The organism is Alteraurantiacibacter palmitatis, from assembly GCF_037154115.1.
In the GTDB taxonomy this organism is placed as follows: Bacteria; Pseudomonadota; Alphaproteobacteria; order Sphingomonadales; family Sphingomonadaceae; genus Alteraurantiacibacter; species Alteraurantiacibacter palmitatis.
Window position 1 is genome coordinate 1 of sequence record NZ_JBANRO010000001.1, and the last position, 57,671, is coordinate 57,671.

Annotated in this window: 42 protein-coding genes and 1 other annotated feature (1 of these 43 running past the window's edge); of the genes, 27 read left to right on the plus strand and 15 right to left on the minus strand. The window is 62.9% G+C overall.

Annotated elements, in window-relative coordinates:
- Positions 1-118: 118 nt before the first annotated feature.
- From WFP44_RS00005 to WFP44_RS00035, 7 genes are all read left to right on the plus strand, one after another.
- Positions 119-1,036 carry a YfdX family protein gene (locus WFP44_RS00005; protein WP_336924284.1) on the plus strand — a complete coding sequence of 306 codons (918 nt, stop codon included), beginning with the start codon at positions 119-121 and terminating at the stop codon, positions 1,034-1,036.
- Between the two features lie 110 nt (positions 1,037-1,146).
- On the plus strand, positions 1,147-1,767 hold the full coding sequence (locus WFP44_RS00010) for an HdeD family acid-resistance protein (RefSeq protein ID WP_336924285.1): 621 nt from the start codon (positions 1,147-1,149) through the stop codon (positions 1,765-1,767).
- A gap of 109 nt (positions 1,768-1,876) precedes the next feature.
- A complete protein-coding gene (locus WFP44_RS00015) occupies positions 1,877-2,497 on the plus strand; it encodes a hypothetical protein (RefSeq protein WP_336924286.1) in 621 nt (206 codons plus the stop codon).
- 109 nt (positions 2,498-2,606) lie between these two features.
- Positions 2,607-3,074, plus strand: a complete 468-nt coding sequence (locus WFP44_RS00020; protein ID WP_336924287.1) for an NADH dehydrogenase ubiquinone Fe-S protein 4 — start codon at positions 2,607-2,609, stop codon at positions 3,072-3,074.
- A 123-nt stretch (positions 3,075-3,197) separates the two neighbouring features.
- Positions 3,198-3,752: a mechanosensitive ion channel family protein gene (locus tag WFP44_RS00025; RefSeq protein WP_336924288.1), complete on the plus strand. Its 555-nt coding sequence runs from the start codon at positions 3,198-3,200 to the stop codon at positions 3,750-3,752.
- A complete protein-coding gene (locus WFP44_RS00030; protein WP_336924289.1) occupies positions 3,745-4,038 on the plus strand; it encodes a mechanosensitive ion channel family protein in 294 nt (97 codons plus the stop codon). The genes WFP44_RS00025 and WFP44_RS00030 overlap by 8 nt, the downstream gene beginning before the upstream one ends.
- Positions 4,035-4,547 carry a phosphate-starvation-inducible PsiE family protein gene (locus tag WFP44_RS00035; protein ID WP_336924290.1) on the plus strand — a complete coding sequence of 171 codons (513 nt, stop codon included), beginning with the start codon at positions 4,035-4,037 and terminating at the stop codon, positions 4,545-4,547. The genes WFP44_RS00030 and WFP44_RS00035 overlap by 4 nt, the downstream gene beginning before the upstream one ends.
- Before the next feature lie 28 nt (positions 4,548-4,575).
- On the opposite strand, the gene WFP44_RS00040 is transcribed toward WFP44_RS00035, so the two are convergent.
- Positions 4,576-4,728, minus strand: a complete 153-nt coding sequence (locus tag WFP44_RS00040) for a hypothetical protein (protein WP_336924685.1) — start codon at positions 4,726-4,728, stop codon at positions 4,576-4,578.
- Between the two features lie 91 nt (positions 4,729-4,819).
- Positions 4,820-4,873 (minus strand) — a sequence feature (sul1 is cis-regulatory element that is thought to sense ions involved in sulfur or methionine metabolism; They are found in Alphaproteobacteria).
- A 961-nt stretch (positions 4,874-5,834) separates the two neighbouring features.
- Between WFP44_RS00040 and WFP44_RS00045 the strand changes: the two genes are divergently transcribed.
- The 10 genes from WFP44_RS00045 to WFP44_RS00090 all read left to right on the plus strand — a co-directional run bounded on the left by WFP44_RS00045 (position 5,835) and on the right by WFP44_RS00090 (position 19,702).
- Positions 5,835-8,015 (plus strand): TonB-dependent receptor, encoded by a 2,181-nt coding sequence (locus WFP44_RS00045; RefSeq protein WP_336924291.1) that lies wholly within the window; start codon positions 5,835-5,837, stop codon positions 8,013-8,015.
- A gap of 22 nt (positions 8,016-8,037) precedes the next feature.
- The gene (locus WFP44_RS00050) at positions 8,038-9,471 is read left to right on the plus strand and encodes a PepSY domain-containing protein (protein ID WP_336924292.1); all 1,434 of its coding nucleotides are present in this window, start codon (positions 8,038-8,040) and stop codon (positions 9,469-9,471) included.
- Positions 9,472-9,653: 182 nt separating this feature from the next.
- Positions 9,654-10,424, plus strand: coding sequence for a tonB-system energizer ExbB (gene exbB / locus WFP44_RS00055; RefSeq protein ID WP_336924293.1), 771 nt, complete (start codon positions 9,654-9,656; stop codon positions 10,422-10,424).
- Positions 10,425-10,427: 3 nt separating this feature from the next.
- Complete coding sequence (gene exbD, locus WFP44_RS00060; protein WP_336924294.1) at positions 10,428-10,853, plus strand: TonB system transport protein ExbD; 426 nt, start codon at positions 10,428-10,430, stop codon at positions 10,851-10,853.
- Entirely contained in the window at positions 10,853-11,605 is a 753-nt protein-coding gene (locus WFP44_RS00065) for an energy transducer TonB (RefSeq protein ID WP_336924295.1), read from the plus strand. Before exbD ends, WFP44_RS00065 begins: the two co-directional genes overlap by 1 nt.
- Positions 11,606-11,621: 16 nt before the next feature.
- The gene (locus WFP44_RS00070) at positions 11,622-13,979 is read left to right on the plus strand and encodes a TonB-dependent receptor (RefSeq protein WP_336924296.1); all 2,358 of its coding nucleotides are present in this window, start codon (positions 11,622-11,624) and stop codon (positions 13,977-13,979) included.
- A 24-nt stretch (positions 13,980-14,003) separates the two neighbouring features.
- Positions 14,004-14,687 carry a Fe2+-dependent dioxygenase gene (locus WFP44_RS00075; protein WP_336924297.1) on the plus strand — a complete coding sequence of 228 codons (684 nt, stop codon included), beginning with the start codon at positions 14,004-14,006 and terminating at the stop codon, positions 14,685-14,687.
- Between the two features lie 450 nt (positions 14,688-15,137).
- On the plus strand, positions 15,138-16,547 hold the full coding sequence (locus WFP44_RS00080; RefSeq protein ID WP_336924298.1) for a sugar porter family MFS transporter: 1,410 nt from the start codon (positions 15,138-15,140) through the stop codon (positions 16,545-16,547).
- Between the two features lie 102 nt (positions 16,548-16,649).
- Complete coding sequence (locus tag WFP44_RS00085; protein ID WP_336924299.1) at positions 16,650-18,182, plus strand: tryptophan halogenase family protein; 1,533 nt, start codon at positions 16,650-16,652, stop codon at positions 18,180-18,182.
- On the plus strand, positions 18,179-19,702 hold the full coding sequence (locus WFP44_RS00090) for a tryptophan 7-halogenase (protein WP_336924300.1): 1,524 nt from the start codon (positions 18,179-18,181) through the stop codon (positions 19,700-19,702). The genes WFP44_RS00085 and WFP44_RS00090 overlap by 4 nt, the downstream gene beginning before the upstream one ends.
- An 18-nt stretch (positions 19,703-19,720) precedes the next feature.
- Here the strand turns inward: WFP44_RS00090 and WFP44_RS00095 are convergent, their stop codons facing one another.
- From WFP44_RS00095 to WFP44_RS00105, 3 genes are read right to left on the minus strand one after another with little or no spacing between them, the layout of a single operon-like run.
- Positions 19,721-20,752, minus strand: coding sequence for a cupin-like domain-containing protein (locus tag WFP44_RS00095; protein WP_336924301.1), 1,032 nt, complete (start codon positions 20,750-20,752; stop codon positions 19,721-19,723).
- Positions 20,749-22,293, minus strand: coding sequence for a tryptophan halogenase family protein (locus WFP44_RS00100; protein ID WP_336924302.1), 1,545 nt, complete (start codon positions 22,291-22,293; stop codon positions 20,749-20,751). The genes WFP44_RS00095 and WFP44_RS00100 overlap by 4 nt, the downstream gene beginning before the upstream one ends.
- Positions 22,290-23,852 carry a tryptophan halogenase family protein gene (locus WFP44_RS00105; protein WP_336924303.1) on the minus strand — a complete coding sequence of 521 codons (1,563 nt, stop codon included), beginning with the start codon at positions 23,850-23,852 and terminating at the stop codon, positions 22,290-22,292. Before WFP44_RS00105 ends, WFP44_RS00100 begins: the two co-directional genes overlap by 4 nt.
- 156 nt (positions 23,853-24,008) lie before the next feature.
- Between WFP44_RS00105 and WFP44_RS00110 the strand changes: the two genes are divergently transcribed.
- Complete coding sequence (locus WFP44_RS00110) at positions 24,009-27,380, plus strand: TonB-dependent receptor (RefSeq protein WP_336924304.1); 3,372 nt, start codon at positions 24,009-24,011, stop codon at positions 27,378-27,380.
- Positions 27,381-27,606: 226 nt separating this feature from the next.
- Here WFP44_RS00110 and WFP44_RS00115 read toward each other — a convergent pair whose 3' ends face one another.
- The 3 genes from WFP44_RS00115 to WFP44_RS00125 are packed head-to-tail and all read right to left on the minus strand — an operon-like array spanning position 27,607 to position 33,664.
- Positions 27,607-28,809 carry an endo-1,4-beta-xylanase gene (locus tag WFP44_RS00115; RefSeq protein WP_336924305.1) on the minus strand — a complete coding sequence of 401 codons (1,203 nt, stop codon included), beginning with the start codon at positions 28,807-28,809 and terminating at the stop codon, positions 27,607-27,609.
- Entirely contained in the window at positions 28,806-31,232 is a 2,427-nt protein-coding gene (locus WFP44_RS00120; protein ID WP_377923121.1) for a glycoside hydrolase family 3 N-terminal domain-containing protein, read from the minus strand. The genes WFP44_RS00115 and WFP44_RS00120 overlap by 4 nt, the downstream gene beginning before the upstream one ends.
- On the minus strand, positions 31,229-33,664 hold the full coding sequence (locus tag WFP44_RS00125) for a glycoside hydrolase family 3 N-terminal domain-containing protein (protein ID WP_336924306.1): 2,436 nt from the start codon (positions 33,662-33,664) through the stop codon (positions 31,229-31,231). Before WFP44_RS00125 ends, WFP44_RS00120 begins: the two co-directional genes overlap by 4 nt.
- Positions 33,665-34,294: 630 nt before the next feature.
- On the opposite strand from WFP44_RS00125, the gene WFP44_RS00130 reads away from it, so the two are divergent.
- From WFP44_RS00130 to WFP44_RS00160, 7 genes are all read left to right on the plus strand, one after another.
- Positions 34,295-37,414, plus strand: coding sequence for a TonB-dependent receptor (locus WFP44_RS00130; RefSeq protein ID WP_336924307.1), 3,120 nt, complete (start codon positions 34,295-34,297; stop codon positions 37,412-37,414).
- Between the two features lie 173 nt (positions 37,415-37,587).
- Positions 37,588-38,319: a SapC family protein gene (locus tag WFP44_RS00135; protein ID WP_336924308.1), complete on the plus strand. Its 732-nt coding sequence runs from the start codon at positions 37,588-37,590 to the stop codon at positions 38,317-38,319.
- A complete protein-coding gene (locus WFP44_RS00140) occupies positions 38,319-39,350 on the plus strand; it encodes a cupin-like domain-containing protein (RefSeq protein WP_336924309.1) in 1,032 nt (343 codons plus the stop codon). The genes WFP44_RS00135 and WFP44_RS00140 overlap by 1 nt, the downstream gene beginning before the upstream one ends.
- Positions 39,351-39,369: 19 nt before the next feature.
- The gene (locus WFP44_RS00145) at positions 39,370-40,863 is read left to right on the plus strand and encodes a tryptophan halogenase family protein (protein WP_336924310.1); all 1,494 of its coding nucleotides are present in this window, start codon (positions 39,370-39,372) and stop codon (positions 40,861-40,863) included.
- Positions 40,864-40,895: 32 nt separating this feature from the next.
- Entirely contained in the window at positions 40,896-42,986 is a 2,091-nt protein-coding gene (locus WFP44_RS00150) for an alpha-glucuronidase (protein ID WP_419716502.1), read from the plus strand.
- A gap of 69 nt (positions 42,987-43,055) precedes the next feature.
- Positions 43,056-44,183 carry a LacI family DNA-binding transcriptional regulator gene (locus tag WFP44_RS00155; protein ID WP_377923120.1) on the plus strand — a complete coding sequence of 376 codons (1,128 nt, stop codon included), beginning with the start codon at positions 43,056-43,058 and terminating at the stop codon, positions 44,181-44,183.
- Positions 44,183-45,976: an IlvD/Edd family dehydratase gene (locus tag WFP44_RS00160; protein ID WP_336924312.1), complete on the plus strand. Its 1,794-nt coding sequence runs from the start codon at positions 44,183-44,185 to the stop codon at positions 45,974-45,976. The genes WFP44_RS00155 and WFP44_RS00160 overlap by 1 nt, the downstream gene beginning before the upstream one ends.
- A 65-nt stretch (positions 45,977-46,041) precedes the next feature.
- On the opposite strand, the gene WFP44_RS00165 is transcribed toward WFP44_RS00160, so the two are convergent.
- The 7 genes from WFP44_RS00165 to WFP44_RS00195 are packed head-to-tail and all read right to left on the minus strand — an operon-like array spanning position 46,042 to position 54,458.
- On the minus strand, positions 46,042-46,890 hold the full coding sequence (locus WFP44_RS00165) for an aldose 1-epimerase (protein ID WP_336924313.1): 849 nt from the start codon (positions 46,888-46,890) through the stop codon (positions 46,042-46,044).
- 2 nt (positions 46,891-46,892) lie between these two features.
- Entirely contained in the window at positions 46,893-48,224 is a 1,332-nt protein-coding gene (locus WFP44_RS00170; protein WP_336924314.1) for a glycoside hydrolase 5 family protein, read from the minus strand.
- Complete coding sequence (locus WFP44_RS00175) at positions 48,221-50,152, minus strand: sialate O-acetylesterase (RefSeq protein WP_336924315.1); 1,932 nt, start codon at positions 50,150-50,152, stop codon at positions 48,221-48,223. Before WFP44_RS00175 ends, WFP44_RS00170 begins: the two co-directional genes overlap by 4 nt.
- Before the next feature lie 55 nt (positions 50,153-50,207).
- Complete coding sequence (locus WFP44_RS00180) at positions 50,208-51,104, minus strand: SMP-30/gluconolactonase/LRE family protein (RefSeq protein ID WP_336924316.1); 897 nt, start codon at positions 51,102-51,104, stop codon at positions 50,208-50,210.
- Positions 51,095-51,880: a D-xylose 1-dehydrogenase gene (gene xylB, locus WFP44_RS00185; RefSeq protein ID WP_336924317.1), complete on the minus strand. Its 786-nt coding sequence runs from the start codon at positions 51,878-51,880 to the stop codon at positions 51,095-51,097. The genes WFP44_RS00180 and xylB overlap by 10 nt, the downstream gene beginning before the upstream one ends.
- A 5-nt stretch (positions 51,881-51,885) precedes the next feature.
- On the minus strand, positions 51,886-53,325 hold the full coding sequence (locus WFP44_RS00190) for an aldehyde dehydrogenase family protein (RefSeq protein ID WP_336924318.1): 1,440 nt from the start codon (positions 53,323-53,325) through the stop codon (positions 51,886-51,888).
- 8 nt (positions 53,326-53,333) lie between these two features.
- Positions 53,334-54,458 carry a fumarylacetoacetate hydrolase family protein gene (locus WFP44_RS00195; protein WP_336924319.1) on the minus strand — a complete coding sequence of 375 codons (1,125 nt, stop codon included), beginning with the start codon at positions 54,456-54,458 and terminating at the stop codon, positions 53,334-53,336.
- A gap of 98 nt (positions 54,459-54,556) precedes the next feature.
- Here WFP44_RS00195 and WFP44_RS00200 point away from each other — a divergent pair, with 98 nt between their 5' ends.
- Complete coding sequence (locus WFP44_RS00200) at positions 54,557-56,257, plus strand: glycoside hydrolase family 43 protein (RefSeq protein ID WP_336924320.1); 1,701 nt, start codon at positions 54,557-54,559, stop codon at positions 56,255-56,257.
- A gap of 60 nt (positions 56,258-56,317) precedes the next feature.
- Positions 56,318-57,586, plus strand: a complete 1,269-nt coding sequence (locus tag WFP44_RS00205) for an MFS transporter (protein ID WP_336924321.1) — start codon at positions 56,318-56,320, stop codon at positions 57,584-57,586.
- Positions 57,587-57,611: 25 nt separating this feature from the next.
- Here the strand turns inward: WFP44_RS00205 and WFP44_RS00210 are convergent, their stop codons facing one another.
- Positions 57,612-57,671 carry the end of a hypothetical protein gene (locus WFP44_RS00210; protein ID WP_336924322.1) on the minus strand. It continues 1,062 nt past the right edge of the window, so the window shows 60 of its 1,122 coding nt (coding positions 1,063-1,122); its start codon lies beyond the right edge, outside the window; its stop codon occupies positions 57,612-57,614.

Here is a 57,671-nt window from a genome sequence, read left to right on the forward strand (position 1 = left end):
CATCGCCTCAATCCAACTCTTCACCCGCCGCATCGCAAGGCTATGAAATCACGACCGATAATTATGAATCAGGCTCTAAGCCAACTTGTAGTCCAACCATCAAAGGGGGAGTTCAGCCATGACATTCAGAAATCTTGGCTACGGCGTTGCCGCCATCGCATTGCTTGCAGCTACGGCCTGTTCCGATAATGCCGAGGAGGCGGCGGACGGACAGGAAGCTTCGGCTAGCGCAACCGATACGGATCAGGCTGCGGGCGGCGCCACGGCCGAGGATCAGATGCAACTCGGAACTCTGCTGAAGGAAGCGGTTTCCGCTCTCGATGAATCGCAGGCGGCTATCAGCGCCATTGACGCGGGCAATAATCAAGAGGCGATCGACGCTCTGGCCAGGGCCACGGGCAAACTCGAGATCATCCTGGCGCGCGAACCCAACCTGGCGCTTGCTCCGGTGGCCAATTCGGTCATCGAACATGATGTTCTTGCAACGCCAGGCGATGTCACGGCGCTCGTGGACCGGATCAAGGATCTAACTGACGACGGACGTTTGCAGGAAGCGAGGCGGCTCATGGAAGGCCTCGCAAGCGAGATGGTTATCAGGACCAGCAACCTTCCGCTAGGCACCTATCCTGATGCCATCAAACGCGCGGCCGCACTGCTGGACGAACAGAAGCCTCAGGAGGCCAAGCTCGTCTTGCTAAACGCCCTGAGCACGATTGTCGTGACCGAAACCATAATTCCGTTGCCGATCGTCCGTGCCGAGGCAAGCGTCGAGGCCGCGCGCGTCGTTGCGGCAAAAGAGAACCGCACGCAGGAAGACAACCAGGCAATCGCTGCGGAACTGCAAAAGGCCCGTGAGCAAATCGAGATGGCGCAAGCGCTCGGTTATGCGACCAAGAAGGATCTTGACGATCTGCAGGACGCGATCCAAGAACTTGAGCGAGAGACGGGCGGGGGCAATGCTGCAACTCGCTTCTTCGAACGCATCAAGGGGCTTTTCGGCAAGGCTCGCGAAGCGGTGCAACCTAATGAGAATTGAAAGTAATTTCCTGGCGGCGCGTTATCCATTAATGTCAGCGCACCGTCAGGATTTTTGTTTGCGCTGAATTCCGATCTCAACGACTCAACTCAACGTATGGGGCTATCGTCATGGCAACACTGGCAAATAAAATACCTTTCCCGGTCTGCAGTTTAGCAGGAAACTGGTGGGCATTTGTTTTGCGCGGTGTGCTTGCCCTGATCCTTGCGGTGCTCGCGGTGCTGATGCCTGCCAGCGCCTTGCTCGGGCTGACAATCATCTTCGGTGCCTTCTCGATGGTAGACGGAATCTTCTCGCTTATCGCGGCTTTTCGCAACATCCGCGCGGGTGAGAAGTGGGGTTGGCTGGCGTTCAACGGCGTGGTCGGCATCGGTACTGGTATTGTTGTGCTGATTACTCCGATGATGGCCAGTTTCGTGCTTTCGCTGTTCCTTTGGTGGATGATCGCATTCTGGTCGTCCGCCTCGGGCATCGCCCAGATCGTTACCGCCATTCGGCTGCGCAAGGAAATCAAGGGCGAGTTTTGGCTTGGGTTAGGTGGCCTGCTGTCCATTGCGCTGGCCGGTTTTGTAATCTGGATGCTCTTGACTGCTCCCGTCGAGACATTCCTCGCCTTGGGCTGGGTCCTCGCGTTCTATGCCGCGATGTTCGGAACTGTCATGCTGCTCCTTGGCTTTCGCTTGCGGCGCGCGGCGAAGGCGGATGATACAGGCGTACAGCCGGCGAGCTAGGTAGCTTTTCCACATCGTGGATCGGTTGCTGCCACCGGGATAAATCACATGAGCCTATCCCGAAGTATCGCCACGGCACTGCACTGGCTTCAGAGCGGCCGGCAAGCATATGACGGCAAGGGGGGCGATGGAGGGAAAAAGGCCGCGCATTCGTGAGATCGTATGGCTCGCTGGCATCCTTGCCGCGTTGGTCTTGGGATATGCGCTCTACCACCAGCTCTATGTCGGCGCGTCCAGCTTTCCTTTCGTGCAGGAAACTATCCTTGTCTTCCTTGGCGCTGTCGCGACGATCTTTCTTACCGCGATGCTGCTCAACCGCCAGACCGAGCTCGAGCTCAGCAAGGAGGCCCGCGTCCATCTGTTCGACCAGAAGAACTCGGTTTACATGTCGGCGATCGAAAAGGTCGCGGAAATCGCCGAACAACGCGATCCCGATCCGGCTCTCATCGATGAATTGCGGGTTATCGGACACAAACTGGCAGTGATCGCCAGTCCCGAGGTGATCAAGTCCTTCCAGTCGGTGCTCGACAAGCTTATACGCGGATTACGGGACGGAAACCTGACCAATGCCGACGCAGAAGAGGTGATGCACGCCGTCGCCGAGCTGACCATCGGAATGCGATCCGACATGCTTGACGAGATCGGGAGCGCCAAGAATGACACCGCACAGGAACTGATCCGCCGCAACTCTCGGCAGATGGAACGGCTCGATGATCTGGACGAAGCGTAACGGCCAGCAACGATAAAGCGTAAAGGACCTGAACATGCACAGAGGCCATAATCGTCCGCCGCGCCTATCGAAGCAGCCCGGCACGAATAATATTTCCGCCGAAATTCCAATGGCAAAGATCTATCAGGAACCGCGCTCCACGCTTCAGGGCAGGCACCGCCCGCGACCGTGGTACCTTGAGTTCGAGGCGAGAAGATCACTGGGCTACGACGCATACACGGGATGGATCACCAATGATGATCCATATCGCCATATCCGTGTTCAGTTTCCTGACCGGGACAGCGCTATCGCATTCGCCGAGCGACAGGGGTGGGAATACAGGGTCATCCACAATCCGGCGTCGCGGCATCTCAGTTCTAAGATCGACCAACTCTATCGTGGCTCTGATGCGCCCGGGAACTGGCCGATACGATGGTCAGGCGAGGGCAAACAGATTTCCCGAAACCGGCTATATCGAGGCGCGAAAGCCGGCGAGCGGGCTGAGCGCGAGAAGGAGTTCGACCCGGTGGATGAAGCGCTGCTCGAAAGCTTTCCTGCCTCCGACCCGCCAGCATTTACGGGCGCAACAATTGGCTAGTACGAAAGGTCGATGCGGTCGAAAATAAGCGAGTATCACGAGTCAAATGTAATCGACGAATCCGAATTGCGAGCCCTCTCCGTTTCCTCATCCCTGCTAGAAGACGCAGTGCGGAGCGTGTTGGTGGTGTTTCTCGCTTCTTTGGCGGCAGCTCTGTTTTCGCGCCTGATGCGGCGCATCGAACAGAAGATGACAAGCAAACGAAGTGATCCAGATGCTGCAAGGAGGGTTGCAACTGCATACAGGACCGGTCTGATATTCGGGCGCATCGTGATATGGACAGTTGCCGGGGTGACCTTGCTCTCGATCATGGGCGTATTAATAGCGCCTTTGCTGACTGCTGCGGGAGTGGCCGGAATTGCAGCAGGATTTGCCGCGCAGAGCCTGGTGAAAGATTACTTTTCCGGATTTATCATCCTGCTTGAAGGGCAGCTGCGCGTCGATGACATAGTCGAGATCGGTGGCCATATTGGAGTGGTAGAAGAAATCACGCTGCGAAGCGTTCGTCTGCGCGATTACTATGGCAAGGTGATTTTCGTGCCATGTGGGAACATTACCAATGTCCTGAACAAGACCATGGAATATTCCAGGTCGGTAATCGATGTCGGTATCGCCTATCGCGAAAAAGACAGACGAGGCGTTGGGCATTATGCACAGCGTTGCCTCGCAGATGGCTAAGGATCGCGCCTTTGCAGACCGCATAATTGATGAGCCCGAGATTGTCGGTGTGGAAGCGCTCGGTGACAGTGCCGTCATATTGCGACTGCGCCTGAAGGTGACGCCAGGATCACAATGGGAAGTGCGCAGGGAGTTCTTCCGCAGGATCAAGCAGGCATTCGACGAGACTGGCATCGACATACCATTCCCACACTTTACCCTGTATCCGGGGCTCCCGAAAGATGGCCCTGCCCCGCCGCTCAACATCATGCTTGGACAAACCGAGGCTGTGGTGAAGAATGCTTGAAAGACGGCCGCAAGGATAAACCAATGCTCGCGAATTTTCTGAGATTGCGCAAAATGACACGTGCAGAATGGTCTGCGATGTCTTTGTACGAGAAATTCGAGGACGCGGTCGTTATCGTTCTCAGCGGAATAATCGCAATCGTCGTTATTGCAGCGGTTTGGTCATTGATGCGCGAAGTTGTAACAAGCCTTGTCTTGGGCGCTCTCGATCCGCTCGATTTTGCCACTTTTCAGACTGTCTTCGGAATGATTTTTACTGTTGTGATTGCGCTTGAGTTCAAGCGTTCATTGCTCGTAGCGGCCGACAGGGGGTTCGGTATCCTGCAGGTGCGCACGATAATCCTGATTGCGCTGTTGGCAATTGTGCGCAAGTTTATCATCCTCGATTTGGCAGACACGAGCGCCGCAAAGGTCGCCGCGCTTTCAGGGGCTGTGCTGGCACTTGGTGCGGTATTCTGGCTCGTTCGCGATCAGGATCGGCAGGAGCGGCTTGAGCAGATACAGGAATAGGGCTGGTCTGAAGCCGTAACCAGCGCGGTTACAGACAGAAAAGGACCGGCGCGCCCTTGCGAGCGATGATGGAGAAGCCGATCGCTTCGGGAATGAGTGCAAGAGCGACGACGATCCCGGCGAGAATATCCCGCCGGGGATTGGAGAACCATTCACGCTTAAGCGTGGAAATATCGAACATGTGAACCCTAACACGACTCACACGACCGGCACGACGCCGGTAAGCATCGCATAGCTGCGAACACTTTGTGCGGCCTGATGCCGGTCTGAAAGGTTGTCCTGGGGATAGGCGCCGGGCCGAGCCACCCGGCGCGGCCGGGTCCGATGGATTAGCGGCCCGTAATGTTATAATCTAAATGTTGCAAGTGCGAAGGGGCAGACCCTGAAGCTTGTGGAGCAAATAGGTTGCCCTGTACAGCGGACACCGATCCGCTCAATTCGCATCTGTTTGATCGGAACAAAGGGCGGTTTGCGAGGTGAACTGACACGATCTCGAATGACCGAGATGGGCGCAAATCAGTCATTGATCGACCGTGTCATTCGGAGCCGCATTGTCAATTTTGAGTCCTGAAAAAGGCATCGAACCAATGCATTAGACGGGTTTTGCGGGCCTTTTGAGGGCTTTTTGGCCAAGCCGAATATTCTAAGCATTTGAAAATACGACAAAATAATGGTCGAATACGATGCCTCTTCTGGCACCATCAGCTTCATCGCCGGAGTGTGCGATTGAGCGGAATTCACTGAAAATCACAGGAAAATTCTGATCAAGCTTTCGCCCTTGGTCGCGGCTGCCTGTGGAAATTCGCACCTCCGGGGTGTCATTTGGGGGGTCTTTTCTGGACAGCTTACGAACCGCGCGGCGTTGGGTTCAGCTGCTTCAGAGAATCGATCTCATCCGGCCACCAATGCATCATGCGCACGCGCTGATCGCCAGGCGGGTCAAAATTCCCTGCACGAGTATATATCGCGCAATCAGTAAGCTGCAATGAGCCACGGCTGGCTTTGCATCCCTGCGCAAAATTGCAGGTCCTGCAGAACCTCGGTTCCAAGCACCCGGGTCGTGCCAATCAGGCGTGCTGAAACCCTACCACCCATCCACCGGCAAGACTTAGCAGGTCGGCGCTGTCAAACTTGCGATGGTTTCTCTCTTGATCGCTGCCTTTTGGCAGAGAGCGGTAACGTTACACGCGGAAGCGTAACCGTAATTAACCTACCGAACCAAAGCTTTATCAGCATTCCGGGGCCGCACCGGGGGATTTCCCGGTTGGACGTTCAAGGGAATTGGCAGTGAAACAAAGTCTTTGGCATCGGGCATACGGCATTTCAGTTCTTGCGCTCGCGGCGGTGCTCTCCACACCGGCGATTGCGCAGCAAAATACCGAGGCGGATGACAGCATTCTGGTCACCGCCCAGCGCCAGCAGGTGCTTGCCACCGAAACGCCAACCGGAAGCCGCCTCGGATTGAGCCTGCTGGAGACGCCGGCTACGGTGAACGTGGTAACTGGCGATGACCTGCGGGCGCGGGGCGATCTCGCGATCGTCGACGCGGTGTCGCGTGCTGCAGGTGTTACCAATGATGGCAATCCCGGCAATGCTGGTCTTTCTTTCAGTATGCGCGGCTTCAACGGACAGGGTTCGGTCATGCAGCTCTATGACGGGGTGCGGCTGTTCCCGAACAACGGTTCGATCTCATTCCCGTCCGATCCGTGGAATGTCGAGCGGATCGAGGTGCTGAGCGGCCCGGCTTCGGTGCTCTATGGCCAGGGCGCACTGGGCGGAGTGGTAAATGTGATCCCGCGCAGCCCCAATACCGAGCGTTTCGAACTGGATGCCGAGGCAGGCTTTGGTTCTCAGGACAGCTGGCGGCTTGCCGGCGGTATAGGCGGCCCGATCAGCCGCTCGCTCGCCTTCCGCGCCGATGCCAGCTACCGCCAGTCGGATGGCTTTGTCGACCGGGGTGAGAACGACAATCTGGCGCTGTCAGGCGCGCTGCGTTTTGCGCCTACCGACAATTTCTCACTCACGCTGCGGAACGATTTCGGCAACGCAAACCCGATGCAATATTTCGGCACGCCGCTGATCGACGGGGAGCTGGACTCATCGATCCGGCGTGAGAATTACAACGTGGCCGATGCCACGATGCGATTTCGTGACAATCGCCTGTCGATGACCGTCGCCTGGGAAGTGAGCGATGCCGTCTCCATCGCCAACACGACCTACTGGCTGGCCAGCAACCGCAAATGGCGCAATCTGGAAACCTATTGCTACATCGGCGCCAGCGGCGACTGCGCCAACGGGATTGGCTCAGGCACGCCGGGCCGCATTTATCGCGCGGACAATTTCGGCATCATCCACAACGTCGACCAATACGGCAATCAAGGCCATGTCGCCTTAGATCACCGGCTAGGCGGCATGGCGAACACCTTCCTTGTGGGGCTGGATGTGAGCCGGGTAACGCTCAACTATTCCCACCAATTTGCCAGCGTCTACCAGGAAGACGAGGTGCCGTTGACCGGGTTCGACCCCGGACTTTTCCTCGACACGGTCGGCCTGCTGCCGCGCTATCACACGCGCACCACCACCTGGGCGATCTATGCCGAGGATCGGCTGGCGATAAGCGACCAGTTCTCTCTGGTCGGCGGCATCAGGCACGAGGAGAACAAGACTGGACGCTGGAATTGGGTCTATACCAATGGCGTGATCACAGGGGACGCACCGGCACTGAACGGCGGCACGGAGGCGTTCAAGAAGCTGGACAGCACCACCTGGCGCGTGGGAGCGGTCTACCAACCCAGTGAAAATCTGAGCATCTACGCCCAATATGCCACTGGCGTCGATCCGCTGGGCACACTCACGACATTTGCAACTTCGGCGGCGCAGTTCCAGCTTACCTATGCCAATGGCTACCAATACGAAGCGGGCGTGAAAGGCCTCTTCATGGATGGGCGCGGCAGCTTCACGCTGGCGGCCTATCGACTGGTGAAGGAGAACCTGTTCACGCAGACGGTCGTGGGCGGGGCGATCGATCAGGTTGGGCAGCGCTCGGCGCAAGGAATCGAAGCGACGGTCGACCTCGACCTTGGCGCCGGCTTCGGCCTGACGGCGAATGGCACCGTGCTCGACGCCAATTTCGATGAATTTGCCGGCTTTGAAGACAATACGCCGCCCGGCGTGCCTGAACAGGCGGCAAATGTGGAACTGCGCTGGGCTGACGGGGGGCGATTCTCGACCCGCGCCAATTTACGCCATGTCGGACGTCGCTTTACCGACAATGCCAACGCCTTCCGCGTTCCCGCCTACACGGTGGTGGATCTTGGCGCGACCTATGCGCTCACGCCCAATGTCGCCCTTGACGTGCGGCTCTACAACCTGTTCGACACGGATTACGCTTTCAGCACCTATGCCAATGAGCAATGGATTTTGGGGCGTCCCCGGTCGTTCGACGTGGCTGTCCGTGCCAGTTTCTGACATGGGCGGGAAGTAAGCGGCGGTGGGCTGGCAAGCTGTGAAGCGTTGGCTTTATCTGATCCACCGCTGGATCGGCATTGCCACCTGCCTGCTGTTCGTGATGTGGTTCGCATCGGGCCTTGTCATGCTCTACGTGCCGTTCCCGTCGCTGGAGAGGGACGAGGAGCTTCAAGGCCTCGCCCCGATCGCCTGGGCGAGAGTGGCTCAGATGCCTCAGGCAGAGGAACCGCTTCGGCAACTGACCCTTGAGATGCGCGGCGACCGGCCGATCTGGAGGCTGAGCCACTGGGATGCACCCCCGTCCTCGGTCTGGGCCGACAGCGGAACGCCTGCAGGAAATGCGGGACGGGAAGAGGCCAGGGCTATCGCTGCCAGCTTCGGGGATGCCCCGGTCACCGCCATGCGGTTGATCCACGCCGACCAGTGGACCGTGGGCAGCGGATACGATTGGCACCGTCCCTTGTGGAAGGCGGAGCTGGCAGGAAAAGGCGGGCGTGTGCTTTACGTTTCATCCAGAACGGGACAGGTCGTGCTGGATACCGCGCAGACCGAACGGTTCTGGAACTGGCTCGGTTCGGTGCCGCACTGGCTCTATCCGCGCGCGCTGAGGGCGGACCAGCCGCTTTGGCGGCAGGTAGTGATGTGGGTTTCCGGGCCATGCATTCTGGTAGCCCTGACCGGTATCTGGATTGGGCTCATGCGCATCCGGCCCGGCGCGCGGCGATTCAAGGGCGGGCGGATGACGCCTTATCGCGGCTGGATGAAATGGCACCATGTGTCGGGTCTTGTCGGCTCGGCTTTCCTCGTGCTGTGGATCTTTTCGGGGTGGCTCTCGGTCGATCCGTTCCGTCTCTTTGCCAGCGAGGGGATTAGCGCTCCGGCCCGCCAGGCCTATGCGGGGGCGTCCGTGGAGGTCCCGGATAACCTCATTGCCTTGGCCGAACGAAGCGAGGGGGCAACCCGCCTCGTGGTGCAGGCTGCGGCGGGATCGTCCTTCCTGCGCGTGCAGAAACATGGTTCAGAGGACATTGTCCTGGCTGCCGACACATTGGCACCGCATCGGGTCGACATGGCGCTCGTGCAAGATAAGCTCGCAGCTCTTTTCCCCGGCGCTGCAATTCTCTTTGTCGAGACCCTGACCCGCCCGGATGCCTATTGGTATGCCGTGCGCAGCGAGGTCCACCTGCCGGTGCTCCGCGTCAAGTTTGACGACGATGCCAAGAGCTGGGTTCATATCGATCCGGCAACCGGCGAGATCCTAGGTCATTCCGATTCGAGGCGGCGCATATACCGCTGGCTGTTCGACCTGTTTCACCGCTGGGATCTGAACCTGCTGCTTCATTCGCCCCCGGCGCGCGATCTGCTGATCTGGCTGATGTCGATTGCCGGCCTGATCAGTTCAGCAACGGCGGTCTATGTCGGCTGGCGACGTCTGCGGCGCACACGGGCGTCCTGAACCTCGTTCCGTCTGGTCTGCATTCTCGGACACCGCACAGAAGTGCTGACACGAAGGAAAGCGCCAAGCAGGCAGCCGGCGCGAAATTTTCGAGAGCAAATGAAAATCATTTGCATTAAGGTGCCGCTTCTGCGAATGGCTCGCAACAATTTCTGCGAATGATTTGCAAGAGGGGGTTATAGATGGGATTGAAGTCGTGGGTGGCTGCCGCTGCCGCCGTGCATCTGCTTTTCGCGAACAACGCAGCCGCGACCACGACCGCCGGGGCCTTGCCCTCTACCCTGTCGGTCGGCGGCATGTTCATGCAGGCCGACTGGATCGTGAAGCTGGTGATGATCGGGTTGGCGCTGGCCTCCGTCATTACCTGGACCGTGTTCGTCGCCAAGCAACTGCAACTCAAGCGCGAACGGGCTGGCGCAGTGGAGATCCTCTCGGTTCTGGCCAGTGCCCGCACCTTGGGCGATCTGCCGGCCGATGTTTCCATTGGCGAACTGGTGCGCGAGGCAAAGGCGGAACTGGCCTTGTCGGTTGATGCACTGGACGATCGTGAAGGCGTCAAGGAGCGCATTGTCTCGCGCCTGGATCGTTATGAGGCCAGACTGGCTCGGCGGATGACGCAGGGCATTACTGTCCTGGGCACCATCGGCGCGACTGCTCCCTTCGTTGGCCTGTTTGGCACGGTCTGGGGCATCATGAACAGCTTCATCGGCATTGCCGAGATGCAGACCACCAACCTCGCAGTGGTCGCCCCCGGCATTGCCGAAGCGCTGCTGGCGACTGGATTGGGCCTGGTCGCCGCGATCCCCGCTGTTGTCATCTACAATCACTTCGCTCGCCAGATCGCCGCGCACCGGGCGCTGGTTTCCGACAGCGCGGCTGCGGTGTTGCGGCTGGTCAGCCGTGACCTTTCGCGCGGCACGCTGCCGGCGCCGGCCCCCGCCAAGGTTGCCTGATCCATGGCGCTGAAGCTCGCCTCCGACAGCGAAGATCTGGCGATCGCGCACGAGATCAACGTCACACCCTTTATCGACGTGATGCTGGTGCTGCTGATCATCTTCATGGTCGCCGCCCCGCTCGCCACCGTGGATGTGAAGGTCGAATTGCCGGTCTCGACCGCACAGCCTGCTCCGCGACCCGATGCGCTGGTCTACCTGACACTGCAATCGGGCGGCACAATGTTGGTCAATCAGACCGAGGTGAGCCTCGCCACTCTGGGCCAGACCGTGACCAGCATGACGGGCGAAGACCGGGAGCAGCGCATCTACCTGCGGGCCGACAAGTCTGTAACCTACGATGAGATCATGCAGGCGATGAATGCCCTGCGCGCTGCGGGTTACGTCCAGGTTGCCCTGATGGGTGCAGAAGGCCTGGAAACTCGCTGATGAAATCGCAAAAGGCCATGCAGGAAAAACGGACCTGGGTGGGCTCGGCCGCAGGGGTGCTGGTCGTCCACGCCGTGGTTCTTACCGTGTTGATGGTGGCCAGCGTTCGGTCGATTGTCCCGCATCCCGAGGAGCCGGTGGTGCTGGTCGAACTGCCGCCGCTTTCGGCAATACCCGCGCCGCAGACCGCACCGCCGGAAACAATTGCGCCGGAACAACCGAAGCCGCCGACCCCCACGCCGGAGCGCCAGGTCGAAGCCCCCGAAATGAGCGCGCCCCCGGTCAATGCACCACTCCCTCGCGAGGCAGTCGTCGCCGCGCCGCCAGGTCCGCCGCAGCCGGTGCGCAGCGAGCGTGCCGCCGCTCCCGTGCCGACGAAGATGCCCGCTGCTCCGGCTGCTGCGCCGGCGGCCTCCGCGCCGTCGCCTGTGACGGGCAATGACCCGCATGCCCGCCAGCAGGAGGCGGATTACTTCAGCCTCGTCAACGCGCACCTGGCCCGCAACAAGCGCTATCCTCGCGAAGCGCGCCAGGCCCGGCAAGAAGGCGTGGTGACGGTGCGTTTCACCGTCGGCCCCGATGGCACGGTCAGCAACGCAAGCATCCGTGTCTCTAGCGGCCATGAGCTGCTCGACCAGGCGACGCTGGACCTGTTGCGGCGCGTTTCGCCGCTGCCGCGCTTTCCGCGATCGATGACGCGGGACAGCGTCACGCTGACGCTGCCGATTGAATATTCATTACGAACCAGCTGAAAAGAAAGGATTATACATGAGTAAGTCCACCCGTGGAGCAATCCGGCCGATGAGCTTGCGGCACCCGATGGCGGCGGCAGCGCTCGGCCTCTCCGCCGCGGCCCTCGCCAGCCCGGCAGCGGCGCAGCAGGCTTCCGAGGAGGGGGATGAGATCGTGCTCGACACCTTGCAGATCGAGGACTCCACCGCCGATGTGAACCCCAACGCCATGCCCGGAGTGCCCTATCGAGCGCTGCGTTCGGGTGACGTTCGCCGCACCCAGCCGCTCAGCGAAACCCCCCAGACCATACAGGTCATCACCGAGACACAGATCGAGGAACAGGGTGCCTCCGACCTGCGCGACCTGATCGACAATGTGCCGGGGGTCACCATTGGCACGGGGGAAAACGGCAATGCCTTTGGCGACCGTTACATCATTCGCGGTCATGAGGCACGGTCTGACGTGTTTGTCGATGGCCTGCGCGATCCCGGCATGACCATCCGCGAAACTTTCGCGGTGGACCAGATCGAAATCACCAAGGGCCCGAGCTCCTCCTTCGCGGGACGCGGCGCGATAGGCGGGGCGGTCAACTCAATCACCAAGCAGGCAAGCACAGACTATATGTTTGTGCGCGGCGATCTGAGTATAGGCACCGACGACTATTACCGCGGCACGATCGATGCCAACGTGCCACTGACCGGCAACTTGGCCGTGCGTGCGAACCTGCTCTACGGCACCGAAGAAGTTCCCAACCGAAACTTCTCCGAACGTGAGCGCTTGGGTGCGGCGATCTCGCTGGCATGGGTGCCGGCCGACGATGTCGAATGGGTGGTAGATTATTACCACTTGAACGCCGACGATATTCCGGATCTGGGCGGCTATATGCCCGCCCCCACCGGCACCGGGCCGTCCGACATAACGATCCACGCGCCGTGGCACGACGTGCCCAATTATGCTCAGCAAGGTGATTTCCTCGATACCAATGTCGATACCTTCACCAGCCGGATAACCGTGCGCATGGCCGAGGGTGTCGAGGTCATCAATGCTACGCGTTATGGCGAGACGACCAATGGCTATGTGCTGACCGGCCTGCGCGGCGGGGCATTCCGTCCGGCCACCAACGACTACGGCCAGCTCACCCTGTCGTCACACCAGGGCAACCAGGACGTGCGATATTTCGTCAACCAGACCAATATGCTGGCCAGTTTCAATACCGGCGGACTGAAGCACGACGCCATTGCAGGGGTTGAATACTCAAACCTGCGGGTGGCCAACGGCACCTATATCCTCACCAATGGCGGCACCCCCAATTGCCGCACCTCTGGCACCGGTCCCAACAACGCCTTCTGCATCACCGACAACCAGCGCAATGTGCTGTTCGACGATACAACAATACATAACCTGCTCCAACGCACGATTACCAATGGCATCACTGACAGCCTCTGGGAGGTAGATACCTTCAGCATCTATGCGATGGACACGGTGCAGGTCAGCGATCTGCTGCGTCTGCATGGCGGCCTGCGGGTTGACCTGTTCGAATACAGCAATGCGGTAGTCCAGGGCGGCAACACCACCAACTATGCCTACAATGACACGTTGTGGAACGGCCATGCCGGGATAAGCCTGCACCCCGTGGACGGGGTGATGGTCTACTTCAATTATGGCACCGGCAAGGAGATCAACGGCGGAGAGAGCGACCTTGGCGCTAACTGCGGCTATGGCGGGATCTGCGTAGCCGCCGGAACCGACATCGGCGCGGGCCGGCCGGAAAGCGTTGAGAGCCTGGAACTGGGCGTCAAGGCCGATTTGTTTGGCAATCGCTTGCTGGTCACGGCCGCTGCATTCCAGATCATCAAGGACGGCGTGTTCGAGAGCGCCGGCACCGGTTATGAGCCGGGCGGCAGCCTGAACACCGGCAAGAACCGCGTGCGCGGGGTGGAATTTGGCATGGTCGGCAATGTCACCAACCAGCTCATGCTTCAGGCAGCGCTGACCCTGATGGACAGCGAAGTGCGCGAATCCAATACGCCGGCACGCATTGGCCTGGAATTGAGCAACTTCGCCAACACCCAGTTCAGCGGACAGGCGCGCTATCAGCTGACCGATGATCTGGCCGTCGGCACCACGGCTACCTACAAGGGCCATATGTTCACAGGCCAGCCGGACTCCGCAGCATCATACAACGCGACTCTCGGCATTCACACCTATCGGGTGCCAGCCTATTGGACATTTGACGGTTTCGTCACCTATGACTTCTCGCCAAGTGTCAGTGCCCGGTTGAACGTGACGAATATCGGCAATACGGATTATTATCTGGCTGGTTATCAGAGCGGGCATTTCCTCTACAAGGGCGACGAACGCCGCGCCGTGCTGACACTAACCGGTCGGTTCTAGGCCGCAGCTGACGGAACCAGACCGATGCTGATCGTGATCGAGAACGTGCTGACAAGCGATGAGGTGGCACTGTTCCGCCAGCGGCTGGCTACGGCCGCATGGAAGGATGGTGCCTCCACTGCCGGCACGCGCTCGATCGCGGTCAAGCAGAACCTCCAGCTTCCCCGCACTGATCCGGAGGCGCAGGATCTGGGACAGAAAATCCTGCGCAAGCTGGGCAGTCACCCTGAATTTGTTTCGGCCAGCCTGGCTGAAAAAATCTGGCCCCCGGTGTTCAACTGCTACCGCGACGGCGGCCACTATGGCACCCATTCCGATGCAGCCTTGATGCGGCTGCCCGAGGCGGGGCTGACCCTGCGGAGCGATTTGTCAGCCACGCTGTTTCTTTCCGACCCCGAAGACTATGACGGCGGCGAGTTGCTGGCGGAAACCCCGTTCGGAGCACAGGCTGTAAAGCTGCCGGCGGGCGACATGGTGCTCTATCCCAGCTCCAGCCTGCATCAGGTCACACCGGTGACGCGCGGCGAACGAGTCTGCGCGATCACCTGGCTGCAGAGCGCCGTGGCCGACAACCATCTGCGCGCGCTCCTCTACGACCTGGATTGTTCGATCCGGGCGCTATCACCCGGCCGCGCAAAGGACGATCCCGATATCGACCGGCTGATCCACGTCTATCACAATCTGGTGCGCCAGTGGGCGCAAGTGTAAAGGAATGCTTTGCCGCCGGCATCGCGCCTGCCGAGGTGGGGTGCTTGTGCGAGCCGGGCAGCAACGGCCCCGCGCAGACGAGGCAGTGGCGGCAGCATTTGCGAAACCCGAGAGCGAAAGCGTCCGCATGGCCACGATGCATCAAGCCAAGGCCCTTGAGTTCCGTGCCCTGGCCGTGATGGCCTGCGACGAGGATGTAATTCCGCCTGTGGAGAGAACGAGTGGGGTCGGCGATGTGGCGGAGCACTCTTGGCGCATAATGTGGCATTGCTGTGCACTTGCCATCCCTGCGTTCCCTGGCAAACTTGTCCCAACCTGCGCGCGCTGGCAGAATCCGTCTTGCGCCGCGTAAAGAACCGGTTCAAGGTAGCGCTACCATAAGAATGGGTGATGCGGCATTGCGCCATGCAGGCATGGCGCGGGCAGACGCAGGGCAGGAGAGGGATTTTCATGCAATTGAATGGGCAAGGCGAAGCCGCCAAGGTCAATATGGCGCTCATCAGCGCTATTGTGGCGGTGGCCACGATCGGGGGCCTGCTGTTCGGGTACGACAGCGGTGCGGTCAACGGCACGCAGGGCGGGCTGACCGAAAAGTTCAATCTGAGCGAGGCGGCGCTGGGCTTTACGGTCGGTTCCCTGCTGATCGGCTGTGCGGCCGGTGCTTTCTTCGCCGGGCGGCTGGCCGATATAATCGGCCGGCGCACGGTGATGATCCTGGCGGCGATCCTGTTTCTGGGCAGTGCGCTGGTGCAGGGGCTTACCGATTCGCACACGATCTTCGTGATTGCGCGCTTTGCTGCCGGCATGGCGGTTGGCGCGGCCTCGGTGCTCTCGCCGCTCTACATCTCCGAAATGGCCCCGGCCAACATTCGTGGCCGGCTGACCACGGTGCAGCAGGTGATGATCATCACTGGCCTGACGGCGGCCTTCGTTGTGAATTATCTGCTGGCGCAGGCTGCAGGCGATTCGTTGAGCGAGATTGCCGGTCGGCAGGCCTGGCGGTGGATGTATCTGGCGCAGGGTGTTCCCGCAGTCGTTTTCCTTGTCGCGCTGTTTTTCATTCCGGAGAGCCCGCGCTACCTCGTCAGCCGCGGCCGCGATGCCGAGGCGCTGGGCGTACTCACCCGCATCTTCGGGACCGATGAGGCGCAGCGCAAGGTGGTGGAAATCAAGGCCAGCTTCAACGCTGATCACCGTCCGCGGCTGTCCGATGTCACCGCGCCGGGCACGGTTTTCCGCCCGATCGTGTGGGCCGGCATCATGCTGGCGACTTTCCAGCAGTTCGTGGGCATCAACATCATCTTCTATTACGGCGAGACTCTGTGGAAGCTGGCGGGCGTTTCGGAAGAAGTGGCTCTTGAGCGCAACATCTTCTCGGGCCTCGTGTCCATTGCGGCGGTGCTGGCCGCGCTGGTGATGATCGACAAGCTTGGACGAAAGCCGCTGCTGATGATCGGTTCGGCCGGCATGGCGGTTACGCTGGGTGCGATGACCTGGGCCTTCTCTGGCGCGGGGACCGACGCGGCCGGCAATCTCGTGCTGAGCGAGACGGCGGGCTACACCGCGCTGATCGCCGCCAATCTCTACGTGATCTTCTTCAACTTCAGCTGGGGCCCGGTGATGTGGGTGATGCTGGGCGAGATGTTCCCCAACCAGATGCGCGGCAGTGCGCTGGCTGTGGCGGGTCTGGCTCAGTGGGGCGCCAATTACCTGGTGGTGCAGAGCTTTCCGTCAATGGCCAGTTGGTCGCTCGCAGGCACTTATGCGCTCTACACCACGGCGGCCGTGATCAGCTGGTTCCTCGTCAAGTCGCTCATCAACGAGACGAAGGGCAAGGAACTGGAAGAAATGCAGGGCTGATGCCGATCACCTTCTTTGCGAGGTAACTCCGAAGGGCTGGGGCGGTTGCGGTCGCTCCAGCCCTTTTCTATTCCCAACAGGCAGACAAGTGCGGCGAGTGATATGACAGAGCAGGGCTCGAAGGTGCGCGTAGTGGTGCTGGGTGGCGGAACCGCCGGATGGATGACGGCCGCCAGCCTGATCCGCCTGTTGCCCGATACGGCAAGCGTCGACCTGATCGAAAGCGAGGATATCGGGATTGTCGGCGTGGGCGAGGCGACGCTGCCGCATATCCGGGGCTTCGTGGAGAAGCTGGGGATAGACGAGGCCGCTTTCATGAAGGCCACCCATGCCACCTTCAAGCTGGGCATCGACTTCCGCGATTTCGGGCGCATTGGCGAAAGCTACATCCACCCCTTCGGCAGTTTCGGCGAGGAAGTGGCCGGCATCGGGTTTCACCATTACTGGCTGGAATTGCAGCGGCAGGGCCGCGCCGCGCCGCTGGGCGACTATTCGCTGGCGGTGGCCGCCGCCCGCGCGAACCGCTTTGCCCCGCCGGCGCAAGATCACACGCTGGCGAGCACTTATGGCTATGCCTACCAGTTCGATGCCACGCTGTTCGGGCCCTTTATGCGCGAATTCGCCTGCCGCCACGGCGTGACCCGGCATGAAGGGCTGGTTGTCGATGTAGAGCGCGACGGCGCCAGCGGCGATGTTGCCGCGTTGCTGCTGGCTGATGGGCGGCGGATCGAAGGCGACCTGTTTGTCGATTGTTCGGGCTTCCGCTCGTTGCTGCTGGGACAGGCCCTGGGCGAGGAATGGGAGGATTGGACGCACTGGCTGCCCTGCGACCGGGCCGCCGCCATGCCCTGCACGCACGAAACGCAGGATATCCGGCCCTTCACCATCGCCACCGCCATGCCGGCGGGCTGGCGCTGGCAGATCCCGCTGCAGCATCGCATGGGGAATGGCTATGTCTTTTCCAGCGCGCATATCTCGGAAGATGAAGCCTGCGCCGCGATCAAGGCCGCCGCTGAGGGCGAGCCGCTGGCCGAACCGCGCATCCTGAAGTTCCGCCCCGGCCGCCGCAAGCACTCGTGGAGCCACAATGTCGTGGCGGTGGGTCTTGCCAGCGGCTTTCTGGAGCCACTCGAATCCACGTCAATCTATCTGGCGCAGATGGCGATCACCTATCTGATCGAACTGTTTCCCGATCAGGGCGGGATCGATCCGCGCGATGTTGCCGAATTCAACCGGCTGGTCGATGTGGAATATGATCGGGTGCGCGATTTCCTGATCCTGCATTACAACGCAACAACGCGTGACGATTCCGAATTCTGGAACCATGTGCGCACCATGCAGGTGCCCGATACGCTGGCGGACAAGCTGGAATTGTGGCGCAAGGCCGCACGCATCGAAAAGTATGCCGATGGCCTGTTCTTCGATGCCAGCTGGATTGCGGTCTATGTCGGGCAGGGGCTGCTTCCCGAACGGCATGATGCGCGGGTGGCGCTGGCTGACCCGGTGCGCGTTGCGGGCGCGCTGGAACGGTTGCGTGGCGCTATCGCGGCGGAGGTGGCCGCGATGCCGGGCCATCTTGAATATCTGCGCGGCGAAGCCGGACGACTGGCACCCGAGGATGCGCTGGCGGCATGAACCCTGTAAGCCTGAGTGTGCCGCGCGAACGTCTGCGCACCATCTGTATCGCCGGTTCGGGCCAGGTGGGCGTGATTGCTGCGTTGGCGCTGAAGCGCGCCCTGCCCGATGCGCAGGTGATCGTTATCGGGCTGGCGGATGATCCCACGGCCTATGCCGACACTGCGTCCACCGCGCTGCCCTTCACCAACAAGCTGCACGACCGGCTGGGCCTTTCCGAGGACGAGCTTATCCGCCGCGCGGGCGCCAGCCACCGGTTGATCACCCGCTATGCCGGCTGGGCGGGCGAGGGGGCGGATGCGGTGGGCGCCGTGCCCTATGGCGCACCGGCGGACACACAGGCGCGCGCCCGCTTTGCCCGCGAATGGGGCGGCGGCTCGCGCGGCGCACTGGCGGCCCCGGGTTCGCGGCTGCCCGCCACCTCGCTGCCGCAAGTGCTGGCCGAGGCCGGCCGCTTTGCCGTGCCGCCGGGCGATATGCCGACCCCGCTGGACGAGGTGGATTACGCCCTGCGCTGGAACAGCCCGGCCTATCGCGACATATTGATCGAACGGGCGCAACAGGCCGGGGTGATCTATCTGCCGGGGCCGATCCAGGGTCACGAGCCGGACGGGAAGGGCGGCATTGCGGCCATCGGCGTGGACGGGCAGGGCCCGATTGCGGCAGACCTGTTCGTGGATTGCAGCGGGCCTGCCGCGCGCCTCATCTCGGCCATGCCCGGCGCGCAGTGGGAAGATTGGGGCGACGTCTTGCCGGTGCGCCGCATCCTCCACGCGCGACCTGGGCAGGCCATGCTGGCACTGGAGGATCGCTTCACCCTGACGCGGCAAGGCTGGCTGATGGAGCAGGCCGGGCGCGACGGATTGCACATGGCACTGGGCCTTGCCCCGCAGATGGGCGAACAGGACGCGGTGCAGGTGATGACGCAGACGCTGGGGGCGCAGCCCGCACGGCTGGTGGAAGTCGCGCCCGGCTGTCACCGCGAAAGCTGGCTGGGCAATGTCGTGGCGCTGGGCGATGCGGCCGCCTGGTTCGAGCCGCTCGCGCATCTCAATCTTGACCTCGCGCATCGGCAATTGGCGCTGCTGCTCGAAATGCTGCCCGGTCTTGCGATCGAGCCGCTGGAACGTGCCGAATTTAACCGCCGCGCCCATCTGATGGCGGTGCAGGTGCGCGACACGCTGGCAACGCATTATGCTGCACCCCGTGCCCGCAGCATTTTTGGCGAAGCGCCGCTACCCGAAGGCCTCGACCGGGTGATCGATCAATATACGCGGCGTGGACGCCTGCCTCACCGCGAAGAGGCCGCCTTGCTCGCTGCGGAATATATGGCCTTGCTTGATGCCCTGGGCCTTCCGGGTGCGGTTCCCGTATCTGCGCGGGCAACAGCTTCGGCAGAATCGGCGGCGGCCTTGCGGGCGTTCGAGGAACAGGCGCAGCGTGCGCTCGCCTTTGCGCCGCCTTACGCCCAGTTCATGCAGCAGATGCTGGCGGCGGGTGCGGCGCCGGCGCCGGTCTGAGCGGCGCTTCCCGCCCTCTTATTTCGACAGGGCTTGCCGCAGGATCTGCCGCATCCGTTCGAGCAGGGACGGGGTTACCGGCCCCAGCATTCCGCGCGCCTGCGGGGGCAGATGCGCCACGGGATCACCGCCCGTCTCGAACACGAAATGATCGAACCAGGTCCGCCAGATGGCGCGCATATGCGGTGGCAGCGGCTTGATGGCATAGAGCGCGTGCAGCATGGCGTCATAGGCTGAGCCGGTTCCAGCGGGCACACCTTGGGTCCACCAGTAATTGACGAGGATATTGACGCTCTCCAGCGATTCCACCCCGTGCCACCAGCAATAGGGGATATAGAGCGCATCGCCCGGTTCGAGAGTGGACTGTTGCGCAGCATCCCAGGCCGCCGCAAAACGCGGAAAACGTTGAAGATCGGGCGCGCGCGGATCCACCACGCTCACCGGTGTTCCCGCGGGGGTCAGCTCGATCGGGCCGGGGTAGAGATTGGCGATCTGTTCGGGCGGGAACAGCGTGAAGCGGCGCCGCCCGGCCACGCAAACCGCCAGATTCTCCATCACATCATAATGCGGGGCCACAGTGATGCGGTTGCCGATCCAGATGCGCGGCGCGACACGATCGATGGCGGGGCCAAGCGGGGGAAGCCGGTTTTCCGCGGCCAGATGCGGGAGGACATCGGGTATGATTTCGGACTGCACAGCCATGGCTGGCGGATTGGCGATGCTGGCGGCGTGCAGCAAGTCGTCGAGGAACATTTCCAGCCGCCCCTGCGCCTTGGCGAAGTTCATGCCCGTCATCTCAGCGTTGTAGAAGAAGCGGCCGCCTTCTTCCGGCCGGGCCATGATCGCACCCACTGGCTTTGCGCTGGGCGCACGTTTCAGATAGGCAATGGTCGCGCCCGCGCCGGCTCTGCCTGCGGCCACGAGCGGCCAATCCTGCACGGCGCCGCGTAGCACGACCGGTGCGTTTGCCGCCCGAATGTCTGCCAGCATGGCCGCATCGATCGGCCCCTCCCGCTCGGGCAGGGCGGACGGCGGGGGCAGGTCAGTCATGCCGACAGGCGCATCGAGGGATCGATTGCCCCGCCGATTGAGGCCAGGAACTGGTCCTGCGTCGGCATTTGCGACACCGCGCTGGCGATCACGCCGCGCACATGGGAAAGGCGGCGCAGCACCTCGTCATCAGGCAGCAGCGCGGCCGCCGGGTGATGATCGCCCGCAACAATCCCCTGGCAGGCCATGACCGAAAGCCAGCTTGTCTCGGTGAACAGCTCGTTATGTTCGCGCACGATGCGTCCGGAACTGCGGAACATCTCCAGCTTGGCCTTGAGGCCATCGGGCGGTTCCAGCGTGCGGCAATAATTCCAGAATTCGGAATCATCGCGCGCGGTCGCCTTGTAATGCAGCACAAGGAAATCGCGGATGTCGAGGTAATCCTGCGCGGTCTCCGCGTTGAATCGGTCAATCTCGACCGGGGTGAAGGCGGTGCTGGGGAAATAGGCGAGCAGCCGCGCAATGCCCGATTGCACCAGATGGATGGCAGTCGATTCCAGCGGTTCGAGAAACCCGCCTGCAAGGCCCAGCGCCACCACGTTCTTGTCCCAGACGCGGGTGCGGTGTCCCCCGGTAAAGCGGATGTGGTTGGGTGAGGCCAGCGGCGTGCCATCGAGATGTGCCAGCAGGGTTTCGGTTGCCTCGTCCTCGCACATGAAGGCGCTGGCATAGACATGACCGTTGCCCACGCGGTGCTGCAACGGAATACGCCATTGCCAGCCGGCCTTGCGCGCGGTGGAGCGGGTGAGCGGCTGATCCTCTGCACCGGTCTCGCGCTTGGTGCAGGGGATCGCCACCGCCCGGTCGCAGGGCAGCCATTTGCTCCAGTCAAGGAAGGGGACGCCCAGCGTCTGGCCCAGCAGCAGCGAGCGGAAGCCCGAACAATCGATGAACAATTCGCCGTCCACCTGTGTGCCGTTTTCCAGCGCGACACGCGTGACAAAGCCACTTTCGGGATGCTGCTCGACCTGCGTGACGCGCCCCTCGACACGGGTGACGCCAGCCTCCTCCGCCCGGCGGCGCAGGAAACGGGCATAGCGTCCTGCATCGAACTGGAAGGCATAGGCAAGGCGCGACAGCGGCGAATTGGGATTGCCCGTTTCGGGCCAGTAGAACCGCCCCGCTTTGCCCGCCATCGCGCCAATCGAATAGGCATCCAGCGCAGTTGCGTCGCCCAGCGCCAGCCCTTTCAGCCAGAAATGGTGAAATTCGATCCCCAGCATATCGATGCCGTATTGCCCGAAGGGGTGGACATAGCTGTGCCCCAGATGCGTCCAGTCCACAAACTCGATACCCAGTTTGTAGGTGGCGTGCGTCTCGCGCATGAATTCGGCTTCGTTGATCCCCAGCAGCTTGTTGAAATGCACGATCTGCGGGATCGTCGCCTCGCCCACGCCCACGGTGCCGATCGCCTCGCTCTCGATCAGGGTGATCGCAAGGCCGGGCATCGCGCCCAGCACCTTGGAAAGCGCGGCGGCGGCCATCCAGCCGGCGGTGCCGCCGCCGACGATCACGATCTTGCGGATGGGCGGCGCGCTCATGCGGCGACTCCGGTGCTGAGGGGCGCGGAGGCTGTCGTATCAGCCCATGCGCCAGCCTGACGCAGGAAACTTTCCTGATCGGGCAGGCTTTGCGCGGTGCGCCGATAATCGGCGCGCATCTGCGCCATCGCGGCGGCCACGCGGTCAGGGTCCAGCGTATCGGCAATCGGATCGTGACGCGCGGGCCAGATGTTCTGCCCCAGCATCACCGCCACCCAGCTCGGCAGGCCAAACAGCTCGGCGTTTTCGCGAAAAACCCGGCCATGCAGGCGCCACAGATCCATCTTGCGTTGCAGGCTGGCGGGCACTTCCATTGCCTTCACATGGCGCCAGAACGGTGTGTCCTCGCGCTGGGTGGCCTTGTAATGCAGGATCACGAAATCGCGCACATCCTCGTAGAGCTCGCGCATTCCGCGGTTGTATTCGTCGCGCTCCAGCGGGCTGATCTGCTTGTCCGGGAACAGCGCGAAGAGGCGCTGGATGCCGTTCTGAATAAGGTGGATGCTCGTTGATTCGAGCGGTTCGATAAAGCCCGAGGCAAGGCCCAGCGCCACCACATTGTGATTCCAGGTCTTGCGGCGGCAGCCGGTCAGGAAGCGGATTTCGCGCGGATCGCCCAGCGTCTCGCCTTCTACATGGGCTTGCAGGATGCGCAGCGCCTCGTCGCTTTCCATGAAGGCGTTGCAGAAGACATGGCCGTTGCCGGTGCGGTGTTGCAGCGGGATCGTCCATTGCCATCCCGCCGAATGCGCGGTGGCGCGGGTATAGGGGATGGGGCTGCGCACCTTTGCTGTGGGCATGGCGATTGCGCGGTTCATCGGCAGCCATTGGCTCCAGTCGTCATAGCCGGTTTCGAGCGTCTGTTCGATCAACAGCCCGCCAAAGCCCGAGCAATCGATAAACAGATCGCCCGCGATCCGCTCCCCGCTTTCCAGCTGTACCGATTCGACATCGCCGCTTTCGCCGTGGCGGTGGACGGCCACGATCTTGCCCTCGCGGCGCACTGTACCCTGCGATTCAGCCATTTTTCGCAGGAAAGCCGCATAAAGCCCTGCGTCGAAATGAAAGGCATAATTCATCTGCGAGACAAGGCTGCGCGCGCCTGCGGCGGGACGGGCAAAGCGCTTCTCAGCCGCGGCCACAGCCGCCATGCAATAATCGGAAATCGTGCCGCAATCGCCAGACCGCGCAATTTCGCGCAGCCACAATTGGTAGAACGGTATACCGTGCAGATCCTGCCCGTAACTGCCGAAGGGGTGGATATAGCGATCACCCTGGCGGCCCCAATTGATGAACTCGATACCCAGTTTGATCGTGCCCATCGTGGCGCGCAGGAAAGCATTCTCGTCAATGCCCAGCAGACCGTTGAACGAACGGATTGGCGGGATTGTGGCTTCGCCCACGCCCACTGTGCCGATGGCATCGGATTCAACCAGCACGAAGCGGCGCCGGCCATCGTCGAAATAACGGGACAAGGCCGCCGCCGCCATCCACCCGGCGGTGCCGCCGCCCACGATCACCACCGTGGTGATATCGTTACCATTCTGAGCCTCGCCCACGAACCTGTATCCTTTTTCGCACAGTTTACGAGAGTGATCCTAGACTTGCCCAACCCCTCTTGCCAAGGCGGGAATCGGCCGATATGCATCAATGTCAATTCAGGACCAATTCGCTACGAACAATAATGGTAGCGCTAACATGGGAGGGGACTACAGGTGGCTCACACCAACGTTGCTTTTGTCGGCCGTTCAACCGGGGCAAATGAAATCCGCAAGACCCGCAATATGCTGCGCGCCGGGGCCTCGGCCGCGGTGCTGGGTGGTATGCTGCTCTCGGGCGGTGCGATGGCGCAGGATGCTGCGCCTGTCGCTGCAGAAGCGTCGAGCGACGTTATTCTGGTGACCGGCATTCGCCAGTCGCTGGCCAATGCGCAGAACATCAAGCGTGATTCCGACACGGTGGTCGATGCGATCACCGCCGAAGATATCGGCGCGCTGCCTGATCGTTCGGTTACCGAGGCGCTGCAGCGCGTGCCGGGCATCGCGATCAACCGCTTCGCAGGCTCGAACGATCCTGACCACTTCTCGGTCGAAGGTTCGGGCGTGGTTATCCGCGGTCTCAACTTCGTGCGTTCCGAATTCAACGGCCGCACCGCCTTTGCCGCCGGCGTTGGCGGGCAGGCGCTGAATTTTGCGGATGTGCCCTCCGAACTGCTCGGCTCGGTCGTCATTTCGAAGAATGCCACCGCCGACATGATTGAAGGTGGTCTGGCGGGCACAGTGAACCTCGTCACCCGCAAGCCGCTCGATCGCGGCGGCTTCCAGTTCGCGTTCGGCGCGGAAGCCAATTACGGCGACATGGCAAAGGAATGGACGCCCACCTTCTCCGGCCTGATCAGCAATACCTGGGAAACCGATGCGGGCACCTTCGGGATCCTCGTCTCCGGCTCCTATTCGCAGATCAAGAGCCGCGCCGACGGCCTGCAGATCACCAATTTCCAGACGCGCGATGGGCGCCTTGTCAACGCAGCCAATGCCGGCGGCACGCGCGTATGTCGCAATCCGCTTCCCGGTGATACCGATACGACGACGCTCCCGCCTCCGGGCGCGGCTTGCGGCGCGGCGGGCGCGGCGGGCGCGGATGGCTTTGCCGATTATGCGGGGACGCGCTATGCCCCGCTGGGCGGCCAGTTCCGCACCCAGGAATTCAATCGCCAGCGCGATGGTTTCTCGGTGTCCGCTCAGTATGAAACCCCTGATGGCGGTACCCGCGTGACGGCCGAATTCATCCGTTCGCACACCACCAATGCCTGGGGTGAATACACCTACGAAACCGCGCCAGACCTTTCGGAATATTCGACCTATCCGATCGGGTGCCGGCAGAACGCAAACGGCCCCACCCGTGTCAACGCGGACGGTTCGGCGGGCGATCCCACGCCGCGCGCGCAATGCCCCGTGGGTGGATTCACCAATTACCAGTATGACGAAAACGGACTTTTCCAGTCGGGCTACATCGTCAACGCCTCGAACGGCTGGCGCGGTCCGGTGCATGACGGGCGTTCCAATTTCGTCCCTGTGGGCGGTCTGCAGCAGTCGCTCGCCCGCCGGCAGGTGCTCGATGAAACCACCAACATGGATGCCAGCTTCAACGTCCGCAGCCAGTTGACCGATCGCCTCCACGCTTCGCTCGATCTGCAATATGCGCATTCGCAAAAGGACAATCTGGACGTCAGCGTGTTCGGTTCGATCTTCGCAGATCAGGAACTGGATCTGACGGGCCGTTATCCCTCCGTGACCCCGCGCAAGCCGCAGTTCCTGGGTTACACCTGGTCGCAGCCCAGTGCAGCTCTTGCTGGGGCAAGCGAGGCCGAGTATTTCTCCGATCCCCGCTTCCAGTTCTGGCGCGCCGCGATGGACCACATCGAGGACAGCACGGGTTCGCAATATGCGATGCAGGCAGACCTTGCCTACGACATCAGCGACGATGCCTTCATCCGCCGCGTCAAGGTGGGCGCCCGCTATCAGGATCGGCAGCAGGATATCCGCTATTCGACCTATAACTGGGGTATGCTGAGCGAAGTGTGGACGGGTGATCGCCCGGTCAATTTCGCGGATACGGCGGCATCGGCTTCGGCCTATTACGACTTCCCCAACTTCTTCCGTGGCAACGCGCCGGGGCCGCAGGGCGGCTTCTATTACACCGGTGACCTGATCAAGGATTATGCGGGCAGCGTGAACTTCTTCCGCTCGATCCAAGACCAGGCGCGGGCGTTGGGCGGCAATCCTTCGTGGAACCCGCTCGCCGGGCGTAACCTGGGTACGGATAACGCAGCCGATGCGGATGGTTACATCCCCGAAGACAAGCAGCCGATCTACCAGCAGGATGCGGCCGGCTACATCATGTTCAACTTCGCTTCGGACGACTTCCTTGGCAGCCGTCTGGCCGGTAATTTCGGCGTGCGTTATGTCCGCAGCGATGTGCGTTCCGACGGCCGCCTCGGTGTGCCGACCCGGCAGGCGCTCAACATCGTTGATCCCTATGATGTGCGGTGCGCAATCGAGGATGTGCCGGATGGCGCTCCTCCCGGCACTGAACCCAGCCGTCCCGGCGGGGTCTGCTTGCGCGGTCCAGCTGGGTATGCTGCCCTGCAGCAGTTTGCCAACGGCCAGAATGTCGCCGATATCGCCCAGTTCGAGTATGATTACTGGCTGCCCAGTTTCAACGCGCGCTACGAAGCAAGCGACGATATTATCCTGCGCTTCGCGGCATCCAAGGTGTTGACGCGTCCGGATAACGCCTATGTGCGCAACTTCCTGACCATCGGCCTTGATCAGAGCGGCAATCTGACCGCGAATGCGGGCAACCCGTTCCTCAAGCCTGCGACCGCATGGCAGTTCGACCTGACCGCCGAGTGGTATTTCGACACGGTCGGTTCGCTCACGGGTAACCTGTTCTACAAGCGGGTGAAGAACTTCTTCTTCCAGGATGTGACCGAGCGTTCGGTCACGAACAACGGCGTTACCGAGAACGTGTTCGTGCGCGGCCCGGCGAACTTTGACGGGGCGGGTGAGATCAAGGGCTTCGAAATTGCCTATCAGCAGACGTTCGATTTCCTGCCGGGCCTGCTCAGCGGCCTTGGAACATCGGCGAACTACACCTTCATCAAGAGCTCGGGTCTTCCGAACGCCTTCCTGAACGGTGGCAATCTGCCCAACAACTCGACGGTGCCGCCAGGCAATCTTCCGCTGGAGCAGCTGTCCAAGCACAACGCGAACGTGACAGTGTTCTACGAACAGGGCCCGCTGTCGATGCGTGCCGCCTACAACTGGCGTTCGCGCTTCCTGCTGACGGCAAGCGACGTGATCTTCCCCTACTTCTCGATCTTCAACGAGCCGACGGGACAGCTGGATGCGTCGATCTTCTACGCCATCATGCCCAATGTGCGCATCGGCGTGCAGGGCGTGAATCTCACGAACGAAGTGACCCGTACCACGCAAGCTTACACCGGGGATCCGGCGCGGTTGGCACCGCGTTCCTACTTCATGAACGACCGTCGTTTCTCGTTCATTCTCCGGGGCCAGTTCTAAGCTCCTGGCCAGGACGGAAAGGGCCGCCGCTCTCCCACGGCGGCCCTTTTTCGCGAAATCACCAAGGGCCGCGCGGCTTTCCGGCCGGGCGGCCCTTTGTCGTGCGATTGTTTGCCATGTGCGCGTATGGGGCGCAAAAAAAAGGGGGCCAGCCTTTCGGCTGACCCCTTTGAGGTGGCAATCGGGGAGACTGCCCTGTGAAGTTCGTCGCGCTATCGACCTGGCATCAGGCCGATGTCGAGGCGCTTGCCAATGATGCAGCAATCGCATCGCGCATCGGTTTAGCGGTATATTCGCTCGAATAGGGGCAGGCCCGCACTTCCAGCCCGTCATCGCGCGGGGCAAAGCCCTGAAGCCAACTGAACCGGTCGACCATGCCCCAGGCAAGGATGTCTGTCAGTTCGGTGTAATCGAGCATCACATCGAAATAGCGGCGCGTAAAATCGGCGATCTTTGCGTCACGCTCGGGAATGGCGCCGGGGAGCGCCTTGTCCTTCACGTCGAATTCGGTGATCATCAGCTTGTAGCCCATGCCCACCACTTCATCGCAGAAGCGCCGCCATTCGCGCTCCAGATAAGGGCCGACGCCGGTGGCGGGATCGATCGAGAACATCTCGATATGCGACTGGATCCCCAGTGCATCGCAGGGCACGCCGCGCGCCTTCATGCCTTCCAGCAGGCGCAGCACATCGTTGCAATGCGCAACATGGGCCGGCTCCCAGCTCATGTAGTCATTATAGACCAGTTCGCCATCGGGCAGTTGTTCGCGCGCCACGTGGAAGGCCAGATCGATCACCGCTTCGGGGCTGCCCATCGCGCGGCTCATGCTGGTTTCAATGGTGCGGTTGGTGTCGTGGTCGATCGCCTCGTTCACCACGTCATAGCTGGTGATCTGGCCGCGATAGCGGTCGGTCACGGTGCGGATGTGGTCCACCAGCATCCGCTCGGCTTCCTGCACCGGATTGGCGCCGTAATCATAATTGTTGAGCCATTCGGGAAACCAGCGCGGCCGGTGCCACAGCAGCGTATGCCCGCGTAACCCCTTGCCGTTGGCCTGCGCCCACGCGGCAATCGCGTCCATCCGGGTGAAGTCGTACACATCGGGCGCGGGACGCGTCCATTGCCACTTCAGCTCGTTTTCGGGCACCACCAGGCTGCATTCGGCATTGATGATGCCGGTATAAAGCGGGTTCTGGATCGATCCGCCATTGGTTCCCGCGTTCCAGTTGATCGCGCTGCCAAAACGGCGGCCGCTGCGGCGCGCTATCGCATCAAGGCTGCCTTCGGGAGCAGGAACCGCTCCGTCACTTCCATGCTGCGCAAAAGCGGATGAGAACAGACCCGCGCCTGCGCCGGCCAAAGGAACGGCGACCATGCCCGCCAACACGCTGCGGCGGTCAATCGAAAAGGGGGTTTTGCCCAAGGTCACTGAATCACGATCTCCGTTGTGCGCAGATTGGCGCTGCTGTTGCCGGCCGAGAGAGTGACGGGGCCGGGCTCGTTCACTTCCACCATGTCGCGGTTCCAGAAGGAAAGCTGGGCCGGGGTCACGGTGAAGGACAGGGTGCGGCTCTCGCCGGGCTGCAAGGTTACCCGCTGGAACCCCTTGAGTTCGAGCACCGGCCGCGTCACCGAGACATCGCGGCGGGTGATATACAGCTGCACCACCTCATCACCTTCGCGGCTGCCGGTATTGGTCACGGTCACTTCGACCGGCACATCCTCGGCCGTGCCAAAGGCGGCCTTGCCCACACGCGGGGCGGAGATATCGAACGTGGTGTAGGACAGGCCGTGGCCAAAGGGGAACAGCGGCGTCACATCATCGAACAGATAGCCGCGCCGCGCGCTGGGCTTGTGGTTGTAGAAAAGCGGGATCTGCCCTTCGTTGCGCACCACGCTGACGGGCAACTTGGCGCCGGGATTGATCCGGCCCAGCAGCGCCTCGGCCATGGCGATGCCCCCTTCCTGCCCCGGATACCAGCATTCGAGCACGGCATCGGCCTTTGCCACCACATTAGGCCAGCTGGGCGAGCGGCCATTGATGGCGCACACGATCAGCTTTGCGCCCGTTTCGGCGCAGACCGCAGCGATGGCATCGACCAGTTCGTTCTGTTCGCCCACAATGTCGATCACCGTGCGGTCGCCCAGATGGGTGGTGGCAAAGCCCTCGCGGCTGGTCTGTTCGGTATCGCCAATCGCCAGGATCACCGTGTTGGCGGTGCGGGCAATTTCGGCGGCCTCGGCAATCAGGCGCAGATTCTCGTCACGCGGGGCAAGGCGCACATCGCTTTGCGAGCGGTCTTCGCTGGTGGTGATGAACACGCCCTGTGCGGTGACGAAATCGGCCTGCGGGGCAATTTCGCGCAAACCTTCGATCAGGCTGATCGCCTGCTTGGGCACACTGGAATAGCCGCCCAGCCGGGCAATCGCGTGGTTTGGCCCGATCACCGCCACGCGGCCCATCGTCGCCTCGCTGAGCGGCAATGCGCCGGTGGGGTTGGTCAGCAGGCACATCGACTTGCGCGCGGCTTCCAGCGCCAATGCCCGCGCCTCGCCATTGCCGGTAAGCGCCTCGGTCTTTTCCCAGTCGCCATAGGGGTTCTCGAACAGGCCGCAGCGCATTTTGAAGGTCAGCATCCGGGCGCAGGCGCGATCGACGAGCTCCACCGGAATGCGGCCCGCCTCGACCGCGTCCTCCAACGTGGCGAAGGCCATGCCTTCGGGCAGTTCACTGTCGACCCCTGCCAGCAGTGCCTGGTGCGCGGCGTCTTCCAGATCGCGCGCCACATGGTGCAGCGTGGCGAGTTCGTGCACCCCGCCATAATCGCTGGCGATGATGCCATCAAAGCCCCATTCGCCGCGCAGCACCGTGTCCAGCAGCCAGGCATTGGCGTGGCTGGGGATGCCGTCGATCTCGTTATAACTGGGCATCACCGCGCCCACGCTGGTGCGCTGCACGATTTCGCGGAAGGGCGGGAAGAAGTTTTCGCGCAGGTCACGCTCGGAAAGCTGGGCCGGGCTGATATTGTTGCCCGCTTCGGGCTGGCCATGGCCGGTCATGTGCTTGAGCGTGGCAAAGACCTTGTCATCGGCCAGCTTCTCGAACTTGCCGCGCCCTTGCAGGCCTTCCACCGCGGCCACGCCCATTTCGGCGCAGAGATAGGGACATTCGCCCCAGCATTCCTCGATACGGCCCCAGCGCGGATCGCGCACCGTATCGACCACAGGCGAGAGCACATAGGGCACGCCGCGCGCCCGCGTCTCGCGCGCGATCACCGACTGCACGCGGTACATTAGATCAGTGTCGAAGGTTCCCGCCAGCGCGATGGCCTGCGGAAACATGGTGGCTTCGGTGGCCATGTAACCGTGCAGCGATTCCTCGTGAAACAGCACGGGAATGCCCAGCCGCGTATCTTCCAGCGCCCAGCGCTGCACCGCGTTGATGAAGTCCACCGTTTCGCGCGGGGTGCGCCAGCGCGCGGCCGTGCCGCCCGCCGCACCTGTAATGCCCGGCACGCCGCGCTTGTCGGACGGCCGGGTGAGGTGGCCGATCCCGTCGGGAAAGGCGGCACTGGCCTTGGCCGGATTGAAGACGAGATCGTCGATCATGTCGCCCTTGCCCTGCCAGGCGGTGCGGATCTGCTGCACTTTTTCGCGCAAGGTCATCCGCGCCATCAGATCGGCCACGCGCAGGGGGATGGGGGCGGCAGCATCCTTGTATAGCGGTTGCGATCCTTGGGCAAAGGCGGCAGGCGCCTGTGCCACCGCCATCGCGGCCATGCTGCCGCCCGCCAGGAGTTTCAGCGCCGATCGGCGTGAAACAAGGGGCAAGCCAATTACGGGAGCGTTCATTGCACGATCTCCAGCGTGGTGGAGACAAGGTCGACCGAATTGGGCCCGGCCATGATTGTGAAGGTGCCCGGCTCGATCACGCGCTGCATATCGCGGTTCCACAGGGCGAAGCTTTCGGGGCGAATGGTGATATCCACCATGCGGGTCTCACCCGGCTCAAGGGTGACGCGCTGGAACCCCGCCAGTTCTTTCACCGGGCGGGTCACGCTGCTCACCTCGTCACGCAGATAGACCTGCACCACCTCGTCACCCGCGCGCGCGCCGGTATTGGTCACCGGCACGCGCACCGTTACCGCTTCACCTGCACGGATCGTGTCGGAGGAAAGCGTTGGCTCGCCAAAGGCGAAGCTGGTATAGGACAGGCCAAAGCCAAAGGGATAAAGCGGGCTGACTTCGGAAAACAGATAGCCCCGCCGCGCGGTGGGCTTGTGGTTGTAGAAAACCGGCAACTGGCCCACTTCGCGCGCCACGGTGACGGGCAGCTTGCCGCCGGGATTGATCCGGCCAAACAGCGCATCGGCAATGGCATGGCCCTGTTGCTCGCCCGCATACCAGCTTTCGAGGATGGCATCGGCCTGTTCGGCAATCAGCGGGTAGCTGGGCGGGCGGCCGTTCACCAGCACGGCGACAACAGGTTTGCCCAGCGCTTTCAATGCGGTGAACAGTTCGTTCTGTTCGCCCACCAGATCAAGGCTGGTGCGGTCGCCCAGATGTTCATTCGCCCAGGCTTCGCGGCTGGTCTGTTCGGTATCGCCAATGAACAGCAGGATCGTGTCAGCGCCGCGCGCGGCATCGACCGCCTCGGCAATGCGGGCGCGATTTTCGGCGGGGTCGGCCAGCGTCACCTCGTCCGCCCACCAATCGTCATCCTCGGTAATGCGGACGCCTTCGGCATGGATGATGTTCGCGCGATCCCCCACAGCGGCGCGGATGCCGTCCAGCGGGGAAACGGTTGCACGCGGGATGCCGTAATAGCCGCCCAGCCGCGCCACTGCCGCATTGGGGCCGATCACTGCGATGGTGGGGCGCGCCGCGCCGGCTTCTGGAAGTGCCAGCGGCAGCGTGCCGCCTTCGTTCTTGAGCAGGATCAGCGAAGCCTCGGCCGCGCGGCGGGCAAGCGCAATGCCTTCCTCGGTATTCGACCGCTGCGCCGCGGCAAGATCGCCATAGGGGTTTTCGAACAGGCCGGCATCGAACTTGATCGCCAGCATCCGCGAAACCGCCTCGTCAATGCGCGCGGTATCCACAAGTCCCGCCGCGACCTGCGCGGGCAGGGTGGAAAAGGCCGCGCCCACCGGCAGGTCGATATCCACCCCGGCATTGAGCGCCAGACGCGCGGCAGAGGGAATATCGGGCACAATCCGGTGGATTTCCGCCATCTGCTCGATCGCGTAATAATCGGACACCACCGCGCCCTGGAATCCCCATTCGCCGCGCAGGACATCCTTCAGCAGCCAGTCGCTCGAATGGCTGGGCACGCCGTCAATCTCGTTATAGCTCGCCATCACGGCGGCAATCGCGGTGCGGCGCACCACCTGTTCGAACGGCGGGAAGAACGCCTCACGCAAGGTGCGTTCGGAAATCGGCGCGGGGCCGATATTGGTGCCGCTTTCGGGCTGGCCGTGCCCGGTCATGTGCTTGAGCGTGGCAAAGACCTGCCCTTCGCCCAGGCGGTGATCGCGGCCCGGCCCCTGCAGCCCTTCGACAGCGGCCACGCCCATTTCGCCCACAAGGAACGGGTCTTCGCCAAACGTTTCCTCGATCCGGCCCCAGCGCGGATCGCGCACGATATCGACCACGGGGGACAGCACCAGGTGCACGCCGCGCGCACGCACTTCGGACGCTATGTAATCGTTCACCTGCCGCACCAGATCGGGGTTCCAGGTGCTGGCCAGCGCGATGGATTGGGGAAAGCTGGTGGCGTCGCGCGCGGCAAGGCCGTGCAGCGATTCTTCGTGAAACAGCACCGGGATGCCAAGACGGGTTTCGTTGATCGCCCAGTCCTGCATCTGCCGGACATATTCGAGGCTGTCTTCGATGCTGCGCGGCGGGTTCACGCGCGGGCTGGTGGGGCCCGCCAAATCGCTGGGCCGTGCCAGCATCCCCAGCCCGTGCGGAATCCGCTGGCTGGCGAGTGCGGGGCTGAAGCTGTGATCGGCGTTCTGGATTTCCACCTTGTTGTCCCACAAGGTAATGATCTGCGCGACCTTTTCCTCCAGCGTCATGCGCGCCAGCAGATCGGCCACGCGCTGCGCGGTGGGCAGGGCGGGGTTGCGGTAGGGCGCATCGGCGGGTGGCCGGGCCAGCCTTGCCTGATCTGCGGGCGTGGAACCGGCGGGCGCGCCTTGGGCAAGGGCAGGTGTTTCCACAGGCCCGGTCAGCGCCATCAAGGCAGCGCTGGCGGCAAGACTTGCCCGCAGGATGGTGCGCATGATTTTTTCTCTCCCTGCAGCCGCTTTTTCGGCCGTCCAATCTTGGTAGCGCTATCATCCGGATTGGCAAGGCGATGTCAACCGCCTTCGGCCGACCGGCACAATTTGCGCAGACTTTGGTGCGAAGGCTGCGGGGGATCGGCCCTGTCGGCAGCCCAAACGCGCTCTCTCTCTCGCAGTGCGCAGCAGAAAAATCGTGAGCGCAAGGGGTTGCCGCGCATTCGCACGCAAAGAGATGGGCAAAGACGCGAGTCGAACTGCCCCGGCGCCTTGCCCAGGCCGCCCGTCAAAGGGAGTGATCTGAACCCGGAGCGCTGATCCGGGGGAAAATCGGAATGAATCGAGGTCCGGCCTCACAGGCGCCAAACCGGCGCAAAAGACAGGGATTGGTGCCCAAAAGGGGCAGAATTCCGCCACTTCGACCAGTTCGGAGGTATCGCTATCACGCCGTAATGCACGGGAAATTTTATGGAAAGGTGGTGTGGAGGCAATTGACAACGCAAAGCTGACTGCTAGATGGAGCAGCGTGGTAGCGCTATCATCGCTGCACAGACGGCACAGTCTCCCGACTGGCCGTCCGCCAATGGGCAGAGCGGCATATGCAATGCCGTCGTTGAGGGGAGGAAAGTCATGAAGGCTTCGGCCAGTAATTCCGTTTGTCGTCGTTCGTCCGCGGGTGGCCGCGCCGTGCTTGCTGCCGGTGTGTCCATTCTGGCGCTGGGTGTTGCCGCTCCGGCAGCCGTGGCGCAGGACACGTCGTCAGACATGATCATCGTCACCGGCGTGCGCGCCAGCCTTGAGCAGGCGATGGACATCAAGCGCGAGAACTTCGGCGTGGTGGACGCGATTTCGGCCGAGGATATCGGCGAATTCCCCGATACCAACCTTGCCGAATCGCTCCAGCGCATTCCCGGCGTGTCGATCAGCCGCATCAACGGCGAAGGTTCGCAGGTCACCGTTCGCGGTTTCGGCCCGGCCTTCAACCTGGTGACCGTGAATGGCCGCCAGATTGCCACCACCTTCGTGAACTCGGTGGGTGGTGACCAGGACGTGGACTTCAGCCGCGCCACCGGCCGCTCGTTTGACTTCAACAATCTCGCTTCGGAAGGCGTGCAGCGACTTGAAGTCTACAAGACCGGCCGCGCCTCGATCCCGTCGGGCGGCATCGGTGCGGCGATCAACGTGGTCACCCAGCGCCCGCTCGACGCGCGCGGCGATGGCCTGCGCGGCTCGATCGGCGCCAAGGCGCTCTACGATCTGTCCAATTCCGATTTCCGCGTCGATCCCGAAGTGTCGGGCGTGCTGACCTGGAGCGACGATGCCGAGACGTTCGGTGTGTCGCTGTTCGGCGCCTATCAGCTGCGTCAGAGCGAAGCGGTAAGCGCCACCTCCAACGCGTGGAACATTGCGCCGTTCGCAAGCTTCCCCGGCAAGGGTCCCTCGACGCAGGTCACCGGTGCGCCGAGCAACCCAAGCACCCTGGTCGCGGTGCCCAATGACAGCCGCTATCACTTCTCGGAATTCGAGCGTGAGCGCATCAATGTGGCGGGCACCATGCAGTTCCGTCCGGTTGAAACGCTGACCTTCACCGCCGACGCGATGTATGTCCGCAATGACCAGAGCGAACAGCGCACCGACCAGACCAACTGGTTCAACCGTCCGTTCGATCGCATCACGTTTGACACCAGCGATGCCGTTCCGACCGCGATCTTCATCGCCGAAGGCGCGGGTTACGGCACGAAGGATCTGGGCTTCGAGCAGCAGTACCGTTCCAGCCTTACCGAGCTGCAGTCCTACGGCCTCAATGTCGCATGGGAAATCGGGGACGGCTTCACGCTGACGCTCGATGGCAACCACTCGATCTCCAATTCGCGCCCCAATGCGCGCAACGGCGCCAGTTCCACCCTGTTCTCCATGGGTGCGCCGGTGGTCGATGCGCACTCGGTGGATTTCAGCGGCAAGGTGCCGGTGCAGCTGTGGACGCTTAATGACAGCGGCCTTGGCACCGATGGCATTCGCGGGACGGCGGACGACCGAGGCAATAACAACAACCGCCTCGACCTCGGCGATCTGGGCACGCAGATTGCGCGCACCAACTCGTCGCGCCAGCGCCACCGGGTTGACCAGTTCAGCGCGGCTCTCAGCTGGGAACTTGACGGCGACAGCACCTTCGATGTGGGCGCAAGCTACATCGATTCGAGCATGACCAGCGCGCGCACGCAGACCCAGCAGACGCTGGGCGACTGGGGCATCAACAATGTCGGCGACATTGCAAGCCGCGCCAGCGACCTGGTGGAAGAGTTCTGCCTGTCGTGCAAGTTCAAGAAGTTCGATGTGGGCAATGCCGATGTCGCCTTCCGCGGCAATGCGGTGGACCTGTTCGAGGTGTTCAGCCCGTTCTACGCGCAGCGTGGCAACCCCAACAATGTCACCGGTAACGAATTCGACATCGTGGGTGAGGAAATCTTCGCGGCCTATGCGCAGTTCAACTGGAACGGCGAACTGGCTGGCCGTGAAGCGGGCCTCGTTCTGGGTGCCCGTTGGGAAAACACCAAGACCACCTCGTTCTCGCGCGTGGCCATCCCTTCGGTCATCGAATGGGATTCGGACAACGATTTCACCCGCGTGATCAGCGCGCAGGTGGGTGAAATCACCCGTGGCGGCGAATACAGCAAGCTGCTGCCCGCGATCGACTTCCGGATCGAACCGGTGGACGATGTGGTGGCTCGCGTGTCGTATTCGAAGACCATCGCACGCCCCGATTTCGGCAATCTGTTCGCGTCGCAGTCGGCCAATGCGCCCGACCGTCCCACGCTGCTTGGCGGTGTGGCAGGTGGTTCGCAGGGTAACCCCGCGCTGCTGCCGCTGGTCTCGGACAATTTCGACATCTCGCTGGAATGGTATTTCGCGCCGACCAGCTTCGTGTCGGGTGCCTTCTTTGTGAAGAACGTGTCCAACTTTGTCGGCGTAGGCCAGGTCAACCAGAACCTGTTTGGCCTGCGTGACCCCACCACCGGCGCGCCCGGCACCCGTTCGGGCGCTGCGCGTGAGGTTATCGCCAATCTGGGCGCAGTGCTGAGCGATGTCAGCCTGTTCACCATGACGGCGCTGATCGACGCCAATAACGGCAATGTGGCCGCGGCAACCGCGCAGTTCCAGGCACAGCTCCAGGCCAATGGCCAGCTGAACCAGGCTTTCGTGGATACGGTGTTGGCTGACCGTGACGTGATTGCCAACGCGTCTGACCCGCTGTTCGTGTTCCAGGTGTCCACCCCGATCAACAACCGGGAAGGCAACATCCATGGCTTCGAACTGCAGGGCCAGTACTTCTTCGGCGATACCGGTTTCGGCGTGTCGGGCTCGTTCACAAAGGTGTATGGCGATGTCGACGTGGATATCCTTTCCGATCCGGGCACCGATGTCTTCGCGCTGGTCGGCCTGTCGGACAGCTTCAACGTCACCGGCATTTACGAAGCCGGGCCGATTTCGGCGCGCGTTGCCTATAACTGGCGCGACAAGTTCCTGGCGGGTGTGAACCGCGGGGGCAGCCGCAACCCGGTGTTCTTCGAGCCTTTCGGCACGCTGGACATGGCGGTCAGCTATGACTTCAACGAGCAGGTGACCTTCTCGCTTGAAGCGGTGAACATCCTGAGCGAGCCGGTGCGTTCCTATGGTCGCGATACGAACCAGCTGTTCTTCGCGCAGGAACTGGAACCGCGTGTGCTGGTGGGTGCGCGCTACCGCTTCTGATCGGCTGATGCCGAAATGAGGTAACAGGGGGAGGGGTTCTTGTGTGCAAGAACCCCTCCCTTCGCCTTTCGGGCCATTGCCGCCCGCGGCGATTTCCCGCACATTGATCCGGGATTGGTGCGAGCGAGCTTCCAGCTTGGCCTGACATACCCTGACAACGAGTTGCAACTGGAATGACCCACGCCCTTCTCAACAATGTCGATCACCACGATCTGCGCGTTATCACGCGCGGCGCTGCCGATTATGGCGACGCGGTGCATCAGGTGCTGGTCTTCCCGACCGAGTTCGAAGCCGCAGCGCGCGAGTTTCCGATCATCCTGCGACCTGATGCCGAAGGACGCCTGCGTCCGGTGGCGCTGCTGGGGCTGACTGATGGCGAGAATCTCTTCCTCGATCCAGTGGACGGCTGGCAATCGCGCCATGTGCCGCTGGCGCTGCAACGCGGGCCTTTCAGCATCGCCGCGCCCGAAGCCGAAGGCGCGGAACCGATGATCCGCATCGACCTTGCCGATCCGCGCGTGTCACGTTCGGAAGGCGAGGCGGTGTTCCTCCCACATGGGGGGCAGACGCGCTATCTGGAGCGTATCAGCAATGTGCTGCGCGCAATCTATCTCGGCCATGATCTGCTTGACCCCCTGGTGGAGGCGCTGACCAAAGCGGGCCTGCTGCGGCAGGTGAACCTGGAACTGCGCACGGCCGAGGATGAGATCATCGCTATCAGCAACGCGGTGACGATCGACAGGGAACGGCTCGCCGCGCTTTCAGGGGCGGAACTTGAAGCGCTGCATCGGCCCGGCTTCCTCCATTCGGCCTTTTTCATCGCTGCCTCGCTCGACAATTTGCAACGCCTTGTCGACCTGCGCAGCGCCCGCCGCGCGGCCCTGTCGGAGAAGGTGCCGGCCTGATGGGGGAGTGGGGCACCCCTGTGCGCCGCCTGACAGGCATTGCGCCCGATGCCATCCCCTATGCCGATCTGTTTGCCGCAGGCCAGCCCGTGGTTCTGGAAGGGCTGGCGCGTGACTGGCCGCTGGTGCAGGCCGGGCTTGCCGGGGCGGATACGGCTGCCCGCTATCTGGCCCGGTTCGCCGGTGATGCGCCGGTCACGCTGTTTACAGCTCCTGCGGAAACAGGCGGGCGTTTTCATTACACGGCGCAAATGGACGGCCTGAACTTCGCGGCCACCCGCGCCGCCCTGCCCGATGTGCTGGCGCAAGTGCTGGCCGGGCTGGACGATCCCGCCGCCCCTGCGCTCTATGTCGGATCGACCGATCTTGACCGGTTCCTGCCGGGATTTCGCGCTGAAAACGATCTGCCGCTGACGCATCCCGATTTTGCCGTGAAGCCGGTGTTGGCCAGCATCTGGATCGGCAACCGCACCACCGCGTCGGCGCATTACGACATATCGAACAACATCGCCTGCTGCCTGGTGGGGCGGCGGCGTTTCACTCTGTTTCCGCCCGATCAGGTGGCGAACCTCTATCCCGGCCCGCTGGAGCCGACCCCTGGCGGGCAAGTGGTGACCATGGTGGATTTCCGCGATCCCGATCTTGCCCGCTTCCCGCGTTTTGCGCGCGCGATGGAGGTGGCATTGGTGGCTGATCTGGAACCGGGCGATGTGCTCTATTACCCGGCATTGTGGTGGCACCAGGTCGATGCGCTGGATGGGTTCAACGCCATGGTCAATTACTGGTGGAACGCGGTGCCCGCACATATCGACACCCCGCAGACAACGCTGCTGCACGCACTTCTGTCCTTGCGCGACCGGCCCGCACACGAAAAGGCTGCATGGCGCGAACTGTTTGATTATTATGTGTTTGGTGAAAGCGAAATGGCAGGTGCGCATCTTCCCGAAGGCGCACGCGGGCCGCTTGGGCCGATGACCGAAATGACCGCGCGGCGGCTCCGCGCGCAGGTGCTCCACCGGCTGAACCGGTAAGCAGAAGGGCAAAAGGATTATGGCAGGAAGGCCGGTCAAGCGCGTGGTGATTGCAGGGGGCGGCACGGCCGGCTGGTGCGTCGCGGCCATGCTGGCAAAAGCGGTTGGGCCGCTGGTGACAATCACGCTGGTGGAATCCGACGATATCGGCACGGTGGGCGTGGGCGAAAGCACCATCCCCACCGCGCGCCGGTTCCACGATCTGCTGGGCATTGAGGAGCGCGAATTCGTGCGCGCCACGCAGGCCAGTTTCAAGCTGGGCATCAGCTTTGAAAACTGGACGCGCGACGGGGAAAGCTATTTCCACTCTTTCGGCACGGTGGGCCGGCGCACCTGGGTGGCGGATTTCCAGCATATGTGGCTGGAAGCGCGGGCGATGGGCGTGGCGGGCGACATTGCCGAATACAGCCTCGAAACACAGGCGGCACTGGCGATGAAATTTGCCGCCGGCGGCGATGCAGGCCTCAATTACGCCTATCATCTTGATGCGACCGCCTATGGGCAGTTCCTGCGCCGCTTTGCCCAGCCGCTGGGGGTAGAGCGGATTGAGGGGAAAATTCGGTCGGTAAAGCTCGATCCCGAAAGCGGCGATATCGCCGCGCTCGCCATGGAAGATGGCAGCCCGGTGGAAGGTGATCTGTTCATCGATTGCACGGGTTTTCGCGGGCTGCTGATCGAACAGGCTCTGCACACCGGCTACGAGGACTGGACGCACTGGCTGGGCACCGACCGCGCGCTGGCGGTGCAGACCGAAGCGACGGGGCCCGCGCGCCCCTATACCCGCGCGATGGCGCACCAGGCCGGCTGGCAATGGCAGATCCCGTTGCAGCACCGGGTGGGCAACGGGCTGGTCTATGCCAGCAACCACCTGTCCGATGATGCGGCGCTGGCCTTGCTGACGCAGCGACTGGATGGAGCGATGCTGACCGATCCGCGTCTGATCCGCTATGTCTCCGGCACGCGCCGCAAGAGCTGGAACCGCAATTGCGTGGCGATCGGCCTGTCGAGCGGATTTGTCGAGCCGCTGGAATCGACCTCGATCCACCTCATCATGATTGCCGTCACGCGTCTGGCGCAGCTTTTCCCCTTCGACGGGGTGAATGACGCGTTGCGCGACCGTTACAACGATCTGTCGCGGCGCGAGCTGGAGGCGATCCGCGATTTCATCGTGCTGCATTACCATCTGAACAACCGGCAGGGCGAACGTTTCTGGGACGCCTGCCGGACGATGGACATTCCCGAAAGCCTTGCCGCGCGCATCGCGCTGTTTCGCGACAGCGCCACCGCCTATCAGGCGAATGACGAACTGTTCCGTGTGGACAGCTGGGTGCAGGTGATGCTGGGGCAAGGGCTGGTGCCGCAGGGGCGGCATGGGCTTGGCCGGATGATCGGCAAGGAACGGCTTGCCGGATCGCTGAACGGATTGGCCGATGGAATACGTAACCATGTGGCGCGCCTGCCTGAACACCAGCAATTCCTTGATCGGTTTGCCTCCGTGCCCGTGGCGGCTTGACTGGAAGCCCCTCTGTGGTAGCGCTACCACATATGAGAGGAATGATCTGGAAAGCGCCATTCGCCGCCGTCGTCGCCGCGTTTCTGGCTATGTTGCCGTCAAACGCGGCGCAGGCGGAGGACGGCTACGATCTGTGGCTGCGCCATGCGCCGCTTGAGGGGGAGGCCCTCGATGCGCTGACAGTTCGACCGCTTGCTGTTGTCAGCGATCAGGCCGGCAATGCCACGGTGGATATCGCGCTTGCCGAATTGCGGGCGGGTCTTTCGAACATGACTGGTCGCGCGGTTGCGACTGCGGCGGAACCGGGGGCCACGCTGATCGCGTTGGATTGCGACCATCCGCAGATCGCCGATGGAGGGGCATTCTCGCTGAATGGATCGTCCAATGGGCTGACCGTCTACGCCTTTGAGCCGCTGGGTTGCCTCTACGGGGCCTATGCGCTGTTGCGAGACCTGGCGCAGGGCACGCCGCTTGGCGAGATCGGCTATTCCGATGCCCCCGCCATGCCGCTCAGGATGCTCAACCATTGGGACAATCCCGATGGCCATGTTGAACGCGGCTATGCCGGGCGGTCGATCTTTGACTGGTGGCATCTGCCGGAGCGGCTGGACCAGCGGATGATCGATTACGCCCGCGCCAATGCCAGCATCGGCATTAACGGCGTGGTGGTGAACAATGTCAACGCGCGCGCCTTCATGCTGGAGCCACGCTATATCGTCAAGTTGGCCCGGCTGGCGGATGCCTGGCGGCCTTACGGTATCCGTGTGTACCTTTCGGCGCGTTTCAGTGCCCCGCGCGACATTGGCGGATTGCCGACGGCAGACCCGCTTGACCCCGCCGTACGCGCCTGGTGGAAAGCCAAGGCGGACGAGATTTACGCCGCCATCCCCGACTTTGGCGGCTTTCTGGTCAAGGCCAATTCCGAAGGCCAGCCCGGCCCGCAGGATTACGGCCGCACCCATGCCGATGGCGCCAACATGATGGCTGAAGCGCTGGGCGACCGGGGCACAGTGATCTGGCGCGCCTTCGTTTATTCCGAATTCGATGACACTGACCGTCACGCGCAGGCCTATGCCGAATTCGTGCCGCTGGACGGGCAGTTTGCGCCGAATGTCATTGTGCAGGTGAAGAACGGCGCAATCGATTTTCAGCCGCGCGAACCGTTCCACCCCATGTTCGGCGCCATGCCCAATACGCGGCTGATGCTGGAAGCCCAGATTACCAAGGAATATCTCGGCTTTGCCAGCCACCTCGCCTTTCTCGCCCCCATGTGGGAGGAGGTGCTGGAGGCCGATACCGGACACGGGGCCACAGTGGCTGAAGTCGTCGCCCCCGTCGGTATGGCAGGCGTCGCCAATACCGGATCGGACCGCAACTGGTCGGGTTCCGATTTCGATCAGGCGAACTGGTATGCCTTTGGCCGGCTGGCGTGGGATCCTTCACTTTCCAGCGAAACGATCGCGCGCGAATGGGCCGCGCAGACATTCAGCCGCGCGCCCGCTTTCCTCGATTCCGTGGTACCCATGATGCTGGGCAGCCGCGAGGCGGTGGTCGATTACATGACGCCGCTGGGCCTCGCCCATCTGATGGATACCGGCCACCATTACGGCCCTGCACCGTGGGTGTGCGATCTGGAACGGCCCGAATGGAACCCGTGCTATTACCACCGCGCCGATGCCCACGGCATCGGGTTTGACCGCACGGAACGCGGCACCCATGCCCTTGCGCAATATGCACCCTCTGTGGCGGCGCAATGGGCCGATCCGGCCACGACCGATCCGATCTGGCTGCTGTGGTTCCACCGCGTCAGCTGGGATCACCCCATGCCGTCAGGGCGCAGCCTGTGGGCCGAACTGGTGCACCGCTATGACAGCGGGGTTGCCGCTGTCGATGCCATGGCGGCCACATGGGCTGACCTTGCGCCCTATGTCGATGCGCAGCGCCACCGCGCGGTTACCGAAAACCTGGCCATTCAGGCGAACGAGGCGCGCTGGTGGCGCGATGCCAGCCTCGCCTATTGGCAATCGGTGAACGGGCGCGAATTGCCGGCCGGAACGCCGTCGCCGGCGCACGCGCTGGATTACTACCGCTCGCTGACTTTCCCGGAAGCACCCGGAAATTGAGTTCGCGGCCAACTACAATTGTGAACGGACGCTTGCGGGGCTGGGGATAGCAGGTCTATGGCGATAGTGATGACACAAGAGGGGCAGACGGGTTCCAAACGCAGGACGCGCGGCGCACGCCGCCATCTTGGCGCGCCCACCATTGCTGACGTCGCGCGGGAGGCGAATTGCTCCCCCATGACGGTCAGCCGTGTCATCAATTCCGAAGGCAATGTGCGCGATGCCACCCGCAATCAGGTGATGGCCGCGATTGCCAAGCTGAATTATTCGCCCAACCGCGCCGCACGCAGCCTGGCGGGCGGGGAACAGGTGCGGATCGCCCTGCTGTTCGATAACCCTTCCGCATCCTATCTCAGCGAATTCCTGATGGGCGCGCTGGAAGAAGCCAGCCGCCGCGATGTGCAGCTGGTGGTGCAATCGTGCGAGGATGTGTCCTCCGCCAAGCAATTGGTGCGCAACCTCGCCGAAGGCGGGATCCGTGGCTTCATCCTGCCGCCGCCCCTGTGCGACGATCAGGATGTGCTCAACCTTGTGGCAGAGCTGGATGCGATTGCCGTGGCAGTGGGGCCGGGCCGCGCAGCCGGATCGCAGGGCGCGGTGCTGATCGACGATTTCCAGGCCGCCTATGACATGACGATGCACATCATCGGCCTCGGCCATCGGCGGATCGGCTTCATCATCGGCAACCCGGAACAGGTGGCGGCCGACCGCCGTCTCAACGGCTATCTGGCCGCCTTGCGCGATTCCAAGATTGAGGTCGATGAGCGGCTGATCGTGCAGGGGCGCTTTACCTACCGTTCGGGCATGGACGGGGCGGAGAAGCTGCTTTCGGTTGAGCCGCGACCCACCGCCATTTTCGCCTCCAACGACGACATGGCTGCTGCCACCGTTGCCGTGGCGCATCGGCGCCATCTGGATGTGCCCAACGATATTACCGTCTGCGGGTTCGACGATACCGACATGGCCAGCTCGATCTGGCCCGAACTCACCACGATCCGCCAGCCCATCCGCGAGATGACCGCTTGGGCTGTGGGTGCGATTACCCGGATGATCCGGGCCAAACTGCACGGGGAGAAGGTGCGCCCCGAGCAGGAAACCCTGCCCTATGTGCTGATCCGGCGCGAATCCGATGCCGCGCCCTCGCTCGCCCAGAGCCGCACACGAGGTCAAAGCCCCACGCGAGGGAAATCCAACTAATGCCTGCTGACAATGTGAATGCGGCGCGCCGTTTGCGCAGCCGCGACTGGTTTGACAATCCCGCCCGCATGGACATGACTGCGCTCTATCTGGAGCGGTTCATGAATTACGGCGTCACGCCCGAAGAACTGCGCAGCGGCAAACCGATCATCGGCATTGCCCAAAGCGGCAGCGACCTGTCCCCCTGCAACCGCATCCATGTCGATCTGGCCAAGCGCACGCGCGATGGCATCCGCGATGCCGGCGGCATCCCCATCGAATTTCCGGTGCACCCGATCTTCGAGAACTGCCGCCGCCCTACCGCCGCACTTGATCGCAACCTGCTCTATCTGGGGCTGGTGGAACTGCTCAACGGCTATCCGCTCGACGGCGTGGTGCTGACCACCGGCTGCGACAAGACCACACCCAGCCAGATCATGGCGGCATCCACCGTGGATATTCCCGCCATCGTCCTGTCGGGCGGGCCGATGCTGGATGGCTGGCATGAAGGCGAACTGGTGGGCAGCGGCACGGTGATCTGGCGCAGCCGCCGCAAGTTGGCCGCGGGCGAGATTGACGAGGAGGAATTCCTAGATCGTGCCACTTCCAGCGCGCCGAGCGCGGGGCATTGCAATTCGATGGGCACGGCCAGCACGATGAATGCGGTGGCCGAGGCGCTTGGCCTCTCGCTTACCGGCTGCGCGGCAATCCCCGCGCCTTACCGTGAACGCGGGCAGATGGCCTATCGCACTGGCGTGCGGATCGTGGAAATGGTGCTGGAAGATCTGCGTCCGTCCAAGATCCTGACGCGTGAAGCCTTCGAAAATGCGGTGGCCGTGGTCAGCGCGTGCGGCGGGTCGAGCAATGCGCAGCCGCATATTCAGGCGATGGCCGCCCATGCCGGCGTCGATCTGCCCACCAGCGTGTGGCAGGATCACGGTTATGATCTGCCTCTCCTGCTCAATATGCAGCCAGCGGGCAAATATCTGGGCGAACGGTTCCACCGGGCAGGCGGCGTGCCTGCGATCATGTGGGAATTGCTTCAGGCCGGAAAGCTCCACGCCGATTGCCTGACTTGCACCGGCCGGCCTATCGCGGAAAACCTGGTCGGGCGCGAAAGCACCGACCGCGAGATGATCCGCCCCTTTGCCGATCCGCTGATGGAAAAGGCGGGCTTCATGGTTCTGAAGGGGAATCTGTTCGATTTCGGCGTGCTGAAAACCTCGGTCATCTCGGCCGAGTTTCGGGAACGTTATCTTTCGCGTCCCGGCGCGGAAGGCATTTTCGAAGCGCGCGCGGTGGTGTTTGACGGTTCGGACGATTACCACCACCGCATCAACGACCCCGCGCTCAACATTGACGAGGATTGCATTCTGGTCATTCGCGGATCGGGCGTGATCGGCTGGCCGGGCAGCGCCGAGGTGGTGAATATGCAGCCGCCAGATGCGATGATCCGGCGCGGCGTGTCGTGGCTGCCCACGCTTGGCGACGGGCGGCAATCGGGCACGTCGGACAGTCCCTCCATCCTCAATGTCTCGCCCGAAAGCGCGGTGGGCGGCGGGCTGGCCTGGCTGCGTGACGGCGATATCATCCGCGTCGATCTGAACGAAGGCACCTGCAACGCGCTGGTTGACGAGGCCGAGATCGCCCGCCGTCTGGCCGAGGAACCCGCGCCGCCGATCCTGCCGTCGAACACGCCGTGGGAAGAACTCTACCGCGAAAAGACCGGCCAGCTGGGCGAAGGCGGGGTAATGGAATTCGCGCTGAAATACCGCGGTACCGCGCAGAAGGGCTTGCCGCGCCACAATCACTGATGTGCGGTAAAGATCTGAATATAAAATCAAAGGGCGGGAATCGAATCCCGCCCTTTTGCTTTGCCTCAGTCTGCGCTGATCGTCATTTCCAGCATCGTGCTGCACCCTGGCGGCAGATGGGTCATCGCGGCCGGATTCTGGTTCAGCGCGTCCGGCACATGGCTCACCGGCTCAAGGCACAATTGCCCGCCGCCGTTGAATAGGTGAAGGCAGGGCGCGCCGCGTGCGGTCAGGGTGATGGCCCCCAGATCATCGGACACCGTGGCGATGCCATCCCAGCCGGTAAAGCAATGGTCGATCAGGCTATCGGGCAGGCGCGACCCTTGCGCAAAATCGGCAAAGCTGTCTGCCGCCCCAATTTGCCCTGTAGGGATCAGATCGTCGCCCACGCGCACCACCCCGCTTGCGCCAAAGCGCACCACGCTCTCCGGGCGGCGGCGAAGATAGGGATGCAGGCCAAGACCGCACGGCATCATCCGGCCCGACAGATTGGTGAGATCGAGCGAGACGGCCATCCCGCGCGGCCCCAGGCGGATGCGCTGGCGCGCGTGATAGGCAAAGGGCCAGCCGCCCGCGCCATCATGGCGGTGTTCCAGCGTGGCCTTGAACGCCGCCTGCGCGGTCACCTGCCACGGCTGCTCCCAGCCGATGCCGTGCAGCGCGCATTCCTCGGGCGGGAAATTGCGCGGCAATTGCACCTGCTGCCCATCATGCACAAAGCGCGCGCCCGCAATCCGGTTGGCAAAGGGCACCAGCGGAAAACATCCGCTTTCCAGCGGATTGGCAGATCCTTCGGGCAGGGGGCGCAGCACATCCACGCTATCGCGGCGCAGGAAGGCAATCGCGCCCCCCGCCTGCGGGAGCACACCCGCTTCCCATCCACCTGCGGCAAGTTTCACCAGATCAGCAGTCACACTCAGCCCTTCGCCTTGGCCGCATGGGTGCGGACGGCCTGCAACATCGCGGTATCGGTATCGAACAGGCCATACCAGCCCTGCGGCTCGTGCGGCGGATCGCCCATATAGGCCAGATCACCGTCGCGGAAAGCGTAGTCGGGATGCGCGGCGCGCGCTTCCCCGTTCCAGGCCCAGAAATTGCTGCCTTGAATGGGGCCGCCATTCGCCCAGCTTTCCTCCACCGCGTCATAGATGGTCTGGTAGTAGAGCTGCCGGAAATCAGTGCTGGCGGCGGGATCGCGCGCTTCGCCATCGCGGGGGAAGCCGAATTCCTCGATCAGCAGCGGCTTGTCCAGCGTGCGGGCGATATCGCTGTGCGTGGTCAGGTAATCCACCACTTTCACGCGCCCCTCGGGCCAGGTGCCCGCAAGGTCATCGCCTTTCACCCAGCCCCAGTTGAGCGGCCAGATATGCGCGGTGAGGTAATCGACCTCGCCATGCGCCTCGGCCACCAGCCCGGCATCGCCATTGGTCGCCTGCGTGCCTTCCTGCCCAAGGCTGACCATGTGATTGGCGTCGCGCGCACGAATGAGCGCGGCGCTTTCGGATATCCAGCGCAGATAGGCGTCGCGGTTGGCGGCAATTGCCGCATCGCTGCCGCCGGGGCGTGGTTCATTCGCCAATTGCCAGCTCATGATCGCCGGGTCTTCGGCATAGGGCAGGCCGGTGATGCTGTTGGTGCGTGACACCAGGCTGGAGAGATGCGCGTGGTACAGCTCCACTGCGGCCGGATTGGCATAGAACCGCGCGGTTGCATCGGCAAAGGCGGGCCAGGGATGCGCCGGATCGCCCATGTCCATGTGGCTGCCCGTTACGCGCGCCAGCAGGGTTTGCAGCCCGCCCGACCACTCCCAGAAATTGGACAGAACCAGCACCGCGGTCATCCCGCGCTTGCCAATCTCGGCCAAGGCGAAATCCAGCCCTTCGATCAGCGCCGTGTTCACGCTGCCATCGGCGCGGGTCATGCCCGGCTTGATCGAATTCTTCAGCGGGCCTTCCTCGGCCGCGGCCATGATGCGCAGATTGTTGAGGCCAAGGGCTGCCAGCCGATCGAGTTCACGCAGAAGGCGCGGGCGGTTGCCATAGGGGGCATCCGCGCCGAGCCATGCCGCATACCACATATTCGCGCCAGCCACGCGGTAGGGTGCACCGCCGCGCACCAATTGCTGGCCCTGGCGGCGGATAAATCCGGGTGCAGGGCCATCGGCAGCACCGGCGCTGCATCCGCCCAGCCACAGCGAGGCCAGCCCCGCCGCGCTGCCTGCCATCAGGGTGCGGCGGTCGATCTTCACTGCGCGATCTCCAGCTCGAAACCGGGCACGGGCAGATCGCGCCCGTCATACAGATTGACCACCGGCGCATCGGACCAGGCATAGCGCACGCGGGTGGCAGGCTGCCAGTCCGCTGCGATCAGCATCTTGTCACCCCACAGCGCGGGCAGCACAAAGCGGCAGCTTTCCTGCGCATCTCCGCACAATTCCACCCCCAGCGCATAGGGGCCGCCATAAGCGGTCAAGCCGCCTTCGACGCCGCTGAAGGTGATGGTGATCGTATCGCCTTCGCGCGTAGCGCTGACCGGCTGCGGCAGCGCGACGCCCTGCGCCGCCATGGCGAGGCGCAGGCCCAGCACGTTCTTGTTGGCAGGGTGAATGTCGCTGGGTTCGCCAATGTCGATGGCCGTTACCAGCGCGGCATTGCCATCGGCCAGCACGCCCTGCCGCTGTTCCTCGCGCAAGGTGGCCCAGCCCGATGCGACCGGCGCGCTCACCCGGCGGCCGTAATCGGCCAGTTGCACCACCAGCATCCGCGCCTGATCGCCAAATTGCGCCCGCCATCCGGCGAAAAGGTGGGTGAGGCGCGTATCATAGCCAGCCTGTCCCACATCGCTCTCGCCCTGATACCAGGCCACGCCTGCCAGCCGCATCCCGCCAAGTGGCGCGATCATCGCATTATGCATCACGCCAAATCCGGCAATTGCATCCCACGGCGCCCGCGGCGGCATCTCGCTGATTGCGCCGACCGAATAGTCCCAATCCGCGCCAAGCGGGATCGGCTCGCCCCCTGCCGGGGTCACTTGCAGCCGTTCGGGCCCTCCGAAAAAGCCGCCCGTGTCCCAGTTGTTGCTGGCAGCGATCAGGACGGTGTTTTCCCCCTCGCGCAGATATTCGCGCGGCACGCGGTAATTGCGTTCCACCCCCCAGCCGAATGTGTAGCCCACCGGAAGGCCGTTGACCCAGGTCAGATCAAGATCGTCAATCGCGCCAATCGCCAGCATGGCATCGCCTGCCGCCACCTGTTCCGCTGTCAGCGTGAAAGTCTGACGCAGCCACACATTGGCCGCGGGCTGGGTGTCGAGCCCGGTGCCCGTCCAGCTGTTCCAGAAGGAGAATTGCGGGATCGGCTGCCAGGTCAGGCTGTCCGGATCGGTCCACGGTTCGTTCCCGTTATCGCCTGCGCGCCACCAGGCATACCATTGCGGCACGAACGCCTGCGCTGCGGCGAGCGGATCGCGCTGGTAAAGCTGCAACAGCTCTGCAGCTTCGGCGCCATAGAGTTCCCGGACCGCCTCAGGACTCATCCAGGCGCTCGACGCCGAACCGCCCCAGTTGGAATGGACAAGGCCCACCGGCACGCCAAGATCGGCGCGCAATTGCTTGCCCATGAAGAAGCAGGCGGCGGAAAACTGTTCCACCGTTTCGGCAGTTGCCGCTTGCCATGCAACCGGCGCGCCGAAAGCATCCTGCTCGGTCGCGGCGGTGAATTGCGGCACTTTCAGCAGGCGCATCTGTGGATCGGCCGCGCGGCGCAGCTCGCTTCCCGTGTTGAGCGCGCGCGCCACGGGCAATTCCATGTTGGACTGGCCCGAACACAGCCAGACATCGCCGATCAGCACATCGCTCACCACCGTCTCGCCGCTGGCATCGGCCAGCCGCAGGGTGAGTGGATCGGTGGAAGCCTCGCGCGCGGCGAAGGTCAGGCGAAAGCGCCCTTCGGCATCGGCGCGGGTAATGCTGCGTTCCGTGCCCAGCGTGCCGGTAACTTCCGCGCCGGGGGATGAACGGCCGTCGATGACGATCGGCTGACCGCGTTGCAGAACCATGTGATCGCCATAGGCAGCGCCGGGTTGCGGCGCGGCCTGCACCGCCAGAGGAGACGCGCTGGCGGCGAGCAGGGCGCCCGCCGCAGCTGCAACGGTAGTCGACTTGGCGATTGCGGCCATTATTGATCCAGTCTCCCAAATGTCCCGGAACTTTGCCCGGCGACGCAAAAGCAATCTATCCCAGCTTGACCCGTGCCTGCGCGAACCCGGCGACGGGGGAATCAAACGCCAGCAGGCTGCCTGCATGGGGGAATTGCGCAAATTCCCCTTCCTCCAGATTCTTGGTCGCTGTGGTGACGAAGGCGGTGCGGAAATCCGCGCCGCCCAGACACATCTTGGTTATATCCCTCGCTTCGAACTCCACCTCGGCCACCACATCACCGTCGGGAGAGAATCGGGCGACGCGGCTGCCGAGGTAGAGTCCGGTCCAGACATGGTCTTCGGCATCTACTACCGGACCATCGGGAAAGGCATTGGGATAAAGCGCACCGGTATCGGCGAAGAGGCGAGCCTCTCCCACACCCGATGCGGAAAGTGGGGCGACCATGATCTTCTGCCCCGTTGTATCGGTGAAATAGATGCGGTCGCCCGCCGCACTGACAGCTGGGCCGTTGGTGATCGAAATGCCCGATGGGCCAGCGGGGCGGATATCGCCGCGGTCGAACACATAGAAACGGCCCGAGGCCTGATTTTCGCTGTCGTCCATCGAACCGAACCACACGCGGCCCCACGGATCGGTGCAGGCATCGTTGAGGCGGTTGTGCGCCGGTTCGCCCGGCACCTCCATCAGCTTCTCAAAACGCTGATGCGCGGGATCGAAGGTATAAAGCCCGTCCTTCAGCCCGCACAGCAGCAGGCCATCATCGGCAGGAAGCGCCCAGCCGATCTGCTCCGGCGCTTCGGCCATGGCATTGCTGCCGGTTGCCGGGTCGTAATGCCACAACCGGTGCTGCTTGATATCGACAAACCAGACGATTGCGCGTTCGGCATCCCAGAACGCGCCTTCGCCCAGCTTGCTGCCGACATCGATCAGCTGGCGAGGCCGCGCCGAAGAGGTCAGGTTTACCGCCATCCGGCATCCACCCAATAGTTGTGCGCGGTGCAGAAGCGCGCATCGTCGCTGGCAAGGAACAGCGCCATGGCGGCGATGTCAGCGGGCTGGATGCGCCCGTCGAGGCATTGCGCGGCCACGATCTCGGCCTCGCCTTCGGGCGTGTACCACTTCATCTGGCGCGGGGTCTGCACATTGCCGGGGATGATCGCGTTGACGCGGATATTGTCGCGGCCCAGTTCGCGCGCCAGGCTGCGTGTCAGCCCTTCGATAGCGGCCTTTGCGGTCTGATAGATCACCAGATCCTTCAGCCCCAGATGCCAGCTGATCGACCCCAGATTGACGATCGAGCCGCCACCTGCCGCGCGCAGCGCCGGAACGGCGGCCTTCGCGGCAAAAAACTGGTGCTTCAGGTTTACCGCCATGCGCTCGTCCCAATATTCGGGCGTCACATCGTCGAAACTGTGCCGGTCGTCGCTGGCGGCATTGTTGATCAACACATCGCACCCGCCCAGCCGCTCGATCAGATGGCCGATCTTCGCGCCGTAATCGGCGCAATCGGTAATGTCGCAGGCGACAAAGATCGGCGGGATCGAGGCATCGGCAAGACGGCCCACCAAAGCAGCGCTCGGCTCTTCCTGAATATCGACAAAGGCCACCGCCGCACCCTGACGGGCAAAGGCTTCCACAATGCCTTCGCCGATGCCCGAACCGCCGCCGCTTACCAGTACTTTCTTACCGGCCAGGCTGGGGTAAATCGCCCCCTGCGCCACTGGCCGCAACATCCCCTCAGCCATCTGGCTCAGTCTCCTGTGTAGACCGTCTTCACGGTCGTGTAGAATTCCACTGCGGCAAAGCCCTGCTCGCGCGCGCCATAGCTCGACCCGCGCGTGCCGCCGAAGGGCACGTGGTAATCGACGCCGGCAGTGGGAAGATTGATCATCACCATGCCCGCCTTCACATTGCGGCGGAAATGCCGCGCGCGCGCAAGGCTGCTGGTGACGATGCCCGACGAAAGGCCAAAATTGCCGCGATTGGCCTGTTCCAGCGCCTCGTCATAATTCTTCACGCGGATGGTGGAGACGACGGGGCCGAAAACCTCTTCATTGTTGATGCGCATATCGGGATTGGTATCCGCGATTACGGTGGGCTGCATGAAATAGCCGCTGGTTTCGGCCTTCACCGCCTCGCCGCCGCCGGCCAGACGCCCGCCTTCGTCGCAGGCAATCGCGACATAGCGGAAGTTCTGCTCAAGCTGCTGCTCGCTGGCGGCAGGGCCGACCTGCGTGGAGGGATCAAGCGCCGGGCCGACCTTCAGGCTCTTCGCCTTTTCGGCCAAAGCGGCGACGAAGGCATCGTGGATGCCGTCTTCCACGATCACGCGGCTGGATGCGGTGCAGCGCTGGCCGGTCTGGAAGAAACCGCCATCCGCGGCAATCGCCACCGCCTTGTCGAGATCGGCATCGTTGAGGATGACGAGCGGGTTCTTGCCGCCCATTTCCATCTGCACCTTCGCGCCGCGCTTCATTGCCGCCAGACCCACCGCGCCGCCAACCTGCTGGCTGCCGGTGAAGCTGATCGCGGCCACATCTTCGTGATCCACGATCGCGCGGCCCACATCGCCGCGGCCGAGCACCAGGTTGAACACGCCCGCCGGGATGCCTGCCTCATGAATGATTTCCGCCAGGGCATAGGCCATGGTCGGGGTAACATTGGCGGGCTTCAGCACCACCGAATTGCCGAACGCCATCGCGGGCGCAGCCTTCCATGCGGGGATGGCGATGGGGAAGTTCCACGGCGTGATCAGGCCAACAACGCCCAGCGCCTCGCGATGGGTGGCGACATCAAGGCCGGGCCGCGTCGATTCCAGCGTCAGGCCATGGCGGCGCAGCGCTTCGCCAGAGAAATAGCGGAAGATGCGCGCGGCGCGCAGCACTTCGCCCATACCTTCGGCCCGCAGCTTGCCTTCTTCGCGCGCCAGCAATTCGCCCAGTTCCGCCGCACGGGCGAAGAGGGCCGAGGCAACCTTTTCCAGCAGATCGGAACGCACTTCGGGCGAGGCATTGGCCCAGGCCGGCTGCGCCGCCTTTGCCGCGGCAACAGCAGCGTCAACATCAGCCGCCGTCCCATCAGGGAAACGGGCGACGATGTCGCTGGTATCGGACGGGTTGATGCTCTCCAGCGCGTCGCTCGCGCCGGTGAACTCGCCACCGATATAGTGGGAAAGGATACGGTTGGTCATGAAACTCCTCAGATGCGGTCGATCAGGCCGCGCGCGGCCAGGTTGCGCACGAATTCGCTGATGCCCATGGTCCAGGCCGGTGCATCGCGCGATGTCGTGACGGTGTTTTGCAGCGTGCCGATACGCGGCGAGCTGATGGTAACGGTATCACCCACTTTGTGTGTAAAGCCGGCGCCCGGCGTGTCGCGATCCTGCGTGGGCGCGAACAGCGTGCCGCAGAACAGCACGAAACCATCTGGATAATGATGCTCGGACAGGCACTGCGCGACAAGCTCGGTGGGATCGCGGCTGATCTGCCCCATGTCGTTGGTGCCTTCCAGCCGGTAGCCTTCGGGCCCGTCGATCTGCAATTCCACCTTGGCGGTGCGGACATCGTCCAGTGTGAAGCCATCGTCGAACAGGCGGATGAAGGGGCCGATGGCGCAGCTGGCATTGTTGTCCTTCGCCTTGGAAAGGAGCAGCGCGCTGCGTCCTTCGAAATCGCGCAGGTTCACGTCATTGCCCAGCGTCGCGCCCACGATTTCGCCATGCGCATCGCACACCAGCACCACTTCGGGTTCGGGATTGTTCCAGCTCGAATCGCTGCGCACGCCGATCAGCGCGCCGGTGCCCACGGTGGAGAGCGTGGGGGACTTGGAGAAAATCTCCGCATCGGGGCCAATCGCCACTTCGAGATATTGCGACCACATCCCTTCTGCAATCAGCGCGGCCTTGAGTTCGGCGGCCTCGGCGCTGCCGGGGACGACCGAGCGGATGCCCGCGCCGACCTTGTCTTCCAGCGTGGCGCGAATCGCTTCGGCGGCGTTCGCGTCGCCGCGCGCCCGTTCCTCGATCACGCGCTCGATAGCGGAAAGGGCAAAGGTCACGCCGGCGGCCTTTACCGCCTGCAGATCAATGGGGGAAAGCAGGCTCCAGCCTTCGGGCAGGCCATCTGCCACGGCGCCGATATCCTGGCCGCCATCGAATATGCGGCGCGCCACCGCACCAGCGGATGTCGCCACGGTTTCAGTCAGATCGAAAAGACGGCCGCCGCGAATCGCTAGAACACGCGGGCCATCAGGCCCCTGCGCGCGGCCAATGAAATGTCCTGCCGCATAGTCAGCGGGCAAATACTGGGTCACTTCGGCTACCATTGCCGTGAATTCCTCCCCCTTGATAGCGCTACCATAAGATGCCTAAAAGGTTCCGGCAAGGGCAAACACCCAAGGTTTGCGCCAAAGGGAGAAGTTGAATGCGTAAAAGGCTGACAGGTTTATCGATTGCGGCGCTGGCATGGGTTCTGGCTTCCCCGGCGATCGCGCAGCCCGCCGGAGCTGAGCGGATCGCGGCACGGGTCGGGCCGACCGCCCAGTTCGATTTTCTCGAATACCGCGCCACGGGCGAGGCGCCGGCCACGCCGGCTGATTCGTTCCGCAATCCGGTGCTGCCCGGTTTCCAGCCTGACCCGTCCATCGTGCGGGTGGGAGATGATTTCTATCTCACCAATTCCACCTTCAGCTGGTATCCCGGCCTGCCGATCTATCACAGCCGCGATCTGGTGAACTGGAACCTGATCGGCCACGCGATCGACCGCCCCGGCATGGTCGATTTCAGCGGGCTGGGCACGAATCGCGCGCTGTTCGCGCCAGCCATCACCTATGGCCATGGCAAGTTCTGGATCGTGAACACCTGCATCGAATGCGACAACAACTTCGTGATCACCGCCGACCGACCCGAAGGCCCGTGGAGCGATCCGGTATGGCTGCCTTTCGGCGGGATCGACCCTTCGCTCTATTTCGACGAGGACGGCACCACCTGGATCACCTATAACGATGCGCCGGCGGTGGAGCCGCGTTACGAAGGCCACCGTGCGATCTGGATCCAGCAGTTCTTCCCCGAAACCATGACCATGGCCGAGGAGCGCACGCTGCTGGTCGATGGCGGGGTGAACCCGGCGGAAAACCCGATCTGGGCCGAAGGACCGCATATCTACAAGGTGGGCGACTGGTATTACCTGCTGACAGCAGAGGGCGGCACGGCCGACCAGCATTCGCAGACGATCTACCGTTCGCGTGAACTGACCGGCCCCTATACGCCGGGCCCGATCAACCCGATCCTGACCCAGCGCAACATGGACCCCAATCGCCCCGACCGGGTGGAAGCCACCGGCCATGCCGATGCGGTGGAACTGGATGACGGCACCTGGTGGGGCGTGTTCCTCGCCACCCGTCCCTTTGCCGGGCAATCGACCCTGATGGGCCGCGAGACCTTCCTGCTGCCGATGAAGTGGGAAGATGGCTGGCCGCGCTTCCTTGATCCGGGCGAATATGTGCCCGCCGTGGTGAAGCGGCCCAACCTGCCGCGTTTCAACGGCACCGACTGGAGCCGGTATCGCGACGATTTCAACGGCGCGCTGTCCGGCGAATGGATCGCCTTGCGCACCCCGGTGGCCATGCAGCAATGGGGCGTCGATTCGTCCGCCGGGCAATTGTGGGTGACCGCCGGGCCGGATGCGGCGGGCAGCCTGGGCCGTCCGTCCTTTACCGGGCGCCGCCTGCGCCACCATGAAGCCGAAGTGACCACGCGCGTCAGCTTTGCGCCGGGCGCGCAGGGCGATTTCGCGGGCCTGCTCGCCTTCATGGACGAAGGGCATTTCCTGGCCTTTGGCGTCGAAGGCACGGGGCAGGGCCGCGAGATGGTGGCGCGGTTGCGCCATGATCCGCAGCATGGCGAACGCGGCGAAGTGGTCGCGCGCGCGCCGCTGCCGGGCAATGGCGCGGTTGACCTGCGCCTGAATCTCGATGGCGGGCAGGCCAATCTGGCCTTCCGCGCCGCAGGTTCGCGCACTTGGCAGAACTTGGGCAACACGCTGAATGTGGAGCCGCTGTCCTCCATTCACGCAGGCCTCTTTACGGGAGTGGTGATCGGCCCCTATGCAGTAGCCGGGGAGTAATGTGCGAAAGGGGCGCTCCTGACGGGAGTATGGCGCGCCCCTTCCCGCGGAGATACCACAATGCAAAACAAGGCTACCGTGCGGGCGGCGTTCATTGCCGTCACCACGCTGTTCTTTGCCTGGGGGTTGATCACATCGCTGATCGATCCGCTGGTCGCGGCGGTAAAAGGGATTTTCACCCTCACCGACATGGAGGCGCAGCTGTCGGCCTCCGCCTTCTTCATCGCCTATGCGCTGATATCCTTTCCCGCCGCGGTGCTGATCGCGCGCATCCGGGCAGTTCCGGCGATATTGCTGGCGCTGGCGATCATGGTTGCGGCCTGCCTCATCATGCTGGGGGCGGCCAATATCGCGCAATATTCGCTGGTGCTGCTGGGCCTGTTCGTGCTCGCCAGCGGCATCACCGTGTTGCAGGTGGCGGCCAATCCGCTGGCGGCCGCCCTTGGCGCACCGGAAAAGAGCCATTTCCGCCTCACGCTGGCGCAGACCTTCAACAGTTTCGGCACATTCATCGGCCCCTATGTGGGCGCGGTGCTGTTTCTGGAAGGGCTGGAGGTCAAGGAAGGCACGCTGGTGACCGATGAGGCGCGGGAGAACGCGCTGCTGGGCATCGACATGGCCTATTTCTGGATCTGCGGGCTGCTGCTGCTGTTGCTGGCGTTCTTCTTCCTGTCGCGCCGCACCGTCGCCGCCGCCGCGCCCGAACCGGCCCCGGCCAAGGGCATTGGAGCGATGATCGCGGATGCGGTGTCGAGCCGCTGGTGCCTGCTCGGCGGGGCGGCGATCTTCCTCTATGTCGGGGCGGAAGTCGCCATCGGCACGCAGATGGCGCTGTTCCTCAACGATGACGGGGTGTGGGGCATATCGCTTCAGGATGCAGGCAAGTTCGTCAGTTTCTACTGGGGCGGGGCGATGGTCGGCCGGGCCATTGGCTCGCTGCTGCTTGCCCGCTTCGATGCGGCGCGCCTGCTGGCGATCTTCACCGCGATTGCGTGCCTCATGTGCCTATATGTGGTTGCGGTGGGCGGCGTTTCGGCGGGTTATGTCGCGCTTTGCATTGGCCTGTTCAATTCGATCATGTTCCCGGTGATCTTTACCCTGACACTGGAGCGCTCCACCGCCAGCGAACAGGCGACGAGCGGCTTCCTGTGCACGTCCATCGTGGGCGGCGCGGTGCTGCCGCCGCTGGTGGGGCTGGTGTCGGGCGCAACCGGATATATCACCGCTCTGCTGCTGCCTGCCGCGTGTTACGCGCTGCTGGTGCTGTTCGCGGTGAAGGCGGGCCGGACGCCGCCGCTGCGTGCGGCAGAAGCGGTGTCCTCGCACTGAATTGCGCGACTCCTGGCGGCGGAGTTTATTGCTCCGCCGTCAGTTTGACCACATAGACCGGGCCAATATCGACCACCTGCTGCGC

Bases quoted from the DNA above. Each gene is read 5' to 3' on its own strand.
- WFP44_RS00155 (WP_377923120.1), top strand. From the start codon at position 43,056: ATGACACAAGAGGGGCAGACGGGTTCCAAACGCAGGACGCGCGGCGCA.
- WFP44_RS00080 (WP_336924298.1), top strand. From the start codon at position 15,138: ATGCAATTGAATGGGCAAGGCGAAGCCGCCAAGGTCAATATGGCGCTC.
- WFP44_RS00075 (WP_336924297.1), top strand. From the start codon at position 14,004: ATGCTGATCGTGATCGAGAACGTGCTGACAAGCGATGAGGTGGCACTG.
- WFP44_RS00160 (WP_336924312.1), top strand. From the start codon at position 44,183: ATGCCTGCTGACAATGTGAATGCGGCGCGCCGTTTGCGCAGCCGCGAC.
- WFP44_RS00145 (WP_336924310.1), top strand. From the start codon at position 39,370: ATGGCAGGAAGGCCGGTCAAGCGCGTGGTGATTGCAGGGGGCGGCACG.
- WFP44_RS00030 (WP_336924289.1), top strand. From the start codon at position 3,745: ATGGCTAAGGATCGCGCCTTTGCAGACCGCATAATTGATGAGCCCGAG.
- WFP44_RS00125 (WP_336924306.1), bottom strand. From the start codon at position 33,664: ATGCGCACCATCCTGCGGGCAAGTCTTGCCGCCAGCGCTGCCTTGATG.
- WFP44_RS00175 (WP_336924315.1), bottom strand. From the start codon at position 50,152: ATGGCCGCAATCGCCAAGTCGACTACCGTTGCAGCTGCGGCGGGCGCC.
- exbD (WP_336924294.1), top strand. From the start codon at position 10,428: ATGGCGCTGAAGCTCGCCTCCGACAGCGAAGATCTGGCGATCGCGCAC.
- WFP44_RS00140 (WP_336924309.1), top strand. From the start codon at position 38,319: ATGGGGGAGTGGGGCACCCCTGTGCGCCGCCTGACAGGCATTGCGCCC.
- WFP44_RS00090 (WP_336924300.1), top strand. From the start codon at position 18,179: ATGAACCCTGTAAGCCTGAGTGTGCCGCGCGAACGTCTGCGCACCATC.
- xylB (WP_336924317.1), bottom strand. From the start codon at position 51,880: ATGGCTGAGGGGATGTTGCGGCCAGTGGCGCAGGGGGCGATTTACCCC.
- WFP44_RS00085 (WP_336924299.1), top strand. From the start codon at position 16,650: ATGACAGAGCAGGGCTCGAAGGTGCGCGTAGTGGTGCTGGGTGGCGGA.
- WFP44_RS00015 (WP_336924286.1), top strand. From the start codon at position 1,877: ATGACGGCAAGGGGGGCGATGGAGGGAAAAAGGCCGCGCATTCGTGAG.
- WFP44_RS00100 (WP_336924302.1), bottom strand. From the start codon at position 22,293: ATGAGCGCGCCGCCCATCCGCAAGATCGTGATCGTCGGCGGCGGCACC.
- WFP44_RS00190 (WP_336924318.1), bottom strand. From the start codon at position 53,325: ATGACCAACCGTATCCTTTCCCACTATATCGGTGGCGAGTTCACCGGC.
- WFP44_RS00180 (WP_336924316.1), bottom strand. From the start codon at position 51,104: ATGGCGGTAAACCTGACCTCTTCGGCGCGGCCTCGCCAGCTGATCGAT.
- WFP44_RS00065 (WP_336924295.1), top strand. From the start codon at position 10,853: ATGAAATCGCAAAAGGCCATGCAGGAAAAACGGACCTGGGTGGGCTCG.
- WFP44_RS00130 (WP_336924307.1), top strand. From the start codon at position 34,295: ATGAAGGCTTCGGCCAGTAATTCCGTTTGTCGTCGTTCGTCCGCGGGT.
- WFP44_RS00095 (WP_336924301.1), bottom strand. From the start codon at position 20,752: ATGACTGACCTGCCCCCGCCGTCCGCCCTGCCCGAGCGGGAGGGGCCG.
- WFP44_RS00010 (WP_336924285.1), top strand. From the start codon at position 1,147: ATGGCAACACTGGCAAATAAAATACCTTTCCCGGTCTGCAGTTTAGCA.
- WFP44_RS00020 (WP_336924287.1), top strand. From the start codon at position 2,607: ATGGCAAAGATCTATCAGGAACCGCGCTCCACGCTTCAGGGCAGGCAC.
- WFP44_RS00070 (WP_336924296.1), top strand. From the start codon at position 11,622: ATGAGTAAGTCCACCCGTGGAGCAATCCGGCCGATGAGCTTGCGGCAC.
- WFP44_RS00150 (WP_419716502.1), top strand. From the start codon at position 40,896: ATGAGAGGAATGATCTGGAAAGCGCCATTCGCCGCCGTCGTCGCCGCG.
- WFP44_RS00135 (WP_336924308.1), top strand. From the start codon at position 37,588: ATGACCCACGCCCTTCTCAACAATGTCGATCACCACGATCTGCGCGTT.
- WFP44_RS00200 (WP_336924320.1), top strand. From the start codon at position 54,557: ATGCGTAAAAGGCTGACAGGTTTATCGATTGCGGCGCTGGCATGGGTT.
- WFP44_RS00195 (WP_336924319.1), bottom strand. From the start codon at position 54,458: ATGGTAGCCGAAGTGACCCAGTATTTGCCCGCTGACTATGCGGCAGGA.
- WFP44_RS00005 (WP_336924284.1), top strand. From the start codon at position 119: ATGACATTCAGAAATCTTGGCTACGGCGTTGCCGCCATCGCATTGCTT.
- WFP44_RS00040 (WP_336924685.1), bottom strand. From the start codon at position 4,728: ATGTTCGATATTTCCACGCTTAAGCGTGAATGGTTCTCCAATCCCCGG.
- WFP44_RS00120 (WP_377923121.1), bottom strand. From the start codon at position 31,232: ATGAACGCTCCCGTAATTGGCTTGCCCCTTGTTTCACGCCGATCGGCG.
- WFP44_RS00205 (WP_336924321.1), top strand. From the start codon at position 56,318: ATGCAAAACAAGGCTACCGTGCGGGCGGCGTTCATTGCCGTCACCACG.
- exbB (WP_336924293.1), top strand. From the start codon at position 9,654: ATGGGATTGAAGTCGTGGGTGGCTGCCGCTGCCGCCGTGCATCTGCTT.